Raw genomic sequence first — 57671 nt, forward strand, 5'->3', positions numbered from 1 at the left:
TGCCTGGCGGCTTTAGCGCGGTGGTCCCACCTGACCCCATGCCGAACTCAGAAGTGAAACGCCGTAGCGCCGATGGTAGTGTGGGGTCTCCCCATGCGAGAGTAGGGAACTGCCAGGCATCAAATAAGCAATAACCCCGACCGAAAGGCCGGGGTTTTTTGCGTTTGCAGAGGACGATCGACCCTGCACCCCGCGAGCCCCCATGATCGCCGCCAAAACTTCCTATAAAAGATCTTCCGGGCAATTAAAATTGCGGAATTTCTCTGCAGATTGCATAAATAAAACACTATGGCCGCCCGCCTGCGTAAGAAAAAGCATCAGTTTTCGATCCCCACGCGCCAGATAACTCTGAAGTGAATCAGCAAGACTACGATGGAGCAGCGCCAGCGTTGGATGATCGCGCTCTTCTGTTCGCGCCCACACCGCCAGCGCCTCGTTTTTTTGCTGCCACAAATGCTGAACCAGATTGTCAGGCAGGCAAGGTGTATCACAAGAAGTGAATACCACCCACTCTGTCTCTGCCTGCTGCAGAGCCGCCAGCATTCCCGCCAGTGGTCCCGGAAAGTCAGCCAGCGTATCCTTAATAACCGGGACACCACTCTGTTGATATACCTCAATATTGCGGTTGGCATTAATCCATACAGTAGTGACCTGGGGCTGCAAACGCTGCAAAACGTGCTGGTAAAGCGGCGTGTTCTGCCAGAGTATCAGCCCTTTATCTTCACCGCCCATCCGGCTCCCCCGGCCACCGGCCAGGATGACACCGGTAATTGCTACGGGATGCGGAGAAGAAACGATTTTCATGGTTTTTATACCCTATGCTTAGCTGTGGGGTTCTTTATACAGGGACAACTGCATGAAATGCCATCGCCTTAATGAATTAATCAGTCTGCTTCAACCTGCATGGCAGCAGGAACCAGATTTAAATTTAATCGAGTTTTTACAGAAGTTAGCCGATGAAGCCGGCTTTAAGCAGCCTCTGGGTGAATTAACCGATGATGTTTTGATCTATCATCTCAAGATGCGCGGTAGCGATAAAGACGCTGAAATTCCCGGTCTGAAGAAAGATTATGAGGACGATTTTAAAACCGCAATATTGCGGGCGCGCGGCGTGATTAAGGATTAAATCTGGCCATTGCTCCGTCGGGGTAACCATTTAATGGTACTCTTGCACGCTATTCTTCAATGACTATTAGCGAGCATGCCGGATGAAAGAACCTGCCTTTAACTTTCACACCCTGACACCGGACACCATCCTTGATGCGCTTTGGGAAACCGGGCTACGTGTGGAATCCGGCCTGACGGCGCTTAACAGCTACGAAAACCGTGTCTATCAGTTCTCCGATGATGAAAAACGGCGCTATGTGGCAAAATTCTACCGACCGCAGCGCTGGTCAATTGCACAGATAGAGGAAGAGCATCGCTTCGCGATCGAGTTATCTGCTGACGAGATCCCCCTTGCTGCGCCTCTGGAACTGCAGGGCTCCACGCTGCATCAACACCAGGGCTTCGGGTTTGCCGTATTTCCCAGCCTTGGGGGACGTCAGTATGAAACCGATAATTACGATCATCTGGAGTGGGTGGGGCGCTTCCTCGGACGTATCCATCAGGTTGGACGCAGGAAGACCTTTGAGTCCAGGCCGACCATTGGACTCGAAGAATATATCGATCAACCGTTACAAATCCTGGCAGACAGTCCGCTGGTTCCTTCTAAGCTAAAAATCGATTTACTGGCCAGTATTGAGCGTCTGCGCACAACTTTACAAAACTGCTGGCATACTCAGTGGCAGCCTTTACGTTTGCACGGTGACTGTCATCCGGGCAATATTCTGTGGCGCGATGGGCCGCTGTTTGTGGATCTGGACGACGCGCGTAATGGTCCTGCGGTACAGGATTTGTGGATGCTGATCAATGGCGATCGCCAGGAGCAGCGCCTGCAATGGGATATTCTTCTGGAGGCGTACGAAGAATTTTGTGAGTTCGACACTCATGAATTGTCACTGATTGAGCCTTTACGTGCTATGCGGATGGTTTATTATCTTGCATGGGTTGTACGCCGCTGGCATGACCCGGCTTTCCCAGCCAGTTTTCCGTGGATGACGGATGAGGATTTCTGGCGCCGACAGATTTCCACTTTTAACGAGCAGAACAAGCTGCTGCAAGAGCCCCCACTGCAGCTTGCGCCTGTTTTCCAGGTGTGATCACCCTTTGGTTCGCCTACTGAGATGTAATTAGGAGAGAGTTTCACGATGAAAAAGATTTTGTTTGCGCTCGTCGGTATGGTTCTGGCATTCAGCGCTTCTGCCGCACAATTCAGCGATGGCCAGCAATACGTAACGCTGGATAAGCCAGTAACGGGCGAACCTCAGGTGCTCGAATTTTTCTCATTCTACTGCCCGCACTGCTACCAGTTTGAGCATGTATGGCATGTCAGCGATGCGGTGAAAAAAGCACTGCCGGCCGATACTAAAGTGACGAAATATCACGTTGAATTCTTAGGCGGCGAAATGGGTAAAACCGTCACGCAGGCCTGGGCGGTAGCGATGGCACTGGGTGTGGAAGATAAAGTGACTGCGCCCATTTTCGAAGGCATTCAGCAGACGCAAACCATTACCGATCCGGCGAGTCTGAAAGCGGTATTCGTTAAAGCTGCCGGTATCAAACCGGAAGACTACGATGCGGCCTGGAACAGTTTCGTGGTTAAATCACTGGTTGCTCAGCAGGAGAAAGCCGCAGCAGACCTCGACCTGCGTGGCGTACCAGCAATGTTTGTTAACGGCAAATATATGGTGAACAACGGCGGTCTGGATACCAGCTCGCAGGAAAACTATGTTCTGCAGTATGCGAACGTGGTGAAATTCCTTATTTCTCAGAAATAGTCCCATTGCCCTCTTCTCAACGCCGGCGTTGCCGGCGTTTTCGATCGCTCCTCCCTGAGTGATATCCCGCGTGGAAAGATCCTTTCAGCTGATGAAGATCGTGCATCTTACGCTGTGTGTACAAACTTATATCCACATCACTCTTATTCCGTAGGATCTAAAGTTTATCCTGGATCGAATAATTAACTGAATGATTATAAAGATAAATTAATTCACTGTTTTATTATTTTTCCACAGCCAGTAAGTTGTTAGTAAATTTACACACAAACTTATCCACAGAATGTCAATGCGAAGCGTAACGCAAAATCACAATTGCGAGCAGATTAATCGCCGTTGAAGTTTCATCTTTCATAGCGAGCTGTGGCATCCTTAACGCTAATCAAAAACCAAAGAAGAACGTGACGACTTATGGCTCAAATTGCAGAAAACCCGCTGATTCTGGTAGATGGATCTTCCTACCTGTACCGTGCTTATCATGCGTTCCCGCCGCTGACCAATAGCGCAGGCGAACCCACCGGTGCAATGTACGGCGTATTAAATATGCTGCGCAGCCTGCTGCTGCAATATAAGCCAAGTCATGTGGCAGTGGTATTTGATGCTAAAGGTAAAACCTTCCGCGACGAATTATTTGAAGCGTACAAATCACATCGCCCCCCGATGCCCGACGATCTCCGGGCGCAGATTGAACCGCTGCACACGATGGTAAAAGCGATGGGCCTGCCGCTGCTGGCTATCACGGGTGTGGAAGCCGATGACGTCATTGGTACGCTGGCGCTGGCTGCGGAGAAGATGGGCAAGCCAGTACTGATCAGCACCGGTGATAAAGATATGGCGCAGCTGGTGACGCCGAATATCACGCTGATCAACACCATGAATAATGCGATTCTTGGCCCGGAAGAAGTGGCCGAGAAATATGGTATTCCACCTTCGCTGATTATTGATTTCCTCGCTCTGATGGGCGACTCCTCGGATAACATTCCGGGCGTGGCGGGCGTGGGCGAAAAAACAGCGCAGGCGCTGCTTCAGGGATTAGGCGGTGTGAAAGACATCTATGACAACCTGGATAAAGTCGCCACCCTGACATTCCGCGGTGCTAAAACGATGGCGGCCAAGCTGGAGCAGAATAAGGAGATGGCATTCCTCTCCTATCAGCTGGCGACGATTAAAACCGATGTTGAGCTGGAATTGACCTGCGACAAGCTGACGGTCGAAGAACCTGCCGTTGAGGAGCTGCTGGCATTATTTAAGCATTACGAGTTCAAGCGCTGGATTGTTGACCTGCAGGAAGGGACCTGGCTACAGGGGAATAAGAGCCGACCAGCGGCGGCAAAAGGTAAGTCTGAAGCTGACGTTGTCTCTGATGCCGTTGAAGTAACCAGCGTTCTCTCTTCCGAGGGGTATGTCACTATTCTGGACGAAGCGACTTTCGATAGCTGGATGACAAAGCTTGAGCAAAGCAAGCTGTTTGCCTTCGACCTGGAAACCGACTCACTGGATACGCTCAGTGCCAATATTATTGGCCTCTCCTTTGCTACTGCTCCGGGGGAAGCGGCTTATCTTCCGGTTGCGCATGATTATCTCGATGCGCCGGAACAGTTGGATCGTAAAGCGGTACTGGCACGCCTCAAGCCCCTGCTGGAAGACCCGACAGCACATAAAGTCGGGCAGAACCTCAAGTATGACCGTGGTGTGCTGGCAAACTACGATATCGAGCTTCAGGGAATTCAGTTTGACACCATGCTGGAATCCTATGCGCTGAACAGCGTCATTGGTCGCCACGATATGGATACCCTGGCCTCGCGCTGGCTGAATCATAAAACGGTGACCTTTGAAGAAATCGCCGGTAAAGGCAAAAATCAGCTCACCTTCAATCAGATTGCTCTTGAGCAGGCGGCACATTACGCGGCAGAAGACGCAGACGTTACGCTGCAGCTGCACCTGAAAATGTGGCCTTTGCTGGCGAAAGAGCAGGGGCCGAAAGCGGTCTTCGAACAGGTAGAGATGCCGTTAGTGTCGGTGATTTCCCGTATTGAACGCAACGGGGTGCTGATTGACCAGAATATTCTGGCGGCGCACTCCCAGGAGCTGGGCGGCCGCCTGGCTGAGCTGGAGCTGAAGGCGCATGAGCTGGCGGGCGAACCGTTCAACCTCTCGTCACCGAAGCAGCTGCAGACCATCCTGTTTGAAAAGCAGGGGATCAAGCCAACGAAGAAGACGCCGGGCGGCGCGCCGTCCACCAGTGAGGAAGTGTTAGCCGAGCTGGCTCTGGATTATCCGCTGCCGAAGGTGATTCTGGAACATCGTGGCCTGTCCAAGCTGAAATCCACCTATACCGATAAGCTGCCGCTGATGATCAATCCACACAGTGGGCGGGTGCATACCTCCTATCATCAGACGGTCACCGCAACCGGACGCCTCTCTTCCAGCGATCCTAACCTGCAAAATATTCCGGTGCGCAATGATGAAGGGCGCCGTATTCGCCAGGCATTTATCGCCCCGAAGGGAGACCGCATTGTCGCCGCCGACTATTCGCAGATTGAGCTGCGCATTATGGCGCACCTGTCGCAGGATAAAGGTCTGCTGACTGCATTTGCCAGCGAACAGGATATCCACCGTGCCACCGCCGCGGAAGTCTTTGGCGTAGCGCTGGATAAAGTCAGCGGCGAACAGCGCCGCAGCGCCAAAGCGATTAACTTCGGTCTGATCTACGGCATGAGCGCCTTTGGACTGTCGCGTCAGCTGAATATTGGCGCTGGCGAAGCGAAGAAGTATATGGACCTCTACTTTGAGCGTTATCCGGGCGTGCTGCAGTACATGGAAAGCACCCGTGAGCTGGCTGCGGAGAAGGGCTATGTTTCCACGCTTGATGGTCGTCGTCTGTACCTGCCTGACATTAAAGCCAGCAATGCAATGCGCCGTAAGGCGGCAGAGCGGGCGGCGATCAATGCGCCGATGCAGGGTACTGCAGCGGACATAATAAAGCGGGCGATGATCGCCGTGGATGCATGGCTGGCACCTCAGACGAACCATGAGGTGAAAATGATCATGCAGGTACACGATGAACTGGTGTTCGAAGTGAAAGCCGGAGCAGTGGAAGCGGCATCCGCTAAAATTCGTGAGTTAATGGAAGGCAGTATGAAACTGGACGTGCCGTTACGCGTTGATATTGGCGTAGGCGACAACTGGGACGAGGCTCACTAAGCGCGTTATCCTCGTCTGGCAGGCTGATTTTATCGCAGAATCAGCCTGCCGCATTACCCCTGAAAAATTGTCGCTTGATACGCTTCAGTTCTGCGCTCATGACCTTTCGACAGGCCAGTGGCTAACCTTCTCACCCAAAACACTTTTTTGGTAATTAAGCTACATCTTAGGTGGCGTTATGTGACGTGAGTTGGATAATGCATGTCGTTTTCTGAAAATTAACTACAAAAAACACTTTTGAGCACTCAGAAAATGATGTAAAGTTTCAGATGTAGGGTACAGAGGTAAGATGTTCTATCTTTCAAACCTTTTACTTCACGTAATCGGATTTGGCTGAATATTTTAGCCGCCCCAGTCAGAAATGACTGGGGCGTTTTTTATTGTCTGTCACCTTCATCCCTGACGTCGCAACAGCGTTGGCTGCAACGCCATTTATCTGGCGACAGAAAATCATTCTCCGGCGGTTGCTTCGTCTTCTTCCGTTGCCGGAGGGATGTCGCGATACCAGCTGTCCAGCTTCTGGCTCAGCTTATCCACGCCAATTCTCTTGAGGGAGGAGAACGCTTCAACATCTACGGTACCGAGGAAGGTTTTCGCTTCTTCACGAACCAGGTTGAGCTGCGCCTTACGCGCGCCTGATGCCAGCTTGTCGGCTTTAGTCAGCAGTATCAGCACTTCAATGCCACTCTGCACCGCCCACATCACCATCTGACGGTCGAGATCTTTCAGCGGATGGCGAATATCCATCAGCACCACCAGTCCTTTCAGACAGTTACGATCGCGCAGATATTCCGCCAGTGCGCGCTGCCATTTCAGCTTCATCTCTTCCGGAACCTGCGCATAGCCGTAGCCAGGCAGGTCGACCAGACGGTAGCCTTCAGCGACCTGGAACAGGTTGATCAATTGGGTACGACCAGGGGTTTTACTGGTACGAGCCAGGCCTTTCTGGTTAGTCAGCGTATTCAGTGCGCTGGATTTACCCGCGTTAGAACGCCCGGCAAAAGCAACCTCAATACCGGTATCGGCAGGCAGGTGGCGGATATCGGGGGCGCTGGTGACAAAATGGGTGACGTGATAATTCCAGCCAGACAAAATAGATACTCCAGAATAAGAAAGGGCAATTGCGCTGATTATACCCTGTATGGCCGCAAAGCGCCCGGTAAGACACCGCTCAATCGACGGCTGTGAGACATTGACCATTCCTCATGCCAGCACTCTCTGCATTTCCATTTTTCTAAAATGGATTTTTTACTATTTTTCATGGAGTTGAAAAAAGAGCAAAAAAAACAGAGTAAAAATTACCTGCATCACCTTGTTTGCCGGACTGGTTAGTCTACATTTGAATCCAGAAACAGGATATTTCACTTCAGGATGAAGTGCTCAGGGAGCATCTGGACGATCTCGGGCAGGGAAGGAAATACGCAAAGGTTTGCGTGACAGGGATTCAGGAATGCTCACAGGATTGAGCAAAGGCAAGGGAAAACAGGGATGCTGGCTGCTAATAAGGACGCTGACAATGTCAGTCCTTCCGCGGAAGGTGCGAAAAAAGGCGACAGGGTGACCTGGCGCCTTTTTTCTTTGCGTGCTTTCTGCTAGATTTCGCGGCAATTCTATACTGAAGATAAACGTCTGAGAGCAGAAACCATGAAGCAACCTGCACGCACACCCCAGGATAAAAAACCGGGCGCTAAAGTGAAACGTAAAACGCGTGATGAGATCAATCAGGAAGCGCGTGACCGCAAGCGTGATAAAAAGCACAGCGGCAATGTTTCCGGCAGCCGGGCTAACCCGGTCACCGAAAGCCAGAAAAACGCCAACGGCAAACCCGCCAAAGATCCCCGTATCGGCAGTAAAAAGCCTGTTGCGCTGGGTAATGATGTGGTGGTCAGCAAACCAAAACCAGCCAAAGTGGCAAAGCCCGTTGTTGAGAAAAAACCCCGCCTGACGCCAGAAGAAGAGCTGGCACAGCTGGAAAATGATGAGCGCCTGGATGCGCTGCTCGATCGTCTGGAAAATGGCGACAGCCTGTCAGCGGAAGAGCAGGCGTGGCTGGATGCCTCACTGGACCGCATCGATGTGCTGATGGAGCAGTTAGGGATAGCCCTGGACGATGGCGCTGAAGATGAGCAGGCAGAAGAAGATATGTATCGCCTGCTAAAAGGCGGACAGTAATCTGCGGCGAGACTTCGTTTCTCTGACGTTATTTGAGGCAGCGCAATCCGGCGCTGCTTTTTCATTTTAGGTATCTGGCGATGATTTGGCCTGGATCAATTATTGCGCTGATTCTGCTGTGCTGGCTTGGCGGGTTATTCGTTAAACTACAGCGGCTGTCGCGGCTGAAAACCCGGCTGCGCAGCAGGATCGTCAGCCAGCAACTTCCTGTCACGCGGCGGTCCATGCGACGACGATAAGGGACGTTACTATGCAGACGCTGACCACCGAGTGGGATCTCCCGCTGATTCAGAAATACAACATCGCCGGTCCCCGTTATACCTCTTATCCGACCGCGCTCGAATTCCATCAGAGCTATGACGAATCCGCCTTTCTGCAGGCGACACAGCGTTATCCTGAGCGCTCGCTGTCGCTGTATCTGCATATCCCGTTTTGCCACAAGCTCTGCTACTTCTGCGGCTGTAATAAGCAGGTGACACGCCAGCAGCACAAAGCAGATGACTATCTGGATGTGCTGGTGCAGGAAATTGCTGCGCGTGCGCCGCTGTTCAGCCAGCGTACGGTCAGTCAGATGCACTGGGGCGGCGGTACGCCCACCTTTCTCAATAAGGCACAAATCAGTCGGCTTATGGACTGCCTGCGCCAGCATTTTAACTTCAGTCCACAGGCGGAAATTTCAATCGAGGTCGATCCGCGTGAAATCGAGCTGGATGTGCTGGATCACCTGCGGCTGAGCGGCTTTAACCGTCTGAGCATGGGAGTGCAGGATTTTAATAAGCAGGTGCAGGAAAAAGTGAACCGCGTTCAGGATGAAGCGATGATCTTTGCGCTGATGGCGCGTGCGCGGGAACTGGGCTTTTCTTCCACCAACATCGACCTGATTTATGGCCTGCCAGCGCAGACGGCGGAGAGTTTTGCCTTCACGCTGCAAAAAGTGGCAGAGCTTAATCCCGACCGGCTTAGCGTTTTTAATTACGCTCATATGCCCGCGCTGTTCCCTGCCCAGCGTAAAATCAGGGACGAAGAACTGCCCGGTGCCAGGGAGAAACTGGATATTTTACAGCAAACCATCGCCACCCTGACGGCGCAGGGGTATCAGTTTATCGGTATGGACCATTTTGCCCGCCGTGATGACGAACTGGCCGTTGCCCAGCGTGCCGGTGAGCTACATCGTAATTTCCAGGGTTACACCACGCAGGGCGACAGCGACCTGCTGGGCATGGGGGTGTCGGCGATTAGTATGATCGGGGACAGCTACGCGCAGAATCGCAAAGAGTTAAAGCATTACTGTGCGGAAATTCAGGCAGGTAAAACCGCCCTCTGGCGCGGTTTGCAGTTGAGCGAAGATGACTGTCTGCGCCGTGATGTGATTAAAAGCCTGATCTGTCATTTCGCGCTGTCGTTCAGTGAGATTGAAACGCGCTATGGCATCGACTTTCGACAGTATTTTGCCGACGATCTCGCCGCTTTGCTGCCGCTGATCGGAGACGGGCTGGTGGAATACCACGCCAGTGGCCTTGTAGTGAGCGCTAAGGGACGATTGCTGATAAGAAACATCTGTATGTGCTTCGACCGCTACCTGCGGGAGAAAGCCTCTGGTGCGCAATTTTCGCGGGTGATCTGACCGGGCAGGTCGACCATAACACATCGTTGATCCCGGCGAGACGCTTGCGGACGGTCACGTGGGTGACAGGGGCAGGGGCGGACCTTCTTTTCCGGTCCGCCCGTATTGCGTCACGAACGTTATTCCATTCCCAACTCTTTCAGCTTGCGCGTCAGGGTATTGCGCCCCCAGCCCAGCAGTCTGGCCGCTTCCTGCTTGTGCCCCTGGGTGTGGCGCAGGGCCGTGGTCAGCAGCGTACGCTCCATCTCTGGCTGGGCTTCTGACAGCAGGTTTTGATGACCGGAACGCAGGGCGCGGTCGGCCCACTGTGCCAGCAGCGTCGCCCAACTGTCCGGCAGCGACTGTACCGGATTTTCCGGCGTCGAGGTTTCAAACAGCTCCGGCGGCAGATCCTGGATCAACACTTCCTGCCCGGCAGCCATCACGGTCAGCCAGCGGCAGGTATTCTCCAGCTGGCGAACGTTGCCTGACCAGTGCAGGCGTGTCAGCGCGGTTTCCGTTTCCGGGTGCAGGATTTTGGCCTCAACGCCCAGTTCTCTGGCGGCAACCTGCAAGAAATAACGCGCCAGGCGCGGGATATCTTCGCGGCGTTCGCGCAGCGGCGGCAGATGCACGCGGATCACGTTCAGACGGTGGAATAAATCCTCGCGGAATTTTCCCTCATGCACGCGCAGCTCAAGGTTCTGGTGGGTCGCGGCAATAATACGCACATCCACTTTGACCGGCGCATAGCCGCCAACGCGGTAGAACTGGCCGTCGGCCAGCACGCGCAGCAGGCGGGTCTGGACGTCCAGTGGCATATCGCCAATTTCATCCAGGAACAGCGTGCCGCCGTCTGCCTGCTCAAAACGTCCCTGGCGGATCTGATTGGCACCGGTAAATGCGCCTTTTTCATGGCCAAACAGTTCAGATTCGATCAGATCTTTAGGAATGGCGGCCATATTCAGTGCGATAAACGGCGCTTTTGCCCGTGGACTGTGGCGGTGCAGAGCATGGGCGACCAGCTCCTTACCCGTACCGGACTCGCCGTTGATCAGTACGCTGATGGATGAACGCGACAGGCGGCCAATGATGCGGAATACATCCTGCATGGCCGGCGCTTCACCGATAATATCGGTGGTGGGGCCGCTCACGGGTTGATTGCGCGGCTGCTGTTGCTCCTGATAGTGACTGATGGCGCGTTCAACCAGTGCCACCGCTTCGTCAATATCAAAAGGCTTAGGCAGGTAATCAAAGGCACCCTGCTGATAGGCGCTGACGGCGGCATCCAGATCGGAGTGGGCCGTCATAATGATCACTGGCAGCATCGGATGCCGTTGTTTGATCTGTTTCAGCAGAGCCAGACCATCCATCCCCGGCATGCGAATATCTGACAGTAAAACGTCCGGGGTTTTGGTCGCAAGGGCTTCCAGCACCTCACTGGCGCTGTCAAACGTTGCACAATTTAAACCAGCTCCGGTCAGTGCGCGTTCAAGCACCCAGCGGATGGAGCTATCGTCATCGACGATCCAAACTATCCCTCGTTGCATAGAAACCTCACTGGCGAATAGGCAGGTAAACCGAAAATTCAGTGTGTCCCGGCCAGCTGTGGAACTCTATTTTACCCGAATGCTGGTCGATCAGGCTGCGGGCAATGGATAACCCCAGCCCGGTGCCGCCCTCGCGGCCGCTCACCATCGGGTAAAACAGCGTGTCCTGCAGCTGTGCCGGAATGCCTGGGCCGTCATCCTCAATATCAATGCGGGCCACCAGGCGATAGCGTGTGCCGTGCAGCGTTAACTGAAACGCCGTACGGGTACGTAAAATAATGGTGCCGCCTTCTTCACCCAACGCCTGCAGCGCGTTGCGTACCACATTCAAAAGGACTTGTTCTATCTGGTCCGGGTCGTGCGGCAGCTCCGGCAGGCTCGGGTCGTAATCGCGCACCAGCGACACATTGTCCGGCAGCTCCATCGACACCAGATTGACTACGCGTTCAGCGACCTGATGAATACTCTGTGTGACATGCATCCCCGGCTGTTGCGGTCCGAGCAGGCGGTCGACCAGATTGCGCAGGCGGTCGGCCTGCTCAATGATGACCTTGGTGTATTCCGTTAACGCCGGGTCGGGCAGTGCTTTTGCCAGCAGCTGTGCTGCGCCGCGTAGCCCCCCCAGCGGGTTTTTAATTTCGTGTGCCAGGCCACGCACTAAATCACGCGCTGCCACCTGCTGCGCATGCTGAAGTTGCTCCTGACTGAGACGGCGCTGGTTATCCATGGGCGCCATTTCGAGCAGAACGAGTCCATCGGGCAGACGTTGAGCGGTGAGTGACATCACGTGCGCACGGCTGTCGACGACCAGCGTCACTTCGCTGTCGGTAAAACCTTGTCCGGCATCCAGACTTTCGAGCATGACCTCAATATTCAGGGAAAAATAACCCATCAGTTCCGGCAGGGGAGTACCAAAAAGCTTGCGGGAACTTTGTGCCAGCAACTGCTGTGCTGCGGGGTTGGCGTAATGGACCACCAATTCACTATCAACCAGCAAGATACTGTTGATCAGTGAATTGAGAATCTGCCCAGCATCGGGCGGCGTGCCGGTTGCCATACAGCGTTCTCCTGAAAGATATTTTGCACCAATTCAGTGCATTATAGCCATGTAACCCGAAAATCGTCCTGCTGACCGGGTAATTTGTGGTTAAAAAAGCCCATCCGGAGATGGGCTGAAAGTTTCCACGGCAACAAAATCCCTGGCGTCTGACATGGCACAAGTGCAACACGAAATCAGCCAGGTTTACTTCTAAATCAAACGCTGTAGTACAGTTCGAACTCAACCGGGTGTGGCGTCATACGAACGCGGTCCATTTCTGCCTTACGCAATTCGATGTAAGCTTCGATTGCGTCGTCAGTGAACACGCCACCACGGGTCAGGAACTCGCGGTCTTCGTTCAGTGCAGCCAGGGCTTCGTCCAGTGAACCAGCCACTTTTGGAATCTCAGCTTCTTCTTCCGGCGGCAGGTCGTACAGGTTTTTGTCCATCGCATCGCCAGGGTGGATCTTGTTGATGATGCCGTCCAGGCCAGCCATCAGCAGTGCAGCGAAGCACAGGTATGGGTTTGCTGCTGGGTCCGGGAAGCGCGCTTCGATACGGCGGGCTTTCGGGCTGGCAACCACTGGGATACGAATAGAAGCAGAACGGTTACGGGCAGAGTAAGCCAGCATCACTGGTGCTTCATAGCCTGGGACCAGACGCTTGTAGGAGTTAGTGGTCGGGTTCGCCAGGGCGTTGATCGCTTTAGCGTGTTTGATCACACCGCCGATGTAGAACAGCGCCATTTCAGACAGGCCGCCGTATTTGTCGCCAGCGAACAGGTTGGTGCCGCCTTTAGACAGAGACATGTGGCAGTGCATACCAGAACCGTTATCACCGAACATTGGTTTTGGCATAAAGGTCGCGGTTTTGCCGTAAGCGTGAGCCACGTTGTGAACCACATATTTGTAGATCTGAATTTCGTCAGCTTTTTTGGTCATGGTGTTGAAGCGGGTCGCCACTTCGTTCTGACCTGCTGTTGCTACTTCATGGTGATGAGCTTCAACCACCAGACCCATCTGTTCCATAGTCAGACACATGGCAGAACGGATGTCCTGTGCTGAGTCAACCGGTGGCACCGGGAAGTAGCCGCCTTTCAGACCCGGACGGTGGCCTTTGTTGCCGCCTTCGTATTCTTTACCGGAGTTCCAGTAAGCTTCGATATCGTCGATAGCCACGTGAGAACCGGAGGTGCTGCTGCCGAAACGGATATCGTCAAACAGGAAGAACTCTGGCTCTGGCCCAAACAGCACGGTGTCTGCAATGCCGGAAGAGCGCAGGAAGTCTTCAGCGCGTTTCGCGATGGAGCGCGGGTCACGGTCATAGCCCTGCATGGTGCCTGGCTCAAGAATGTCACAACGGATGATCAGTGTGGAATCAGCAAAGAACGGGTCAATGACAGCAGTGGTTGCGTCAGGCATCAGAACCATGTCGGATTCGTTAATACCTTTCCAGCCACCAATTGAGGAGCCGTCAAACATTTTGCCTTCTTCGAAGAAGTCAGCGTTAACCTGATGAGCGGGGATAGTCACGTGCTGCTCTTTACCTTTGGTATCGGTAAAACGCAGGTCAACAAATTTGACTTCGTGCTCGTTCATCATCGACAGAACGTGTTCAGCGGACATACTTAACTCTCCTGGATTTTGTCATTGTCGTCGTGATAGAGAACTTCACGGGTGCGCTTTGCGTTTCAGGGCGCTTACTCCGATAATAAAGATCTCTGCCGCGCTATCAACCGTTGTGGAAACTGGTGTTTTTCGCTTAATGAGTAATTGCGAAATCTATGCCAACTTTTTTATTTCATGAAAAAAGCGCTATGATGCACCCTCTCGTGAAACGGGGACTGCACCACAATGGAAGTCGCGCACCATTTTGGTGCTATTGAGTGATTAATGGGCACTGTTTTGGTGCAATTTTTCGTCACAGTGCAATGTTTGCACTGAAAATGGCTATAAAAGCAATCCGGACAGTTATCTTTATATGAAATATGTGATCCTGTTCAGTCCTTCGATTAATCCGTGTACAATAGCGCGCTATTTCTAAATGCCTGAGGCAAAGCTGTGATCGAAAATTTGCGTAACATCGCCATTATTGCCCACGTTGACCACGGTAAAACTACCCTGGTTGATAAGTTGCTGCAGCAGTCCGGGACCTTTGATGCCCGCACCGAAGCAACCGAACGCGTAATGGACTCCAACGATTTGGAGAAAGAGCGTGGGATTACCATCCTCGCAAAAAACACCGCCATTAAATGGAATGACTACCGCATCAACATCGTGGATACCCCAGGACACGCCGATTTCGGCGGTGAGGTAGAGCGTGTGATGTCAATGGTCGACTCGGTGCTGCTGGTTGTGGATGCAATGGATGGCCCGATGCCGCAAACCCGTTTCGTGACCAAAAAAGCGTTTGCTAATGGTCTGAAGCCGATCGTGGTAATCAACAAAGTTGACCGCCCTGGCGCGCGTCCTGACTGGGTTGTTGACCAGGTCTTTGACCTGTTCGTTAACCTGGACGCGACCGACGAACAGCTCGACTTCCCGATCATCTATGCTTCTGCCCTGAACGGTATCGCAGGCCTGGATCATAACGATATGGCGGAAGACATGACCCCGCTGTACGAAGCGATCGTGAAACACGTTTCTCCACCACAGGTTGAGCTGGAAGCCCCGCTGCAGATGCAAATCTCCCAGCTGGACTACAACAACTACCTGGGTGTTATCGGTATCGGCCGCATCAAACGCGGTAAAGTTCGTCCGAACCAGCAGATCACTGTGATCAACAGCGAAGGCAAAACCCGTAACGCTAAAGTCGGTAAAGTTCTGACCCACATGGGTCTGGAGCGTATCGAAGCGACGGAAGCTGAAGCTGGCGATATCATTGCTATCACCGGTCTGGGCGAGCTGAACATCTCTGACACCATCTGCGATACGCAGAATGTGGAAGCGCTGCCAGCCCTGAGCGTTGATGAACCTACCGTTACCATGTTCTTCTGCGTTAACACCTCTCCGTTCTGCGGTAAAGAAGGTAAGTATGTGACTTCACGTCAGATCCTTGACCGTCTGAACAAAGAACTGGTGCACAACGTGGCACTGCGTGTTGAAGAAACGCCAGACGCCGACGCCTTCCGCGTTTCAGGCCGTGGTGAGCTTCACCTGTCAGTTCTGATTGAAAACATGCGTCGTGAAGGTTTCGAACTGGCGGTATCCCGTCCGAAAGTTATCTTCCGTGAGTTCGAAGGCCGCAAGCAAGAGCCATTCGAAAACGTGACCCTCGACATCGAAGAACAGCACCAGGGTTCTGTGATGCAGGCTATGGGTGAGCGTAAAGGCGACATGAAAAACATGGATCCGGATGGCAAAGGCCGTGTGCGTCTCGACTACGAGATCCCAAGCCGTGGTCTGATTGGCTTCCGTAACGAATTCATGACCATGACTTCCGGTACTGGTCTGCTGTACTCCACCTTCAGCCACTATGACGATGTGCGTCAGGGCGAAGTGGGCCAGCGTCAGAACGGCGTACTGATCTCTAACGGCCAGGGTAAAGCGGTAGCATTCGCCCTGTTCAGCCTGCAGGATCGCGGTAAGCTGTTCCTCGGCCACGGTGCTGAAGTGTATGAAGGCCAGATCATCGGTATTCACTCACGTTCAAACGACCTGACCGTGAACTGCCTGACCGGTAAGAAGCTGACCAACATGCGTGCGTCTGGTACTGATGAAGCGACCACTCTGGTTCCACCACAGAAAATGACCCTCGAGCAGGCGCTTGAGTTCATTGATGATGACGAACTGGTAGAAGTGACTCCACAGTCTGTACGTATCCGTAAACGTCACCTGACTGAAAACGACCGTAAGCGCGCAAGCCGCGGTCCGAAAGAAGCGTAATCTCGCTTTTCAGGGCCGGAGTTTTCTCCGGCCCTGTCCTTCCAGCTTCATCTTCCCCGCAGTTTTCAAAATCCCCACCTGTTCAGTCTCACATTTTACCGCTAGAGTGAATAACTCACCGGAACAAAAGGGGACGACCATGCTGTATATCTTTGATTTAGGTAACGTCATTGTTGATATTGATTTCAACCGGGTTCTCGGTGTCTGGAGCGATCTGAGCCGTGTACCGCTGGCAACGCTGCAAAGCCGTTTCAAAATGGGCGAGAGTTTTCACCAGCACGAACGGGGTGAAATCAGTGACGAAGAATTTGCGCAAAAGATGTGTGAAGAGCTTGAGCTGCCCCTGAGCTATGAGCAGTTTGCGGCCGGCTGGCAGGCCGTGTTCGTCGGCGTTCGTCCGGAAGTCATCGCTATCATGCAAAAACTGCGCGAGCAGGGTGAGCGCGTTGTTATCCTGTCCAATACCAACTCACTGCACTGTGAATTCTGGCCCTCAGAGTACCCGCAAGTGGCCGCTGCCGCAGATAAAATCTATCTGTCGCAGGAGATGGGCTTACGTAAACCTGAGCCAGAAATTTTTCAGCGTCTGTTAAACGAAGAAGAGTTTTCGGCGGAAGAAGCCATTTTCTTCGATGACAATCCCGACAATATTGAAGCGGCGCGTCAGTCAGGTATTCACAGCCTGCTGATTACCGACGCCAGCGTGTTGCCGGCTTTCTTTGCAGATCGTCGATAAATGTCTGCTCTTAAACACACTCGCCATCAGCTGCGCGCCTTCTGGGCGTGGATAAAGCTGCTATGGCAGCGTATCGATGATGACGGCATGACCATGCTGGCCGGGCATCTGGCCTATGTTTCATTGCTGTCGCTGGTGCCGCTGATTGCCGTGGTTTTTGCGCTGTTTGCCGCCTTTCCGATGTTTTCGGACGTCAGCATTCAGCTGAAAAACTTCGTATTTAATAACTTTGTGCCTGCGGCCGGGGCCACTATCCAGAACTACCTGGAACAGTTTGTCGCCAACGTCAGCAAGATGACGGCCGTCGGCGTCGGCGGGCTGGTGTTTACCGCACTGCTGTTGATGTACTCCATTGATACTGCGCTAAATGTTATCTGGCGCAGCAAACGTAAACGCCCGCTGGTCTACTCGTTTGCCGTCTACTGGATGATACTGACGCTGGGGCCACTGCTGGCCGGGGCCAGTCTGGCGATCAGCTCCTACCTGCTGTCGCTGCACTGGGCGACGGTGAGCGGCGTCAGCATGCTGGTGGACGTCGGATTACGTATCTTCCCGCTGCTGCTCTCCTGCCTGTCATTCTGGCTGCTGTACAGCATTGTCCCCACCACCCAGGTGGCAGGGCGCGATGCGCTAATCGGCGCGATCGTTGCCGGGTTACTATTCGAGCTGGGGAAAAAGGGCTTTGCGCTGTATGTTACGATGTTTCCCTCGTACCAGCTGATTTACGGCGTACTTGCCGTTATCCCCATTCTTTTTTTATGGGTGTACTGGACGTGGTGTATCGTTTTATTAGGGGCAGAAGTGACGGCCACGCTGGGGGATTACCGCCAGCTTAAACAAGAAGAACAAGAAAGAGAAAACGAGGGATTATGATTGCCTTAATTCAACGAGCGTTATCTGCCAGCGTGACGGTAGCGGGAGAAACCATCGGGGAGATCGGGCCGGGATTGCTGATTTTGCTGGGCGTGGAAAAAGGCGATACGCCTGAGAGTGCGCAAAAGTTAGTGGATAAAGTGCTGGGCTACCGAATTTTCGCTGACGACAACGACAAAATGAATCTTAACGTGCAGCAGGCAGAGGGTAGCGTGCTGGTGGTATCGCAGTTCACGCTGGCGGCTGACACCAAAAAAGGGATGCGACCGAGTTTTTCCGGCGGTGCCGCGCCGGCTGATGCCGAAAAGCTGTATGACTATTTCGCTGCCTGCTGTCGTGATAAAGGGATAACCACGGAAACCGGGCGTTTCGCCGCTGATATGAAAGTGGCGCTGATTAATGATGGTCCCGTCACCTTCTGGCTGCAGGTTTGAAGCAGCTGACCGAGCGGCAAAGGAGCAGCCTGACGGGATCGGACAGAGAGAACCATTTTATGTATCACCTCCGCGTGCCAGAAACTGCAGAAGAGTTAGATATCTATTACCAGTTCCGCTGGGAAATGCTGCGTAAGCCACTGCACCAGCCAATGGGATCAGAACGTGATGCCTGGGATGCCCTGGCACATCACCAGATGGTGGTGGATGAGCAGGGCGATCCGGTCGCTATCGGCCGGCTGTACATCAATGCCGATAATGAAGCCGCTATCCGCTTTCTTGCCGTCCATCCCTCCGTGCAGGGAAAAGGGCTGGGGACGCTGGTGGCGATGACGCTGGAGTCTGTGGCGCGTCAGGAGGGCGTTAAACGCGTAGTCTGTAGTGCGCGTGAGGATGCCGTTGAGTTCTTTTCCAAGCTCGGCTACCTCAATCAGGGAGAGATCACCGCACCGCAAACGACGCCAGTACGCCACTTCCTGATGATAAAACCGGTGGTGACGCTGGATGATATTCTGCATCGCGCCGACTGGTGCGGCCAGCTCCAGCAGGCCTGGTACCAGCATATCCCGCTGAGTGAAAAAATGGGCGTGCGTATTCTGCAGTACACCGGGCAGAAATTTATCACCACCATGCCCGAAACCGGCAATCAGAATCCTCACCATACCCTTTTCGCGGGCAGCCTGTTTTCGCTGGCCACACTGACGGGCTGGGGTCTGATCTGGCTGCTGCTGCGTGAGCGTCACCTGGGGGGAACTATCATCCTTGCTGATGCCCATATTCGCTACAGCAAACCCATTAGCGGCAGGCCGGGGGCGATCGCCGACCTCGGCTCACTGAGCGGCGATCTGGACCGCCTGGCCCGTGGCCGTAAGGCGCGCGTTCAGCTGGAGGTGGAGCTGTTCGGTAATGATGAGTCAGGTGCGGTATTTGAAGGTGTCTATATGGTGTTGCCCGCCGATCCCGACGGGCCACTGGAAGAAGGGGGTTGTGGCGTTTAACGCCCTTTTTTCTTCCGACCCGGCTGGGCAAAACGCTTGCGTCCCGCCGGGCTGGCACCCGGTTTATCCGCCGCTTTCACGGCAGGTTTTTTCGCGGCAGCAGGTTTCGGCTTGTGGGCGGATTTCTTCGCCGTACCGTCTTCGGACGACGAGCTCTCAATCAGCTTAAACAACTCAATCAGCTCATCATCGGTCAGGTCGCGCCACTCGCCCGGCGGTACGCCCTTCAGGCTGATGTTCATGATGCGCACGCGTTCCAGCTTCGTCACCTCGTAGCCAAAGTGCTCGGCCATGCGGCGGATCTGACGGTTCAGCCCCTGCACCAGCGTAATGCGAAAAACAAACGGCGCTTCTTTCTTCACTTTGCATTTTTTGGTCACGGTGCCGAGCATCGGTACGCCAGCGCCCAGGCCGCGAATAAACTCTTCGGTAACCGGTTTGTTGACGGTCACGATGTACTCTTTTTCGTGGTCGTTACCCGCGCGCAGGATCTTATTCACCAGATCGCCGTGATTGGTCAGAAGGATAAGACCCTGTGAGTCCTTATCCAGGCGTCCGATAGGAAATATACGCTTACTGTGGTTAACGAAATCAACGATGTTGTCGCGCTCGCCGTCTTCCGTGGTGCTGACGATCCCGACAGGCTTATTCAGCGCAATCAGCACCAGGTCATCTTCGTTACGTGGCTCAATAAGCTGACCGTTAACTTTCACCACATCGCCGGCAAATACCTGGTCGCCAACCGAGGCGCGCTTGCCGTTGATAAAAACATTTCCCTGTTCGATATAGCGATCGGCATCGCGACGCGAGCAGATACCGCTCTCGCCAATGTATTTGTTCAGACGAATGGATGAGTTGGTCAGCATGGTTCCCCCGTAAAAAAACGGACTATACCTTACCCGCGTGAGGTTGCGAAGCCCGGACGGGGCAGATATTGCCCCGAACGGGATTTACTGTGCGCCTGCCACCTGACCAGCCTGCATGATTTGCTGTACCGTTCTGTCGCCTGCGGTGACGGAGAGAGTGCCATTCACCGAAGGCTTCAGCGCGGCTTCTGCTGCCAGAGCGCCCTGTATCTTCAGCTGCAGGTTACCGTTGCCCTGCAACGGCACCTGTGGCCAACCCCAGTCATGCAGCAGGTTCACCGGCACCTGACGTCCGGTCAGGCTCAGCGACAGCGCACGCTGCGGCTGCTGGCTGACCGTTGCCAGGCCTTCCAGCATGCCTTCATGACTGAAGGCGCTCATTTCGGTCACGGCGATCGCGCTATCCCCGGCGTTCAGCGTCAGCGAAGGGTGGCGCAGATCGACACGATTAAACGTGGCTTCGGCGGCGTTAAAACTCAGGTTGCCTGACCAGATGCCCCACTGATGATTTTGGGCCATCAGCAGATTGCTGCCGGTGCCATCCAGCGCGGTCATCTGAAACGGGAAGGCCGGATTGATATCGATAATCAGATTGCGGTTAGCGCTGAATCGGGTCACCTCTACGCTGTCGAGCCAGCCGGGGAGCGTCTGCATCCAGCGGTCACGCCAGTTAAGTGGCAGGGTATATTCCAGTCCGGCGATAGCCAGTTCGTCCAGCGTCAGTTTTTTATCACTGCGGGTCCAGTTGCCCTCGGCACGCACCAGTCCGTTGACCCAGCGTGAACTGAACTGCGTTAACGCCACGCCCTGCGCGCTAAAGTCCATGTTGGCAATGGGATCGTTTAACTGCATGCTGCCATTGACAAAACTGTTGGCATTCATCGACAGCGAGCCGTTATCACTTTGCCAGTCACCCTCGCGTAAGGTCAGATCCTTTAACGTCAGATCAAGGTCGGTCACCGCCCAGTCCAGCCCTTCCAGACGGGCATCGGTGACGTCAACGCGGTCAAAATGCACCACCGGTAGCTCACCCAGCGGCTGCAGGAATTCGCCGAGCGTTTTATCCGTTTGCAGGCGGATGCTGTTCAGACGCAGGGTCGGCACCTGCCATGCGCCCTGTGCATCCCGCTGCGCGCTGGCTGTCACCGACCCCAGCGCCAGGTCAGCACCAAGATTACTCAGCACCAGCTGCCCTCCTTTCAGGCTGCCCTGAACCAGGATGTCAGACACGGGGATGCCTTTCAGCGTCAGCGATCCGGCGCTCATCTGGAAGCTGGCCTGTTTACCCAGCACGTTCCCCGCCTCAGGTTTCCACGGCATCACCCCGCCATCAACCCGCTGTGCCTGAAGTGGCCACTCACCCTGATTCCGGTTCAGGGCCATCTGGCTGAGTTGCAGACGGTCGGCCTGTAAGGAGAGAGGTGCGCTTTTATCGCTGAGATTCAGCGTCCCCTGCTCAAGGCGAATGCTGGAAAAGTGGAGTGGACTGCTGAACTGAATGAGGCCAACGCCAAGAGTAACGCGCTTTGCTACCAGCGTGGCGGGCAGGCCTTTACGGCCAAAAGAGACGTTATTTAACAACAGATGGCTGGGATGGGAAAAGTTATGCTCCATTTTACTGAGCGACAGCTGATAGTCACTGTTGGCGCTGACCTGGCGGCCAATCCAGCCTGCGCCCCACTGCGTTTGCAGCAGCACATAGACCGCGACAGCCAGCAGCAGTAACAGCAGCAGCAGGGTGAGCAACACTTTTCCGAGAAACTTCATCGTATCCATCCCTATGAATTCTGATCATGGCCTGTTATGCCTGATTTGTCGCCGCATCTCAACCTGCATGCGGCGACAGGATGGTATTTTCCACGCCTGTTTGGGACAGGTATCGGTTTATTTCTCCTGCGGAAACACCAGATTCAGAATGATGGCAGTTATGCCGCCTGCGGCGATGCCGGAGGAGAACAGGGTTTTCAGCCAGTCAGGGGCAAACTGCAGAATCAGCGGCTGCTGCGACACGCCAAGGCCGACGGCCAGCGACAGTGCGATAATCATGATGGCACGACGGTTCAGCGGTTCACGAGACACGATGCGTACGCCGGACGCAGCGATGGTGCCGAACATCACGATGGTGGCACCGCCGAGCACCGGTTCAGGAATATGCTGGACGAAACCACTCACCGCCGGGAACAGCCCGAGTACGATCAGCATCAGCGACACAACAAAGCCAACGTAACGGCTGGCCACGCCGGTTAACTGGATCACACCGTTATTCTGCCCGAAGCAGGAGTTAGGGAAGGTATTGAACAGCGCAGAAACGAAGGAGTTCAGGCCGTTCGCCAGTACGCCGCCTTTCAGGCGTTTCATATACACCGGGCCGCTGACCGGCTGCTCGGAGACGTCAGAGGTCGCGGTGATATCGCCAATGGTTTCCAGTGAGGTCACCATAAACACCAGCATCAGCGGGATCAGCAGATTCCAGTCGATACCCAGCCCGTAATAAAACGGTGTCGGAATGGCGATCAGCGCGGTATTCGCCGGGGGGGTATTTTCCGGCAGCATCCCCATAGCCCAGGCCAGCAGATAGCCGATCGCCATGGCAATCACCAGAGAGGCAACGCGCAGGTAAGCATTACGCTGGCGATTCAGCAGAATAATCACCGCCAGCACCGCACCGGCCAGCAGCAGATTTTTTGGCGCGCCGAAGGTGTGATCGTTCATCGCCGCAAACCCTCCGCCGATAGACGTCAGACCAACCTGAATTAGCGACAGACCGATGATCATCACCACGATGCCTGACACCAGCGGCGTGATCACCCGGCGTGCCAGATGCAGGACGCGTGACAGCGCCATCTCAGTGCAGGAGGCCAGCATCAGCGTACCAAACAGGGCGGCCATCATGGTGGACACATCGGCACCGCCATTTTTCAGCGTCAGGCCGCCCATAATCAGCGGAGTAACAAAGTTGAAGCTGGTGCCCTGAATCGACAGCAGCCCTGAACCCACCGGACCCCAGGTTTTTATCTGCAGGATCGATGCCACGCCGGAGGCAAACAGAGACATGCTGATAATGTGCTGCGTATCCTGTGCAGGCAGGCCAAGTGCCTGACAAATCAGCAGCGCAGGGGTAATCACCGCCACAAACATCGCCAGCAGATGCTGGCAGGCAGCAAACAGGGTCTGGGGTAAGGGCGGACGATCTTCAAGACGGTAAATCAGTTCGCTTTTGCCAGTAGCAACAGGGCTACGGTCGGCGGCAGCGTCTTGGGTTTCAACGGACATGTTAAGGCTTCCCGGGGCAATAAAGGGGCGATTTTAATCTTCTTTAGCATAAAAGCAATCGTTTGCCAGTGCCGCCCGCGATGACATATCGGGGTTGGCGATGATGCAGCGGGTGGATGTGGCGCATGAGCGCAGATATTCAGCCAGTGGTCATGTCAGGATAAAGCGGGGCTGAACCGCCTGTTACAGCGCTCTGCCAGGGATGTTACCCGCATGGAAGCGGGTAACTAAAAGCGCTAAGCGTTGGTATAGCGTTCGGTTTCGGGCAGCCAGCGCTCAATCAAAGCGACTGCCTGCTCAGGATAGTGCTGATGGATATGGCGCGCCACGCGCTGGACTTCCGGGATCATGGCCTGATCGCGCAGCAGGTCGGCGACTTTGAACTCGGCATTACCGGTCTGGCGGGTGCCGAGCATCTCACCGGGGCCGCGAATTTCCAGGTCGCACTGGGCGATAACAAAACCATCATTGCTGTCGCGTAAGACCTGTAATCGCTTCTGAGCGGTTTTACTCAGCGGCGCTTTGTACAGCAACACGCAGTGAGAGGCGACCGCGCCACGGCCAACGCGTCCGCGCAGCTGGTGCAGCTGCGCCAGGCCCAGACGTTCCGGGTTTTCGATAATCATCAGGCTGGCATTCGGCACGTCAACGCCGACTTCGATCACCGTCGTGGCGATCAGCAAATGAATCTCACCCTGTTTAAAGGCCTGCATCACCGCCTGTTTTTCCTGCGGTTTCATACGGCCGTGTACCAGCCCGATATTCAGCTCCGGCAGTGCCAGCTTCAGCTCTTCCCAGGTGGCTTCCGCCGCCTGGGCTTCCAGCATCTCTGACTCTTCAATCAGCGTACAGACCCAGTAGGCCTGGCGGCCTTCACTGCCGCAGGCGCCTTTCACTCTGGCAATGATATCGGCCCGACGGGTGTCCGGGATGGCCACGGTCGTTACCGGCGTTCGGCCCGGCGGCAGTTCGTCGATGGTCGAGGTATCGAGGTCGGCATAGGCGGTCATTGCCAGGGTACGTGGGATCGGCGTGGCGGTCATAATCAGCTGGTGCGGGTGGAAGCCCTGCTCCTCGCCTTTCTCCCACAGCGCCAGACGCTGGTGGACGCCAAAACGGTGCTGCTCGTCGATAATCACCAGCGCCAGGCCGTTGAACTGCACCTGCTCCTGGAAAATGGCGTGGGTGCCGACAATCATCGAGACCTGACCGCTGGCGATCGCGTCCTGCTGGGCGATACGCGCTTTGCCTTTCTGTTTCCCCGCCAGCCAGCCAACTTCCAGCCCCAGCGGCCCAAACCACTGGCGGAAGTTATTCGCATGCTGTTCGGCCAGCAGTTCAGTCGGGGCCATCAGCGCCACCTGCTTACCGTAAGCAATCACATTCAGCGCCGCCAGCGCGGCAACCAGCGTCTTACCGGAACCGACGTCGCCCTGTACCAGGCGCATCATCGGGTAGTCGTGAGCCAGGTCGGTTTCGATTTCACGTACCACGCGTGCCTGGGCATTCGTCGGCTTAAAGGGCAGCGCCGCCAGCAGCCTGTCACTCAGACTGTGGCGCGCCGCCATTGGCAGCGCATGGTAACGCTGCGCCCCGGCCCGCACCGCCAGCATACTGAGGTTGTGTGCCAGCAGCTCTTCCATAATCAGACGCCGCTGCGCCGGATGTGTCCCGCTGTCCAGGTCGGCCAGCGCCATATCGGGCGGCGGCCGGTGCAGCGTGCGTAGCGCGGCGGGCAGGCTGATCAGACCCTGGCTTAACTCCGGCGGCAGCAGTTCAGCAATGGCGCAGGTTTCCAGCAGGGTTAACGCCTGATCGGTGAGATTGCGCAGCGTGGCCTGACGTACACCTTCGGTGGTGGAGTAGACCGGCGTCAGCGTCTCCTGCAGCTCTGTCACGCTACTTTCGCCCTGGACTTTATATTCCGGGTGAATGATCTCCGCGCCGCGCTGGCCGCGTTTGATTTCACCGTAAGCGGTGACGCGGCGGCCGGTTGCCAGGCTGTTCTTCATTCCGGCATTGAAGTTGAAAAAGCGCAGGGTGAGAATACCGCTGCCGTCGCTGATCTGGCAGGTCAGCATACGACGGCGGCCAAACGAGATGTCGCTATGCAGCACTTCCCCTTCGACCGTGGCATAAATACCCGGCAGCAGGTCGTTGATGGCGTAAAGTTGGGTACGGTCTTCGTAGCGCATCGGCAGATGCAGCAGCAGGTCCTGCACGGTCAGCAGACCGAGTTTAGCCAGCTTTGCCGCCTGGCTGGCACCCACGCCAGTCAGCGTGTTGAGCGGGACGGCGTCCAGCAGGCGGCCCTGCATTATTTATGCGCCTTCGACTGCATGGTGGCCCACCATTCCGGGTCAGCCACCACTTCACCATGGTCATTGATTTCCGGATAAGGCAGCCCTTTATGCTTCGCCACGCGCGCCAGCACCGGATAGCCACCCTCGAACAGCAGGCGCTGCTGCTCGGCATACTCCAGCGTGCTTTCCTCGCGCAGATACATTCCGGCATTTTGCCGCTGGCGCTGGGCTTCATACAGGATCAGCGCAGAGGCTACGGAGACATTCAGCGACTGCACCATTCCGATCATCGGAATGATAATGTCCTGATCGGCGAGGTCGAGCGCTTCCTGCGTGATGCCGGTTTTCTCCTGCCCCATCAAAATACAGGTCGGGCGGGTATAATCAATTTCACGGAAATCGACGGCTTTATCAGAGAGGTGGGTGGCCAGAATCTGCATGTTCTCGCCTTTCAGATGGCTGACGGCATCGGCAATGGTCGGGTGGGTTTTAACCTGAACCCAACTGTTACTGCCTGCGGCGGAAGAGACCATGGTGCGCATACGGCTTCCAGGCCATACTGCGTGGACTTCATGTACGCCAACGGCATCGGCGGTTCGGATGACCGCCGAAACGTTATGAGGTTTATGCACCTGCTCCATACACACCGTCAGATCGTGCTGACGGGCGGCAAGCATTGCGCGGATGCGGGCATAACGTTGAGCATTCATGCGAAGCAAACTCCCTAAAAATAAGTCATTCCGTCAGACCGGCGATCGGGGAGCAGAAAAAGACGGAGCAGGGCTCCGTCTTTCACTTAATTGCGGTTGCGGTGTACCTTGATCACATCCGGCATCACACGAATTTTCCGCATGATATTCGCCAGATGAACACGATCGCGTGCCGTCAGACGGATAAAGGCGCTGTACACACGACCATCTTTCTCTTCGGTGTTCAGGCTCTGAATATTGGAACCCGCAGTATTAATTGCCGCCGTCAGGTTTGCCAGTGCGCCCTGGTGGTTAAACATATCCACTTTAATTTCGGCGACAAACTCCTGCTCGGTGACCTTATCCCATTCTACCGCCATGTATTTCTCTGGCTCTTTCTGGTAGCCACGGATATTGCGGCAGGATTCATGGTGCACGACCAGGCCCTTGCCCGGACTGACGTGCGCCACAATCGGGTCACCGGGGATGGGGCGGCAGCATTTTGCAAACGTGATCAGCACGCCGTCAGCGCCTTTGATCGGCAGTTTACTGCGCGAACCGCTGGTGGCTGACGTTCCGGCTGCTGGCGTACTCTGCTCATTCTGTTGCAGGTTTTTCGCCACCACCACGCTCATGGCGTTGCCGAGGCCAATTTCAGCCAGCAGGTCGTCAAGCGTTGCCAGTTTCATACGTTCCAGCTCATGCTGGACGTTAGCCTCAGGGATCTCGGCCAGTTTACGGCTGCCACCCAGAGCATGATTGAGCAGGCGACGGCCAAGGCTGACGGAATCATCACGCTTGAGGTTTTTCAGCAGCTGGCGGATCTTGGCGCGCGCTTTGGAGCTGACGACAAAGTTCAGCCAGGCGGCGTTCGGGCGGGCACCCGGTGCGGTAATAATTTCCACGGTCTGGCCGCTGGTCAGCGACTGCGACAGCGGATAGGGCTGGCGATCGACACGTGCGCCAACGCAGGCATGACCGATGTCGGTATGCACGGCGTAGGCGAAGTCCACCGGTGTGGCACCGGCAGGCAGTTCGACGATGCGTCCTTCCGGGGTGAAAACGTAAATCTCATCCGGGAACAGATCGGATTTGACGCTCTCGATAAATTCAAACGAACTGCCGGCACTCTGCTGCAACTCCAGCAGGCTTTGTAACCAGCGCTGTGCGCGGATTTGTGCCGTAGTGCTGCTTTCGCCCTGTTCTTTATAAGCCCAGTGCGCGGCAACCCCCATCTCTGCCATCTGATCCATATCTTCGGTGCGGATCTGGACCTCGACGGGAACGCCATGCGGGCCGATCATCGAGGTGTGCAGGGATTGATAGCCGTTGGCTTTAGGAATAGCGATATAGTCTTTGACCCGGCCCGGACGCGGTTTGTACAGGCTGTGCATCTGGCCCAGCACCCGGTAGCAGGTATCAACATCCCGCACGATCACCCGGAAAGCATAGATATCCATAATCGAATGGAACCGCTGCTCTTTCAGGTGCATTTTGCAGTAAATCGAATAAAGGTGCTTTTCGCGACCGCTGACGCGGCGGGTAATCCCCGCCTCTTCAAGGCGACCGTCAATTTCGGAGAGGATTTTCTGAATCATCTCTTTACGGTTACCACGAGCGGCCTTGACCACTTCTTTGATGACGCGATAACGGTTCGGATACAGGGCTTCAAAGCCCAGCTCTTCCAGTTCGGTCTTCAGGTGGTGGATACCCAGGCGGTGTGCCAGTGGGCTGTAAATCTCAAGCGTTTCCTGCGCAATGCGGCGCTTTTTGTCCGGACGCAGCGCACCCAGGGTGCGCATGTTGTGCGTACGGTCAGCCAGCTTGATCAAAATGACGCGGATATCCTGCACCATCGCCATGATCATCTTGCGGAAGTTTTCAGCCTGCGCTTCTTTCTTGTCGCGGAATTTCAGCTTATCGAGCTTGGAAACCCCCTCTACCAGTTCAGCAACCGTCTGACCAAACAGCTGTTCCATATCCTGGTAGGTGGCTGGGGTGTCTTCGATAACATCGTGCAGAAGTGCGGCCATCAGCGTTTCATGGTCGAGCTTCATTTCAGCAAGGATGCAGGCCACAGCGACCGGATGGGTGATATAAGGCTCACCGCTGGAGCGTGACTGTCCCTCGTGAGCATCACGTGCGACAAGATAGGCTTGCTTGAGGCGCTTAATCTGCTCCTCAGGCAAGTATTTTTCAATCAGCTGATTGAGACTTTCAAACAGATACAAGGCAGGCCTTCAAAGCGAATTAACGACGACCTTCAGCGATAGCGGTAACAGCCTGCATTTCAGCGGCTTCCTGCTCTTGCTGTTCCTGACGATCGCGCACGTCGAGGATCTGATTAGTAATCAGGCCTTCTTCGATTTCGCGCAGCGCGATAACGGTAGATTTGTCGTTCTCTTCAGGAACCAGTGGGTCTTTACCACCAACCTGCATCTGACGTGCGCGACGTGCTGCTACCAGAACCAGGTCAAAACGGTTACCAATTTTTTCTACTGCGTCCTGTACGGTTACGCGTGCCATAAGTGTGATACTCCACGGGTGGTGACGAAATGACTGGGCATCATACTGAGTTGTCCTCAGTCTGCCAATAGTTTGCTGATTAAAGCATCATGACGGGCTTTTTGACGGCCCATGCGCAGACGCTCAGCGCGAATAATGGTTTTCAAATCGGACAGTGCCAGGTCGAAATCATCATTCACGATTAAATAATCGTATTCGGCGTAGTGGCTCATTTCGGCAACGGCCTGAGCCATACGTTTGGTAATCACCTCTTCGCTGTCCTGGCCGCGTCCACGCAGGCGGCGGTCCAGTTCGTCTTTCGACGGTGGCAGCACGAAAATGCTGCGTGCGGCAGGCATTTTCTCACGAATCTGTTTTGCACCCTGCCAGTCGATATCAAGAAACACATCAACGCCGGTCGACAGCACTTGTTCAATCGCTTTACGCGAGGTTCCGTAATAATTACCGAATACCTCTGCATGTTCGAGAAACGCCTCTTCGCCAATCATGGTGCGGAATTCGTCGTGATTGACGAAGTAGTAATGCTCACCATGGGTTTCACCCGGCCGTACCCCACGCGTAGTGTGGGAGATCGACACCTGGGTATCGTACAGCGGTTGCGTTTTTAACAGCGCCTGAATCAGGCTGGATTTACCCGCGCCGCTGGGGGCGGAAACAATAAAAAGTGTGCCTTGAGCCATGATTATTCTTGATATGCCAATAAAGCGGAGTCTACTTCCTGCACAGTATACACAGGTGCAGCCCGTCATGCAGCGTTTAGGGTGTGTTATGCCGTTTTTTCTGAAGAAACCGACAGAGACTCGCCTGTTTTTACAGGATGCGGTGGTCTGCGGCTAAAAGTTCTGAAGCCGTCTTCCAGAATGGATTTTCTCCCCTCGCGATCCTCCCTGTGCTGCGTTTAACTGCCCGTCATCATGGAATCGGCAGGGGGTCAGGATGAAATACGTCATTTTACTGGTGTGGCTGTTCGCTTCAGCGGCGATAGCCGGGTGCCCGAACTGGACACCGGCACGCGCCGACAGCGAAATTACCGCCCTTGAAACGCAGTTAATCAAATGGGACGACGCCTATTATCGCCAGGGGGTAAGCCAGGTAACTGATGCTGAATACGATGCCCTGCAAAATAAACTGCAACAGTGGCAGCGCTGCTTTCACCCGGCCAGCGATCGCCGTGAGCCGTTGCTGATGACCGATGGTAAGGTTCTGCATCCCGTTGCTCATGTTGGCGTTAAAAAAATGCCGCGCAAAGAAGACGTGGCGCGCTGGATGGAAGGAAAGCGTGACCTTTGGGTGCAACCTAAAGTGGACGGTGTCGCGGTGACGCTGGTTTATCGTGAGGGAAAGCTGACGCGGATGATTAGTCGGGGAGATGGTATTAAAGGGCAGGACTGGACGGCCAGTGCCCGGACGATCAGCGCCATTCCTCAGTCTATTCCGTTGTCCTCAGGACAACAGGTCTTTCAGGGAGAGCTTTATCTGCTGATGAACGGTCATCAACAGGCCGCAGACGGCGGCAAAAATGCCCGCTCTGTTGTGGCAGGCGCGCTGATGGCGAAAACGCCCGGCGATATTCTGCAAAAGACAGGGTTATTTGTCTGGGCCTGGCCGGACGGACCGAAAAACCTTGAACAGCAGCTGTCAGGCTTGCGTACCGCCGGTTTTCCCGATGTTGGGGTCTGGACGCGCAGGGTAGAAGATATTGATGAGGTTGAAGGCTGGCGTGAACGCTGGTTCCGTCAGCCGCTGCCTTTTGCCACTGATGGAGTGGTAATACACAGCACCCCATCACAGCAGGGACGCAGCTGGATGCCAGATAGCGGAGACTGGGCCGTGGCGTGGAAGTATCCCCCGCCGCAGGTGTCGGGGGAAGTAAGGTCAGTGGCATTTTCTGTCGGCCGCACGGGAAAGATAAACGTTGTGCTGAATCTGCAGCCGGTACAGCTGGATGATAAACGCGTCAGTCGGGTGAACGTGGGGTCAGTTGCCCGCTGGCAGCAACTGGATGTTATCGCAGGCGATCAGGTCAGCATCAGTCTGGCAGGGCAGGGGATCCCCCGCCTGAATGAGGTACTCTGGCGGGTCGGGCAGCGCGAATATCCCCAGCCGCCTGATGCCGCTCATTTCAGCGCTCTGAGCTGTTTTCATCTGACAGCCGAATGTCGTCAGCAGTTTCTGGCAAGGCTGGAATGGCTGAGTAGAAAATCTGTGCTTAATCTGGCCGGAATGGGACGCGAGAGCTGGCAGCAATTAATACAGTCCGGAAAGCTGACGCATCTTTTTTCCTGGATGCGTTTGTCACCCGAACAGCTCAACGCGATTCCCGGCATCGGGGAGGCGAGGGCCGATCTTTTCTGGCAGCAGTTCCGTTTAAGTCGGCAGCTACCTTTTAAGCGTTGGGTCAGGGCGCTGGGTGTTCCAGTACCTTCCGGCGCACTGAACTCTCTGGCAGATGATAACTGGAAACAGCTGTTATCACACAGCGCAGATGAGTGGCAGCAGATGCCGGGAGTCGGCCCCGTGCTGGCGAAAAAGATCCAGATTTTTCTGCAAAATCCGGAGGTAAAGTGGCTCATTCAGTGGCTGACTGGGCCAGTCAGTTCTGACTAATGATCGCCGTGGGGATAGTTGAAGACAGGCAGGCCAAGTTTAAAGCGCAGCGCCAGCAGACGTGCGGTGAAGCCGGCTATCAGCGTAATGATGATCACGGTTTCCATTGGCAGCGCCGTTTTTAATAGCAAAATGTAGACCCAGCCAGAAGCGAAAGCGATACCCGCGTAGAGCTCTTTTTGGAATACAAGAGGAATGCGGTTACAGAACATATCGCGCAGTACGCCGCCAAACACCCCTGTCACCACCGCGCTGATAGCGGCAATAATACCGGCATGTCCCATGTCCAGAGCGACCTGTGCGCCAATAATAGAAAATACCACCAGGCCTAACGCATCCAGCACCAGAAAGACTTTGCGCAGATGCGGCATCAGGGGAGCGGCCAGCGTAGTCACTACGGCGGCGGCAGCGACAATCATGATGTATTCCGGGTGCCTGACCCACCCAAGAGGGTAATGGCCCAGTAACATGTCGCGTACCGACCCTCCACCAATCGCCGTGACAGACGCGATAATGATAACGCCGAACATATCCATCTTACGACGGCCAGCGGCCAGCGCTCCGGTCATGGATTCTGCCGTGATGCCGATGATGTAAAGGACGGTGAGTAACATAGCTATCTCCTTAAAACATGGCGGCAATCCTAAGGTTTTCGCGTCCAAACGGCGACTAAAATTTTTTCCGGAATGATCCTCTCGTTAAATTCACTCCTGGAGTTTGAGGGCATCTCATGCACGGAGGAAGTTTTCTTATTGTAAATGAGGGAGACTCTTGCTGGTGTGTATAGCTTATACATCAATGTTATCTTGTTGGGAATAAAACCTGACTGTGGGTGTTTTTATTTGGAAATATATAAATTTATTTTTATGTTTTTAATTGGAGTTATAGAGATTTAAACTGCATTTTTTTGTTTGGTTTTTATCTCTGTTATTTATTGATAATCTGTTTTTTTCAGTCTGATGCTTAATTTTTTTTGTTTCAATTTCCCCTGGTGGTGAATCAATTGAATGTGTTATTTAACGCAAACAGCTTGCCATCTCATGTGTTGCGCAATTAAGATGATTTTTTCATGGTTGAAATTTAATGGATCGCGTATTGATTCGGGAACCTAATGCAAAACCACATGGAGGATGTATGTATAACAGATACACAGTGGCGATCTCTGATGACCATCCACATATAATTTATTCACTAAAGATGCTTTTCGCGAATAGCGATCGCTTTGCCATTACCAGTGAAACAATGTGTGGGAAAAGCCTGCTTTCCGTTCTGGCTAACAAACCGACAGATATTGTTATCACTGACTTTTCATTGAGCTCAGACCGCTCAACGATTGATGGTTTTGCTAAGCTTCGGGCGTTGAAAGGACGTTTTCCCGACGTGAAGGTGGTTCTGCTAACCTCACAAAGTAATACAGCAATTATCAGAAGTGCATGTGACTACGGGGTGAAGTCAGTCGTGAGTAAATCTGACCCTGTCGACGAGACGGTACTGGCCTGTCAGCATATCATGACGCAGTCAGGATATTATTTCTCGACATCTTTTAGTCATATTAAGAACTACCTTATTAAAGGCCGTGATAAGGGAAGTCCTCTTACGCCAAAGGAATTGGAGGTAATTAGATTATTTTCATCCGGATATACCTTGTCAGAGATCGCACAACGACAAAACAGAACGATAAGCACTATTTCCACCCAGAAGTATAATGCAATGCGCAGGCTGGGTGTCTCTTCAAATATTGAGCTCATTCGTTATGCGTATGCTCAAGGTTTAATTTGATTTTTTAATGTTGTAGGATAAAGGGCTTATTGGAAAGGGATGCCAATCTGAACGGGACAGTGCCAGATCAGGCTTTAAGGGATTAAATGAAAGTGAAATATTTTTGTTGCCTGGTTTTATTATTTTCTCCAGTCCTTCATGCAACCAGTCTATTGCAAGCGGTTAATGCTGCTCGTCGTTATGATGCTGAGTTCAGTGCGGCATTTCAGGCAAAAAAGGCAGGGAATGAAGCGTTTAATCAGGGGCTGGCTGGCCTGCTGCCAACAATCAGTGTTGATGGAAGTTACACTAAACAGGACCAGCCCCATGCCAGCTATTCAGCGGCGGTTAAGCGCCACAATTATGGTATCAATCTGAGTCAACCCCTGTTCGATATGTCGAAAATTGCAGCATGGCAGCGTGGTAATGCGACATCCGATTTAGCCGACATGGCGTTTATCTCCGCTCAGCAGAAGCTCATCCGTGATGTTGCTGATGCCTTCTTTGCGGTGGTTTACCAAAGAGAAGTTACCGAAGTGGCCATCTCTGCCACCAGGGTGTTCGAAAAGCAGCATGCGCAGGCAGTCGCGTCTTTCAGACTGGGAAATGGCAACCGGACGGAAGTTGATGAAGCTCAGGCAAATTATGATGAAGCCGAAGCGAAAGAGATTACCGCCCGTAACGATCTGGAGGTAGCAAACGCGGCCTACAGCCGCCTGACTGGCCTGAATGCGGATGAAATCAGGCCGGTTTCGACTCAGTGCTATCGGCCATCGCAGCTGGGAGGGTTAAAAGAGGTCATGTTACAGGCTCAGCGTAATAACGTGGAGATCAAGAAAGCAACCGAACAGCTTGAACAAAGTAAAAGCGATTTAGTGGGCGCTGCCGGAGCCAATCTCCCTACCGTCACCCTTCAGGGGACTTATGGGGGAAACTGGAGTCGCGGTGAAACCCGAAACTATTGGGACACTGTGTTTGGCACGACGTCAAAGACGCGAAACACGTTAATTGGTATCAATGTTTCAATACCGGTCTTTTCCGGTGGCGGACAGCTTTCTGCCACGCGTGAAGCGATAGACCGACGCAATCAGGCTCGTGACTTACTGGAGCACACGCGGCGTAAGGTCAGTCAGGACACGCGCACGGCCTGGTTAAATATCACCAATGGCCAGGCGTTGCTAAAAGCCAGAAAGAAAGCGGCTTCATCAGCAGATAATAAAGTTAAATCAACGCGTTATGGACGGGATTTGGGGCTAAGAACCACTATAGATGAACTTAACGCAGAGCAGAAATATTATGATTCCCTGCAAAAAATTGCAGAAGCTCGCTACAAATATCTCTCTTCAACGTTCGATCTTTTGGTGCTGTCAGGCACGCTTGATGACCGAATCCTCGTAGCATTTGATTGTAGAACCCCTGATTGAAATGACTTCTGGAAATCTTTAATCGTCTCATGGACCTGAGAAAATATGAATGAACCCCTGTTCCGGCCCGAAGTGGTCGATGCGAATAAATCTAAGATGATCGGCACGGTTGCGATTTACTCCCCGCCCTGGCGCTGGCTGATGATCTCAGTCGTTGCAGTGCTTGCCCTGTCCGTTGCGGTTTTTTTTATTTTTGGTAGCTATACCAAACGTGAGAATGCGCAGGGCGAGTTGCTGCCCTCAAGAGGCGTGATCACGCTGGTCCCGCAATCATCAGGGACGGTGACTAATGTGAAGGTCAAAGAGGGACAAACCGTCCCAAAAGGGACTGAGCTGATGGAAATTTCCTCTGAACTGTCCACCTCACAGGGTAGTACCTGGGAGGAAGTAATAAAGCAGCTTCAGGTGCAGCGCTCCCGCCTTAAAAAAGAGCTGGTTGAAACGCAGGCCTTAAATAACGAAACCACAAAAGGCCTGCGTAACCGTATAGCGATACTGCAGCAGCAAATTAAACAGCTTGCCTTATTGTTGCCTAAGAAAACGCGTCAGGAAGAGCTTGCCCGGATGCAATTGCATAAGCTGAAAATGATGCAGCGTGAAGGCTATGCGTCAGGAACGATGGTGGAACAGCAGGAAAATACCGTTCTTGAAGCCGGAGGTGCATTACAACAGCTTAAGCAGCAGCAGCTTGAGCAGCAGCAGCAGTTAGCTCAGTTTACGCAGCAGCTGCAGGAGCAACCCCTCAATTCAAATAATCAGTTACATGAGCTGGAAGTCAGACTGTCAGCTATTGAGCAGTCTCTGGCAGAAAATGAGTCCCGTCGTTCTGTCACGCTGAGGTCGCCACAGAATGGCACTGTCGGAACCATATTCCCACATATCGGACAGGTGGTGTCCGCAGGCCAGTCGGTCATTTCACTTCTGCCGGAAAACAGCAAACTGGAAGCCAGGATGCTGGTCAGCAGCCGTGCTATTGGTTTCATCCAGCCCGGACAACGAGTGGTGTTGCGCTACCACGCCTTTCCCTATCAGAAATTTGGCCAGCAGTATGGTCGTGTCAAAGAAGTTTCTCGCACAGCTCTGACTCCGCAGGAAATTGCTGGTATGACAGGCAACAATAATGTGAAGGAACAACAATATCGCGTACTGGTGTCACTGGATCGGCAGCAGATTATGGCTTACGGCAAAAAGGAATCCCTGCGCCCCGGCATGGCCGTTGAAGCAGACTTCCTGATTGAAAACCGGCGCCTGATTGAGTGGGTACTTGAGCCATTATTTGCGTTATCCCAACGTTCAGTAAACGGATAAAAATACCCTGCTGCGGCCGGATGCATGACTATTTAAGGATAAATAACGATGAGTTTTTCTGATTCGCTAATTTTTGGCTGGGGACGCCGATTACCGATGTTGCAGCAAGCGCAGGCCGCAGAGTGCGGACTCGCCTGTATTGGGATGATTGCCAGCTACTACGGGCATACATTTGACCTTGTCACGCTGCGCCACCGTTTCTCCACCTCGCTGAAAGGGGCAACGTTGGCTGATATTATGCTGGTCGCTCACCGGCTGGGCATGGTAGGGCGGGCATTACGTCTGGAAATAGATGAATTAAACCAGCTGCGTACCCCCTGTGTCCTCCACTGGGATCTGAACCACTTTGTCGTTCTTAAAAAAGTCCATCGCAATAAAATTACCATTCACGATCCGGCACGCGGCATCCGTGATGTGTCCATGGACGAGGTGTCCAAATCTTTCACCGGTATTGCTCTGGAGCTGCTGCCCTCCGCTGACTTTCAGAAGAAAGAAGAGAAACAATCGATATCTATGCGAAAGCTGGTCGGTGGGGTTATTGGCCTGCGTCCTGTTTTTGCCCAAATCTTGATCCTCTCTCTGGCGCTGGAGGTATTCGGATTACTGACACCATTCTTCATGCAGTGGGTGATGGACCTGGTACTGGTTTCTGCCGATCGGGATCTCCTGACTCTTATGGGGGCCGGGTTTATCATTATTTTGGTTTTGCAAAATGTCATTTCTGCACTGCGATCGTGGGTAACGACCTGGTTTTCCAGCGTTCTCAGCGTGCAGTGGACCACCAACGTTTTCTCATGGCTGATGGGATTACCCATGTCATTCTTTGAGCAGCGTCATGTCGGGGATGTGGTTTCCCGCTTTGGCTCTATTTCCACCATCCAGAGCACGCTGACTACCCGGTTTATCAGTACGATGCTGGATGGGTTGATGGCTTTCGTCACTCTGGGAATGCTGTTCGCCTACAATGCAAAGCTGACAATGCTGGTTATTGGCCTGTTTCTGGCTTACATGCTCATTCGTTTTATCTCTTACCGGCCGTTCCGTCAGGCGAATGAAGATCAGATCATTGCCTCAGCGCGTGCACAAACGCAGCTGCTGGAAACGATCCGAGGGATTCAGGCCGTTAAACTGAACAACAAGCAGGAAATTCGTCTGGCGGCGTATGCTAATACGCTGGTGGAGTCCACCAATAAAGGGATTGCGATTCAGCGTCTGAGTATCAGTTTCAGTTCGTTACAGGGGCTGATTTCCGGTGTAGGGCGAATTGTACTGATTTGGCTGGCAGCCTTACAGGTGATGGATGGTCACTTTTCTGCCGGGATGCTGGTGGCTTTCATCAGCTTTGCCGATCAGTTTATCAGCCGGGCTTCAGGGCTCATTGATGCTGTTATCGATTTCCGAATGCTGCGTCTGCACGGTGAGCGCCTTGCTGATATTGTGCTGACAGATAAAGAAGACGATATGGAGCCTAAAGTCGCGTTACCGGTTAAAGCTGCGGTAGCTGCCGGGCCGGGGGTGAATGTGACAGAGTTAAGCTTTCGCTATTCGGAGACAGAACCTTGGATACTTGAAAAATGTTCCTTTGAGATCGCCCCTGGCGAGAACGTGGCGATTGTAGGCGGATCGGGTCAGGGGAAAACCACGCTGGCCAAGCTTCTTCTCGGTTTGTTAAAACCGGAACAAGGTAAAATAGAAATCAATGGTATAGAGATCCGCAAACAGGGAATGCAGGCGCATCGCGAACGCATTGGCTGCGTGATGCAGGATGATATTTTATTTGCCGGCTCGATAGCCGATAACATCAGTTTTTTTGATGCCGTTCCGGACCAGCAGCGTATTGAGCTCGCTGCAACTCAGGCGCAGATCCATGAGGATATCATCTTGATGGCGATGGGATACCAGACGCTGGTGGGCGATATGGGGTCTTCACTCTCTGGCGGGCAGATTCAGCGCGTGCTGCTGGCGCGCGCCTTTTACCGGCAGCCTGATATTTTGATACTGGATGAAGCGTCAAGCCATCTGGATATTGAGCGCGAGAAGCTGATCAACCATGCCGTCAGGCAAATGGACGTCACCCGTATTGTCATTGCACACCGCCCCGAAACCATTCTCAGTGCTGACCGGGTCATTGTGATTGAACAAGGCCAGGCGCATTCTCTGGATGCGAAAAGCTTTATTGCCCTTCAGAGTTAGAACAGGTCCGAAGCGTTACAGTTTTTCCCAGGCTTTCTTCAGGCCGGTCTCTTCATCGGGGTCGGCTCCCTGAAGCGTCGTCGCCTCCTCCTCCGGCACCTCTTCTTCAGGTGCCGGTTCGCTGTCAAACGACGGCATGGTTTCCTCGATCATCTGTTCATCAAACGCCGGGTTCAGCGCCGGAGAAAGGGGCGAGCTCATCAGGCTGTCCGGCATCGCAATATGCGGAACCGGTGCATCTTCAACGAACTGTGCCTCGTCCTCTTTCACCGTCCTGCTCAGACTGACAATCATCAGACCGCACAGCGCAAAGAACGCATACAGCGTGTTACCGCCTAAAGGTTCCATCAACAGTCCCACGACCAGCGGACCAATACTGGCACCAACGCCAAAGGCCATCAGCAGGCAGGCAGCCAGCGAGACACGCCTTTCCGGCTCGACAAGGTCATTGGCCAGTGCAACAGCCAGCGGATAGAGCGAAAACTGCAGCATGCTGACCACGAAGCCGAGCACCAGCAGGAAGTGGAAACTGATCTGCGGCAGAATGGCCATTGGCAGCGCGGCCACGATCAGCACAATGGCGTTCAGGCGCATCAGCAGGGTGCGGTTATAGCGGTCGGACAGCCAGCTGAGCGGAAATTGTGCCACCAGGCCGGCAAAAATAGCGATGGCCATAAACAGACCCGTTTGCCCGGTCGTCAGCTGCTGCTGGCTGGCGTATACCGGTGCCAGCCCGTAGAAAGAGCCGACCAGCATGCCAATCGCCAGCGTCGTGGCCAGCACCTTGGGAATGGCGCCGATAAAATAGCGTAATTCCATCGGGGCGGGAGAAAGCTGGCGGGCGTGAGTGCGCGTCGTCAGCGCAATCGGCACCAGGCAGAGTGAGAAACAGAGGGCAATCAGCAACAGCGTGCTGATACCCAGATCGGTTTGCAGCATCAGTACCACCTGGCCTAACGACATGCCGAGATAGGTTGCCACCATATAGCAGCCAAAGACTTTACCGCGCTGTTCAGATTCGGACTGATCGTTGAGCCAGCTTTCCAGCACCATATACTGGCACATCATGCACAGGCCGATAATCAGCCGCAGTCCGACCCAGGCCGGAATAAATGAGGTCAGCCCGTGACACAGTACGGCGGCAGTAATAATACCGGCGCAGGAAACATAGGTACGAATATGGCCGACACGGGCGATAAGAAAGTGGCCGACTTTGCCACCGATCACCAGGCCAATATAGTTTGCCGCGATAATCGCCCCGATCAGGCCGCCGGAAACATGGGCGGAGGTCAGGCGCAGGGAGACATATGTCGTCAGTAACCCCGATCCGAGCAGCATTAACAGCGTAGTGGTATATAGCGGGAAGAACACGCCTAACGTCTTATTCACTCTGCCCCCTGGGGAAATATTGAGCCGGTCCGTTGAGCGCCGCACGCCTTTAACGCATGATGCTGAAGCCTTGTGATACTAGCAGTTTCACGCGGGAGGGCAAACCGGGGAAAAGATGAAACAGGGCAGAAGGAAACCAGTAGCGCGGAGGCTACTGGCCAGGATCAGTTCTTTTTCACAAACTCGGATTTCAGTTTCATCGGGCCAAAGCCATCGATTTTACAGTCGATATTATGGTCGCCTTCAACCAGACGAATGCTCTTCACTTTGGTGCCAATTTTCAGCGGCGTTGAGCTGCCTTTGACCTTCAGGTCTTTAATCACCGTCACGCTGTCACCGTCGGCCAGCAGATTGCCGTTAGCGTCTTTCACAACAAGCGCCTCTTCAGCTGCACTGTCAGCGCCGTCAGCCCATACGTGACCACACTCCGGGCAGTTGAGCATGGCGCCGTCCTGCCAGCTATATTCTGAGTGACATTTTGGGCAGGGAGGTAAAGTTTCCATCATAATCCTCAAGTAAATCCATAATAAAATAAGGGAATAGTTTACCTTGTCGGCCACATTCTTCCTACCGCTGATTGCCCACGGTGCTGATACCTTAAAAGTATCGCCCGGTTTGAAATTCAGCTCATAACTCAACCATGAAAGAATCAAATTTCATTTTATGGAGGGGTTATGAAAACAAGACAACTGGCTCATGAGCTGACCGTCAGTGCTATCGGCTATGGTGCGATGGGGCTGAGTGAATTTTACGGTGAAACGGACGACAAACAGTCATTAGCCCTGCTGGGCAAACTGGCGGATGTGGGCGTGAACTTTATTGATAGCGCAAATTTATATGGTCGGGGCCACAACGAGCGGCTCATCGGGCATTTTTTAGCCCAGCTGGATAATTCAACCCGTGACCAGTTTAAAGTCGCCACCAAGTGCGGAATCGATCGCGATCCTGATGCGGCCTATGCCAGAAAAATAAACAACCATCCTGATTATATCGTGCGCTGCTGTCATGAATCTTTGCAGCGCCTGGGCGTGGAAAAAATTGACCTGTTCTATCTGCACCGCGTGGATAAAGATGCCGATATTGAAGAGAGCATGCACTGCTTATCCCGCCTGGTGCAGGAGGGCAAAATCGGTCATATCGGGCTGTGTGAAGTCTCTGCGGCTACCCTGCAAAAAGCGCACACGGTTTTTCCGGTGACGGCGCTGCAAACCGAATACTCGCTGTGGACCCGTGATATCGAAGAGAGCATCCTGCCGATGGTGAAATCGCTGGGAGTTGGCCTGGTGCCTTATTCACCGCTGGGCCGCGGTTTTCTGACGGGAAAATACCTGAAGAACACCGACTTCCCGGAAGGGGACTTCCGCAGAAACAACGCCCGCTTCCAGCAGGACAGTATCGATCATAATCGTAAGCTGCTGGAGGCTATTACGCCGCTAACGCAAAAATATCACTGCACATCGGGTCAGATTGCGCTGGCATGGCTGCTGGCGCAGTATGAAAAAACGGTCCCGATCCCTGGAACGAAGAACGTGAATTATCTGGCGGAGAATGCCTCCGCTGCCGATCTGCTGCTGGACCCGGCAGATATCCTGGCGCTGAATAACATTCATCACACTGTTTCGATCAAAGGGAATCGCTATACCGAAGAGGGGATGAAGGGCGTGAATGCCTGAGGTTATCAGCCGATAAAAAACCCGCCAGATAGCTGGCGGGTTTTTTGGCTGTTGCTCAGTCGGCATGTCAGCGCATTACGCTCAGCGCGACACCTCCCCCCTCCGAGGCAGAGGGTCGCGATACCTTAATGCCGGTCTTCACGGATTTTAAAGCGGGTTTTAGAAGAGGGTCAGTTCAGCATCCTGTTTCATGCGAGATTCTCCATCATTTTTTTGGTAATGGGCTTATCGGCGGGAATAATCGCGACGAGCAGGAAGGAAAGCGCGATCGTGACGCCTGCGGTCACAAAGAGTGCCGGGAGTGACAGGGCCGAAACCATCCAGGCTCCGACAGAGGCACCGATACCGATCGCCGCATTAAAGAACGAGACATAAATCGCTGATGCAGGAAACGCTTCATCCCCGGCCACGCGCAGTACCCACGTCTGGAAACCCACAAAGATGCCTGAGACTGCCACACCCCACAGCATGACCGCTGCCAGCACCAGAGGGCGCGATAACGACTGTGCCTCAAGGCCCAGCGCCACCAGTACGGCGCCAATCAGTAGGACGGACAGTGAAACGGTTATTTTGAGGTATGTGTCGATCAGCATGCCGGTGAGGAAGTTACCGGCCAGACCAGCGATACCGTAGATAAATAACACCACCGGAATGAATGCCGCGGAGAGTGCTGGCTGGGTTTGCAGCCAGGGTTCAATAAAGGTGAACGCGGCGAAATGTGCGGTAATTGCCAGCAGCGTGGCGGAGTAGATTTTCCACAACGTGGGGGAGCGTAATACATTTTTTAGTGCGCCCAGACCGATGGTACTTCTGGCACTGATACTGGGTACAATCCACATCATGCCGAAGAAGGCGACGACGCTCAGAATAGACATCAGCCAGAAGGCCTGACGCCAGCCGAAGTTCAGACCAATGTAGTTGGAGAGGGGAACGCCAAACACGCTGGCTGCGGAAACGCCACCGAAAACGATCGATGTCGCCACGCCGAGATACTTAGGCGGAACCATGGCGACAGCCGTTGCCCCAATCATCGCCCAGAATGCTCCGTGTGCCAGTGCACCGATCACGCGAGCCACTAACAGTAGACCATAAGAGTCCACCGTGGCAGACCAGGCGTTAGAGATGAACAGCACCACGGTGAGGGATAGCAGCAGGATCTTTTTCGGTAAATTACCTAAAAATAGGGAGGCGAACAGTGCGCTTAACGCGCCAATCCAGGCATAAAGTGATACCGTCATGCCAATTTCAGCTTCAGAGGCATGAAGCCCGTTAGCAATCGGTGTGAGTAAACCTACCGGTGCCAGTTCGGTGGTGACAATAGTAAACGTGGATAAAGCCAGAATAAATAATGCCACCCATGTGCGGATTGACATAGCTGACTCTTTTATTGCAGACGTCATGATGGTTTTCCTGTTTCAATGTTTTAAATATTTCGCCAGCCCTTGATCGCCGCGTAATAAAAAAGTTTTTTATTGTTTCCTACGCAAACCAGATGTCCTGCTGCTTCAAGTATGGGGATATCGAAAGTATCATGACTACAGCCTGGTAAAATATCCCCTGCGAGCAGTGATAACCTATTATGGAAGGCGGCCTGAATTTCATTGTTCACCCGCGGTATTTTTTAATATCGTCAAATTAGCGCAGTTCAAAAAGTTCATGGATATTGTCTTCCTCGCAAAAAATAATTTTTCTCCGGAGTGGATTACAGCCCGCCCACTGAAGAGTAATTAGCACTATTTATTAATGGGAGGCGAGAAGTTAAAACGTATTTAGCAGACATAACAGGCTAATCCCTGATGGGTGAAGTTCGTGAATAAAACTATCATCTTAGATTTTTATGAGAATTGTTAATTTTGTAATTCAGTTTAGGTATCACAACAGGAGAGAGGTGGTAACACATTGATTAATTTACAAACCATGTGGGGTAAGATAAAGTATCACCGATAAACTGATGCCAAAAAACTGAATAATGCCCCTCAACAGCCGCGGAGAATGTGTGGATAGCATTAATAGTAAGTTGCCCAGCATAAAGCAGTTGCAGTGCTTTCTTGTTGTTGCTCAGGAGCTTAACTTCAGACGTGCCGCTGAACGGCTACGAATGACCCAGCCACCGTTAACCCGGCAGATAAAATCACTGGAAGAAGCGCTGGGGCGTGAACTTTTTACCCGTAATACCCATGAGGTTCGCCTGACGGAAGCCGGGGCTCTGCTGGTGGATAAAGCGACGCACCTGATCAATGAGTTCACCCTCTTTATTCGTGAAATGAATAAAGAACCGTCCCATTTGCGTATTGGCCTGACCCGCACGCTGAGCTTCGATAATATTCCGCAGGTGAATGAAAAAATAAAACAGCTGATCAGCGACGAAGAGATTGAAATACAGAATCAGACATCCAGTCAGCTTCTGCAGTCACTCTCTAAGGGCCAGATGGATATGGTGATCATCGGTGAGCGCAGCCTGCACAGCGAGCAGGATTTTAGTTTTCACTGGATCTATCGTGAGCCGCTGCTGCTGGCGATGCCTTCGTCTCACCCTGCCAGTTTAAAAGAGAAGATTGCTCTGGCTGATATTGCCGACCTGCCGCTGTTCTGGTTCCCCCGCCATGCTAATCCCGTCTATTACGATAAATGTGAAGCCTATTTTCAGCATTTGCCGTTTACCCTCAGGCGCATAAAAGAACCAGACGACTCCCTGGTGCTGCTTGCCAGCATTGCCCGTGGAAAAGGGATGACGTTGATGCCGCAGTCGATGTGTACCTTCAATCAGCAGGGGCTGTGTTATCGCGCACTGACCGACGATGCGCAGCAGTCTCTGAATATTGATGTGTATGTGGCGACGCGCAAGAATGAAAGCCGCCAGTCGGTTATAAAAGGGGTTCATGCCCTGACGGGTGCAAGTGCAGAATAAAAAAGCCCTGTAAAACAGGGCGTTTATTCTGAACTGTTATATCGCGAAACCCGGTATGGATATTCCTGATTACGTGGACCCCGGTTTTTTCATAAGTCAGCGCGCAGGCATCACTCGATATTCTGAATCTGCTCTCTCATCTGCTCAATCAGCACCTTCAGCTCAATCGCGGAGGCGGTGATTTCAGCATTGATGGATTTTGACCCCAGGGTGTTCGACTCGCGGTTGAACTCCTGCATCATAAAGTCGAGGCGGCGGCCGACCGCTTCCTTCTTCTTCAGGATGTTATAGGTCTCTTTAACGTGAGCTTCCAGACGGTCCAGCTCTTCGGCGACGTCTACACGCTGCGCCAGCATCACCAGTTCCTGCTCAAGGCGGTTATTTTCCAGCTGCACCTGGGCTTCTTCCAGACGGGTCACCAGGCGCTCACGCTGCCATTTCAACACTTCTGGCATATGCGTACGCACTTTGATCACTTCCGCACTGACGCCTTCCAGTCGCTGTTCAATCAAGGTTTTCAGTGACGCACCTTCGCTTTCACGCGCGATGATGAATTCATCGATGGCGGCATCCAGCGCGGTCAGCAGCTGGGCGGAAATCACATCCAGATCCTGCTCTTCGGCAGACATGACGCCCGGCCAGCGCAGAATATCGACCGGGTTGATTTCACCTTCATCGCTCTGCATTTTGACCCAGTTGGCGGCCTGCACCAGCTGGATAGCCAGTTTTTCGTTGAGGACCAGTGAGCTCTGAGCGCGGGGGTCGGCGTCAAAACGCAGGTTAACTTCGATTTTTCCGCGCGTCAGGCGATTGCGGATACGTTCACGGATCACCGGCTCCAGGCCGCGAAACTGTTCTGGCAGACGGATATAGGTTTCGAGATAGCGCTGGTTGACGGAACGCAGCTCCCAGGCTGCGCTGCCCCATTCGCCTTTGGTTTCGCGCCGGGCGTAAGCGGTCATACTGCGGATCATTTTGCGTACCGTTATAAAGTAAAGAAGCTGCGATTATAGCGGTGCCGGCGATGCCTTAACAGGCATTCGGTTAAATGAGGGTATTTTGGCTGACGTTTTGTGGTCAGAAGCTTAAGATGCTGAGAGCAAAAACAACAACAATTTCAGGAGCTATCATGACATCGCGTGTAATCACTTTCTCCCTGCTGCTGCTGACCCTTTCCGGCTGCACTGCGACATCGCCGCGGCATCAGGCCGTCACTCCGACCTGTACGGTGGGTGACGCGATGAAGCAAACCACGCTCTATTTTGGGCTGAATCGTCCACAGGGCGCGGCCATCACGGATGTGGAATGGCAGGCGTTTGTTGACAGCGACGTGACGCCGCGCTTCAAAGACGGGTTGACCATATTTGCTGCGAAAGGGCAGTGGCTGGGCAAGGACGGCAGGCTGGCACGGGAAAACAGCAAAGCGTTGATGTTGATTCATCCAGCGGATAAGGCGAGTGAGCAGGGGATTGAGGCATTACGCGCCATCTATAAACAGCGCTTTGCACAGGACTCGGTGATGCGGGTGGATGCCCCGGCCTGCGTGGCATTCTGACTTGCTACTGAATGAGGAACCCGGCGCGTCTGCGCCGGGTTAACGATTAAAGCACCAGCCCGGCAAAAGCAGCCGACAGCAGGCTCACCAGCGTGGAGCCGTAAATCAGCTTCAGGCCGTAGCGTGACACCACATTGCCCTGCTGCTCATTCAGCCCTTTGATCGCCCCGGCAACGATACCGATAGAGGCAAAGTTGGCGAAGGAGACCAGGAACACTGACAGAATACCCAGCCCGCGCGGTGACAGCTCGGCGGCGATTTTCTTCAGCTCGATCATCGCCACAAACTCGTTGGTCACCAGCTTGGTCGCCATAATACTGGCCGCTGGCAGCGCGTCAGCCGTCGGAATGCCAATCAGCCACGCAAAAGGCCAGAACACATAGCCGAGGATCTGCTGGAAGCTGATGCCGAAAATTGACGAAAACACCGCGTTTACGGCGGCAATCAGCGCAATAAAACCAATCAGCATCGCCAGAATAATCATTGCAACTTTGAAACCAGCCAGAATGTATTCGCCCAGCATTTCAAAGAAGCTCTGGTCTTCATGCAGCTTTTCCAGACGAATTTCCGGTTCATCACCCACGGGAGTCGGGTTGATAATCGACAGGATGATAAAGGTGCTGAACATATTGAGGATCAGGGCTGCCACCACGTAACGCGGCTCTATCATCGACATGTAGGCGCCAACAATAGACAACGACACGGTAGACATCGCCGCTGCCGCCATTGAGTAGAGGCGACGGGGTGAGATGTCTGCCAGAATGCCTTTGTAAGCGATAAAGTTTTCTGACTGCCCGAGGATCAGGGTGCTGACGGCATTAAATGACTCCAGCTTGCCCATACCGTTGATTTTGGACAGTACGGTCCCGACCACCCTGATCAGCACCGGCAGGATTTTCACATGTTGCAGAATGCCGATCAGCGCGGAGATAAACACGATTGGGCAGAGTACGCCGAGGAAGATAAACGCCATCCCCTGTGCTGCCATGCCGCCGAAGACAAAATCAGTGCCCTGTGCGGCGTATTTCAGCAGCACTTCAAAGAACCCTGAAAATGCGGTGACGATAGTCAGTCCGGCGGAAGCGTGCAGGAAGAACCAGGCCAGCAGGCCTTCAATCACTACCAGTTGCAGCAGCACACGCGGGCGGATTTTTTTGCGGTCGTTACTGAAAAGTAATGCCAGGCAGCAGATAATGGCCAGCGCCAGAATAAAATGGAAAACAGAAGTCATACACGGGTCCGGCATGAGGAATTAACGAAGAGAGGCATTTAGCCACATTTTGGTTCGTTTTACACCCTGTCAGGGCTATCTTGCTGTTTTAACGTTTAAATAGCTGTCATTCGCATAACAACCTGCCTTCAGTCGCCGCTGTGATAGGCAATCATCTGCGAAATCCGTATAATGCGCAGCCAATTATGTTTAGCTAGCCGGAGAGAAATTATGCGTCCATCAGGTCGTAGCGCACAACAGGTGCGTCCCGTCACCCTGACCCGTCATTATACCAAACACGCAGAAGGCTCTGTGCTGGTTGAATTTGGTGATACCAAAGTGCTGTGTACCGCGACCATCGACGAAGGCGTACCGCGCTTTCTGAAAGGTCAGGGCCAGGGCTGGGTCACCGCTGAGTACGGCATGCTGCCACGCGCTACCCACAGCCGTAACGCCCGTGAAGCGGCCAAAGGTAAACAGGGTGGCCGTACCCTGGAGATCCAGCGTCTGATTGCCCGTTCACTGCGTGCGGCGATTGACCTGAAAGCGCTGGGTGAATTCACTATTACCCTCGACTGCGACGTGTTGCAGGCTGACGGCGGCACCCGCACCGCTTCCATCACCGGAGCCTGTGTGGCACTGGCCGATGCGCTGAACCACCTGGTCTCCATCGGTAAGCTGAAAACAAACCCGATGAAAGGCATGGTCGCGGCAATCTCTGTAGGCATCGTTAACGGCGAAGCGCTGTGTGACCTGGAGTACGTGGAAGACTCCGCGGCCGAAACCGATATGAACGTGGTGATGACCGAAGATGGCCGCATGATTGAGGTGCAGGGTACCGCAGAAGGTGAGCCATTCAGCCACGACGAACTGCTGAAGCTGCTGGAACTGGCGCGGGGCGGTATTGATACCCTGGTGGCAGCGCAGAAAGCGGCACTAACCAACTAATTTCTCAGGCGACGATGCAGTCGCCTTTTTTACGCCATTATCTGAGGAACACGACATGAAAGCCTGGCAGCGCCAATTTATCGAATTCGCCATCAACAAGCAGGTGCTGAAGTTTGGTGAGTTCACGCTGAAATCAGGGCGTAAAAGCCCTTATTTCTTTAACGCCGGCCTGTTCAACACCGGGCGTGACCTTGCCCTGCTTGGCCGTTTCTACGCACAGGCGCTGGTGGATTCCGCGATCGATTTTGATCTGGTCTTTGGTCCTGCCTATAAAGGCATTCCGATTGCCACCACCACCGTGGTAGCGCTGGCCGACCATCACGACCGCGACGTGCCTTACTGTTTTAACCGCAAAGAAGCGAAAACGCACGGTGAGGGCGGTACGCTGGTCGGCAGCCCGTTGCAGGGTAAGATCATGCTGGTGGATGATGTGATTACTGCGGGAACCGCAATTCGTGAATCCATGGAGATTATCGCGGCTCATAACGCCACGCTGGCTGGCGTGCTGATCTCTCTCGACCGCCAGGAGCGCGGGCGCGGGGCAATCTCCGCCATTCAGGAAGTCGAACGGGATTACGGCTGCAAAGTGATTTCGATTATTACCCTGAAAGAACTGATTGCTTACCTGGAAGAAAAGCCTGAAATGGCTGACCACCTGGTGGCGGTGCGCGCTTATCGCAGCGAGTTTGGTATTTAAGCGTTATTGTCGCTTGTGCGGGCGGACCGGAAAGATGGTCCGCCCGCAACGTCAGACTAACTGAGCCGCCAGCAGCGGCCAGCGCACGTCGAAGTCAACGGTGGGACGATAGCGGAACTCGGAACGGACAAAGCGCGACAGTAATCCTTCGCAAAACGCCAGAATCTGGCTGGCCAGCAGCGTTTCATCGGTAGTAAATCCTTCACCTTCACGCATTTTCTTCTCGCGCATCACCTGTCGTAGCTGCACTTCAATACGTTCGAAAAGCTGGTTAATACGCCCCTGCAGGCGGTCCTGTTCGAACATCAGTGCGTGACCGGTCAGAATGCGTGTTAAACCCGGATTACGCTCACCAAAGCCCAGAATTAACTGAGTGATCATACGTAAGCGCGGCAACGTCTCTTTTTCGTCTTTCAGAATCAGATTGATGCGCGTAATCAGGCTGTCTTCGATAAATTCGATCAGGCTGTCAAACATCTTGGTTTTACTGGGAAAATGCCGGTAAAGCGCTGCTTCAGAAACGCCTACACTGGCCGCAAGCTTAGCGGTAGTAATTCGCTGGCTACCATCACTGGACTCCAGCATTTGGGCCAGCGCCTGCAGGATTTCCTCGCGGCGATTCCTTTTCGCACTCTTTTTTTCTACCATGTCTTGAAAGACCCCTGAAAACATCACCATAAACGGGCAAAAACTCACCCAACGTCCGTGAACATGCTGTTCACGGAGGGAAAATCCATTTTTCGTCGTTGCGGGAGCAATGAGAGTTACTGGCGACCTGAATGGCCGAAACCACCTTCACCACGAACGCTGGTATCGAAGTCGTTAACCAGGTTGAACTCTGCCTGGACGACCGGTACGAACACCATCTGCGCAATACGTTCGCCAGGCTCGATAGTAAAGGAGTCCTGCCCGCGGTTCCATACTGAAACCATTAACTGCCCCTGATAATCAGAGTCGATCAGACCCACCAGATTACCCAGTACGACACCGTGTTTATGTCCCAGCCCGGAGCGTGGCAGGATCACGGCAGCCAGCTGAGGGTCAGCAATGTGAATCGCCAGGCCGGTGGGCACCAGCGTGGTTACACCCGGCTCCAGCACAAATGCTTCATCCAGACAGGCGCGCAAATCCAGCCCGGCGGAACCTGATGTGGCGTAAGTAGGCAGCGGGAAGTCGGTACCGACTCGTGCATCCAGGATTTTAACGTCGATTTTTTTCATCATAAAGGCTGACAATCTCGTCTAATAACTGTTGGCCCAGGAGTGACTTATCGCACAGCGGTAAGACTTTATCTCCCTTCTGCCAGAAAAGGTGAAGAGCATTGGTATCACTGTTGAAACCCTGCCCGGCTTTCGCTACATCGTTAGCGCAGATCAAATCCAGATTCTTTCGCACCCGTTTTTGTTGAGCGTATTCTTCCACATTCTGGGTTTCAGCGGCAAATCCTACAACATAGGGGCGTGCCTGCTGCATGGCGGCAACCCCGGCCACGATGTCCGGGTTTTTTACCATTTTCAGGGTGACTTCATCCCCCTGTTTTTTGATTTTCTCTTCCGATACCGCCGCTGCCCGGTAGTCGGCTACCGCGGCGCAGCCGATAAAAATCTGCTGCGTGTCAGCCTGCGCCATCACCGCCTGCTGCATTTCCAGCGCGGTGATGACATCAATGCGCTGAACCCCAGCTGGAGTCGCTAACTGTACCGGGCCCGCAACCAGCGTGACCTTCGCGCCACGTTTTGCGGCGGCAGCGGCGATAGAAAACCCCATTTTCCCGGTACTGTGATTGCTGATAAAACGTACCGGATCAAGGGCTTCCCTGGTCGGGCCGGCGGTGATCATAATATTGAGATGTTGCAGATCGTTGACGGGTGCAGCCCACGCCACGGCCAGGTCTACAATCGCCAGCGGGTCGAGCATACGTCCCGGTCCGATATCGCCGCAGGCCTGACTGCCGCTGTCCGGACCCCAGGTCAGCACGCCACGCTGTGCCAGCAGGTGCAGGTTATGCTGGGTAGGAAGTGCGCGGTACATCTGCTGATTCATAGCCGGGACAACCGCAATCGGTGCTGCCGTCGCCAGACAAATTGTGGTGACCAGATCGTTGGCCATACCGGCAGCGACGCGGGCGATCAGGTCAGCGGTCGCCGGAGCGAGGATCACCAGGTCAGCCCATTTTCCCAATTCGATATGGCCCATTGCGGCTTCAGCCGCCGGGTCGAGCAAGTCGTCGGAGACCGGATGACCGGAAACGGCCTGCAGGCTCAGCGGGGTGATAAAGGCTTTTGCCGCATCGGTCATCACCACCCGGACTTCAGCACCGCGATCGCGCAACCGCCGCACCAGTTCGGGCGCTTTGTAGGCAGCAATACCGCCGCTGACGCCCAGAACAATTCGTTTCCCGGTCAATCCCATCATTTTACTGTTCGCCTTCTGTAAGTGCGTGCCCGGCGCTGTCGCGCAGTCATCGGTCTATTTTATCACACTCCGGCGGGCGGGTTAGCCCGACACCATCTTTGCGAGCCGCCTCGTAAAAGTGACACATCGCAATAGAAAACTACTGTATATAATGACATGCTTTTCCTCATTCAGGAAGAGGACGAGACAATGGAACAGAGCTGGCTGGGACTACCTCCGCGTGAGAAATTGTTAGAATGTGGCGCACAAACGCTGAGTGATGTTGAGCTGTTGGCGATTTTCCTGCGCATCGGCACCCGTGGCATCCACGTGATGACGCTGGCGCAGCAGTTGCTGACGGAGTTTGGTTCACTGTATCGGTTGATGATCGCGCCGCCAGAAGATTTAAAGGCGGTATATGGCATTGGTGATGCCAAGTACTCGCAGCTTAACGCGGTCGCCGAACTTGCCCGACGCTGCTTTACCTGCCGTGAGGCGCTGGAAAATCGCGTAGTGAACAGCTCAGAACAGATGTTGGATTTTTTTCACAGCTCGCTGGCGTACCGGGAGCGGGAGGTTTTTCAGGTAATCTTTTTTGATAACCAACATCGCATCATTCATACCAGTGAGATGTTTAGCGGCACGATTAACAGCGTTGAGGTCCATCCCAGGGAGATTGTACGCGAAGCGTTAAAACGAAATGCAGCCGCGCTCATTCTGGCGCATAATCACCCGTCTGGCCTGGCGGAACCCAGCCGTGCCGATCGCGTGATTACGCAGCAAATCGTGCAGGCGTGTACTCTGATGAATATCCGGGTTCTTGACCATATGGTGATCGGGCGGGGTGAATATGTCTCTTTTGCTGAGCGCGGATGGGTATAGTGAACAGGTTATTATTTAACCGTTCAGCGGTTTAATTTTGGTTTTACCGGGGCTAAACCGACCATTTCCCGTACAAAAGAGACAATTGTACGCGATCCTTAGGGATCTTTATCTGTTCGGGACTTGAGCACTCGCGCTTCAGGGCGTATACTACGCCACCTTTGAGAATCTCGGGTTTGGCGTTTGAGCCTACTCAGCGGGTTCACATAGAACTCGCCTGGATGGGCTATAAGCCTGACGAGGCGGCCAGAACCTTATTTTTAAAGCTCGAGCTGATTTGATTTTTGGAGAATAGACATGTCACGAGTCTGCCAAGTAACTGGCAAGCGTCCGGTAACGGGTAACAACCGTTCCCACGCAATGAACGCGACGAAACGCCGTTTCCTGCCGAACCTGCACTCTCATCGTTTTTGGATTGAGAGCGAAAAGCGCTTCGTTACACTGCGCGTATCTGCCAATGGCATGCGCGTAATTGATAAAAAGGGTATTGATACGGTCTTGGCCGATCTCCGTGCCCGCGGTGAGAAGTACTAAGGTAAGGAACTGAAACATGGCTAAAGGTATTCGTGAGAAGATCAAGCTGGTTTCTTCTGCTGGTACAGGTCACTTCTATACCACCACGAAGAACAAACGTACTAAGCCGGAAAAACTGGAACTGAAGAAATTCGATCCAGTTGTCCGCCAGCACGTGATCTATAAAGAAGCTAAGATTAAGTAATTAATCTCAGTGGATAAAAAACCCGGCCCCGGCCGGGTTTTTTTGTTTTTGGCTTTTCTTATAGAATACGCGGCTAACGCGCAGCACTGACAACGTACTACGGAGACAAGGCAATGCCAGAGTTACCAGAGGTCGAAACCAGCCGGCGTGGAATTGAGCCGCATCTTGTCGGGGCCACGATTTTGCACGCCGTGGTGCGGAATTCCCGCCTGCGGTGGCCGGTATCTCAGGAAATCCATGCCCTGAGCGACCAGCCGGTTCTCAGCGTGCAGCGGCGCGCCAAATACCTGCTGTTAGAGTTGCCTGCCGGGTGGATCATCGTGCATCTGGGAATGTCAGGTAGCCTGCGGGTATTGCCGGAAGATCTTCCGGCTGCAAAGCACGATCATGTCGATCTGGTGATGAGCAACGGTAAGGTTCTGCGTTATACCGATCCGCGTCGTTTCGGCGCCTGGCTGTGGGCTCCTGACCTGGCTGCCAGCTCTGTACTGGCACATCTGGGTCCTGAACCGCTCAGTGATGCATTCTCAGCAGAGTATCTGTTTGAAAAATCACGGGGTAAACGCACAGCGGTGAAACCGTGGCTGATGGATAACAAAGTGGTGGTGGGCGTAGGGAATATTTATGCCAGCGAGTCACTGTTTGTGGCGGGGATCCTGCCCGATCGCCCGGCGATGGCACTGAGCGAGGCGGATACCGGATTGCTGGTCAACACCATTAAAGCGGTACTGCTGCGCTCTATTGAGCAGGGCGGCACGACGCTACGTGATTTTTTACAAAGCGACGGTAAGCCGGGATATTTTGCACAGGAACTGCAGGTATATGGTCGCGCGGGCGAACCCTGCCGCCAGTGCGGTATGCCAATAGAGAGCAGTAAACACGGGCAGCGCAGCACGTTTTTCTGCCGTCACTGCCAGAAATAAGGACGGTCAGAGCTTTTCTTTCAGGGCCTTATAGACCGGCTCCGGCAGGAAAGCCTGCACTTCACCGCCGTGGCGGGCAACCTCTTTCATCAGCGAAGATGAAATAAAGGACCAGGCTTCGGAAGGCATCAGGAAAACGCTTTCCAGTGTGGGCAGCAGGTGACGGTTCATATGCGCCAGCTGCAGCTCATACTCAAAGTCGGAGACTGCCCGCAGGCCTCGTACCAGCACATTGGCCTGCTGCGCTTTTGCAAAGTTAGCCATCAGGTCACTGAACCCCACCACCTCAACATTCGGCAGATGCGCCACCACTTCGCTTGCCAGGGCGACACGCTCTTCAAGCGAGAACAGCGGCTTCTTGCTCGGGCTGGCGGCCACGGCCAGTACGATGTGATCAAACATCAGCGCGGCGCGGGTGACGATATCAAGGTGCCCGTTGGTCATCGGATCAAAGGTGCCGGGGTAGATGGCTTTCGTGCTCATAGTCTGCCGTTCCTGGATGCGTGATTAAGAGCCCAGAGGGCCGTGTATTTGTTAAAGGTGTACTGAGCGTTAACGACGGCCAGCAACCAGCCCTGTTTGCCATCCAGGAAACCGGCGCGCAGCACCAGAGTTTTCAGAAAGGCTCCGGCGGTATGACCAAAAATAGCGGCGATCCCGCAACGCTTGCCCTGCTGGTGACGCTGTTTTGCCCAGGCTTCCGCGTAGGCAAACTGTTTCCACTGGAAGGCAGAGAAGTCACGGCAGGTCAGATGCAGCAGATCGCCCTGCAGGGGAATAGCCTTCACCTGCGCAGTTTCCAGCGATTCATGAACCTGATTATCGTTGTACTGATACTGCCGGGGGTAGAGGCGGGTTACGCGGTCGGGATACCAGCCGCTGTGGCGCATAAAACGGCCCAGGAACAGGTTGCGTCGCGCCATGCTATAAACGTTTGCCGACGGCGGCTGCTCCAGTACGGCTTCAACAGCCTGCTTCAGTTCCGGTGTAACGCGCTCATCACTGTCGAGCATCAGTATCATCGGATGAGTGGCAAAGCTCTGCGCCTGCTGACGCTGCCTGCCATATCCGTGCCATGCGTCAGAGTGAAAGACTTTTGCTCCGTGGCGGCTGGCGAGTTCCGGGGTGCCATCGCTGCTGCCTGAATCAAGCAGGATAATTTCATCGGCCCAGCTGACGGACTCCAGGCATTCTGGCAGCAGGTCTGCCGCATCTTTAGCGATCAACACGACTGACAGTTTCTGGCGTGTGCTCATTTAATGATTCCGCTGTGGCAGATGGGGTTCAAGTAAATGCAGCAGGCGCTGGAGAGCACCCTGGTTCTGATGCAGGACGTCAACAGCGTGACGACCATAGTACAGCCGATAGTCTTCGTCCGTCAGCAGTGTGCCAATCTCTTTGTCCAGCGAGTCGGCATCGGTCACGGTGATCAGGCCATCGGCCTGCTGCAGACGGGCGCAGATATCTTTAAAGTTAAAAATATGCGGTCCCATCAGTACAGGGATGGCATGGGCTGCCGGTTCCAGTGGGTTGTGACCGCCGCGCTCAACCAGGCTGCCACCAACAAAAGCCAGGTCGGCAATGCCATACAGCAACATCAGTTCCCCCATGGTGTCACCAATGACCACCTGGGTGCTGCCGGAAGGGATCTCGCCGCTGCTGCGCAGGGTATAGCTAAACCCGGCTTTCTGCGCCAGCACACGTGCGTCATCAAAACGTTCCGGGTGGCGTGGCACCAGAATCAGCAGCAGATTGGGGAAGCGCGCCAGCAGCTTGCGGTGCGCATCCAGAATAATGCTCTCTTCCCCCTCATGGGTACTGGTAGCAATCCATACCGGGCGGTGCGGCGCCCACTGGCGGCGCAGAGTGATAGCCCGTGCCGCCAGCTCTGGTGTGACTGAAATATCGAACTTCAGGCTTCCGGTAACGGCTAGCTGTGAACGCCTGACGCCGAGATCGATAAAACGCTCACCATCTTCCTGGTTCTGCGCGGCAATCAGCGTGATGCGCTGCAAAAGGCGCTTCATGAACTTACCAATTTTCTGATAACCCTTCGCCGAACGTTCCGACAGCCGCGCATTGGCAATCACCAGCGGGATTTTACGTGCGTGCAGCTGGGTGATCATATTGGGCCACAGCTCCGTTTCCATGATGATAACCAGCCTCGGGCGCACGGTATCGAAAAAGCGGGTCATGGCACCGGGCAGGTCATAAGGCAGATAGACGTGATGAACGTCTTTACCAAACGCCGAGCTGGCACGTTCCGATCCTGTTGGTGTCATGGTGGTGACAACAATGGGCAGGTGAGGATAACGATGACGCAGTGCGCGCACCAGCGGAATGGCCGCCAGCGTTTCACCGACCGAAACAGAGTGCAACAGAATACCGTCTGGCTTCACTTTGCCCGCGCAAAAGCCGTAACGTTCCGCCCAGCGTTTGCGGTAGGCGGGAGCCTTCCGGCCACGAAGCCAGAGACGAAGCCAGATAAGCGGCTGAATGAGATAGAGCAGAGCGGTATAAAAGGTAATCATCACATTGTTTTTCAGGTGAACAGAGACTGACGTCCAGAGATGGCCGAAACAGAGAAATATTGCGGCATGTTAGCAGATAAGTGAGTGTGTCTCACACTACTTATGGCGCTTTCATTGCGCTAAGTGGGAGGTTGTTAAGCGTTGCTCTTCCGGTCCGACTCATGCCAATGTTGTGTTTGTCCAGATTAAGTTCACTCTCTGGCGTTTCATCGGTGAAAAATCACTAATCGATGGCCGATGACTGAACATGTTTTGAGGGTATAATGACGAAGATAGATATGTTCGTGATTTTTTCTATATGAAAAACATACCGTTATGCAGATTCCCTTTGCGAGTTTTTTTGTTGTCGCATAGGTGTTCAGTACGATAGTGGTGTCTCATCAGCGGCAGAGAGCTTGTGTTCATCATTAATTGTAGATACCCGGCGAGTCCTATCGCCAACAGGATGGTAATGAAAAATATACTTATTGTACGCAGGGATAATATAGGCGATTTGGTTTGTACTACCCCATTGATAGAAGGGGCAAAAATTGCTTTTCCCAACGCTAACATTTACCTGTTGATCAATACTGTCAGTCAGGATGTAGTCAAAAATAACCCGCATATCACGCGCGTTTTTGTTTACCGCAAAGCTAAGCATGCTTCGGGCAAAGCGGCAAAGCTGGGTGTTTACTTTGACCGACTTAAAATGTTTATGCAGTTAAGGCGCATTCGCTTCGATGCGGCGATTTTGGCCAATCCTGTTCCCTGTAAATACAGTCTGAGACTGGCGAGCATGGCGGGTGTAAAGCACATTATTGGCGCTGATACGGGCAGTAAGAAGATCAGTATACCGTTCCGTCGTGAAGATTTTTCTGGCGAACATCAGGTTGAGCATACTTACAGTTATCTTTCAGCAATCAGTGACCTACAGATTGAAATCCCACCGGTGCGCATCTGGCTGACAGAGCAGGAGCGTCAGCGTGCCTTACAGCGTATCGCTGAACTTCAACCCAATCAGCAAGTCGGGTTAGCGGTGCACATCAGTAGTCGCAGTCCAAAACGCCGCTGGCCGCTTGAGCGCTATGTAGAGGTTATTCAACGCTATTTGCATGAAAACGCTGGGAGTGTGCTGATCTTCTGGTCACCTCAGGGCACGCTGGCTCCAGATGATGTTGGCGATCAGCATCGTGCTGAACAGGTGCTTGCTGCATGCCAGAATTCACGCGTTTCGCTTTATCCAACCGCATCAGTTCGCGAACTTGTTGCCGCTTATGAACTGTGCGATCGGGTCTTATGCAGTGATGGCGGTCAGATGCATCTCGCCTCTGCGATGAACAAAAAGCAGGTGGTACTTTTTGGTGATACTGACCAGAAGTCCTGGCACCCCTGGTCTGGCAGATACAAGATTCTTCAGACGCCTTCCGGAGATTGTATTGATGTGAGTGTTGAAGACGTCTGGCAGGCACTTATCAGCTTAGATACACCTGACTAGTCCCTGAGTGAAAGATACTGCTGGCATATGTACTGTATATCGTATCTTTTTAA

At 53.7% G+C, this 57671-nt stretch carries 52 protein-coding genes and 1 rRNA gene (1 of these 53 running past the window's edge); 27 read left to right on the forward strand and 26 right to left on the reverse strand.

Annotation, left to right across the window (positions count from 1 at the left end; all coding sequences use genetic code 11):
* Nucleotides 1-2 precede the first annotated feature (2 nt).
* Nucleotides 3-118, forward strand: a 5S ribosomal RNA gene (gene rrf, locus ABEH87_RS18505).
* Nucleotides 119-222: 104 nt separating this feature from the next.
* Here rrf and mobA read toward each other — a convergent pair.
* Nucleotides 223-804: a molybdenum cofactor guanylyltransferase MobA gene (mobA, locus tag ABEH87_RS18510; protein ID WP_346578485.1), complete on the reverse strand. Its 582-nt coding sequence runs from the start codon at nucleotides 802-804 to the stop codon at nucleotides 223-225.
* 52 nt (nucleotides 805-856) lie between these two features.
* Between mobA and ABEH87_RS18515 the strand changes: the two genes are divergently transcribed.
* The 4 genes from ABEH87_RS18515 (at nucleotide 857) to polA (ending at nucleotide 6080) form a co-directional block, all read left to right on the forward strand.
* Nucleotides 857-1126 carry a YihD family protein gene (locus ABEH87_RS18515; RefSeq protein WP_346578487.1) on the forward strand — a complete coding sequence of 90 codons (270 nt, stop codon included), beginning with the start codon at nucleotides 857-859 and terminating at the stop codon, nucleotides 1124-1126.
* An 82-nt stretch (nucleotides 1127-1208) separates the two neighbouring features.
* Entirely contained in the window at nucleotides 1209-2201 is a 993-nt protein-coding gene (locus tag ABEH87_RS18520) for a serine/threonine protein kinase (protein ID WP_346578488.1), read from the forward strand.
* Nucleotides 2202-2249: 48 nt separating this feature from the next.
* Nucleotides 2250-2879, forward strand: coding sequence for a thiol:disulfide interchange protein DsbA (gene dsbA / locus ABEH87_RS18525; RefSeq protein WP_346578489.1), 630 nt, complete (start codon nucleotides 2250-2252; stop codon nucleotides 2877-2879).
* A gap of 408 nt (nucleotides 2880-3287) precedes the next feature.
* Entirely contained in the window at nucleotides 3288-6080 is a 2793-nt protein-coding gene (gene polA / locus ABEH87_RS18530; protein ID WP_346578491.1) for a DNA polymerase I, read from the forward strand.
* Nucleotides 6081-6530: 450 nt separating this feature from the next.
* On the opposite strand, the gene yihA is transcribed toward polA, so the two are convergent.
* Nucleotides 6531-7172 carry a ribosome biogenesis GTP-binding protein YihA/YsxC gene (gene yihA, locus ABEH87_RS18535; RefSeq protein WP_346578492.1) on the reverse strand — a complete coding sequence of 214 codons (642 nt, stop codon included), beginning with the start codon at nucleotides 7170-7172 and terminating at the stop codon, nucleotides 6531-6533.
* Nucleotides 7173-7724: 552 nt separating this feature from the next.
* On the opposite strand from yihA, the gene yihI reads away from it, so the two are divergent.
* Together yihI and hemN are read left to right on the forward strand one after the other, a co-directional pair.
* On the forward strand, nucleotides 7725-8252 hold the full coding sequence (yihI, locus tag ABEH87_RS18540) for a Der GTPase-activating protein YihI (RefSeq protein ID WP_346578493.1): 528 nt from the start codon (nucleotides 7725-7727) through the stop codon (nucleotides 8250-8252).
* A 250-nt stretch (nucleotides 8253-8502) separates the two neighbouring features.
* The gene (hemN, locus tag ABEH87_RS18545; protein ID WP_346578495.1) at nucleotides 8503-9876 is read left to right on the forward strand and encodes an oxygen-independent coproporphyrinogen III oxidase; all 1374 of its coding nucleotides are present in this window, start codon (nucleotides 8503-8505) and stop codon (nucleotides 9874-9876) included.
* Nucleotides 9877-9995: 119 nt separating this feature from the next.
* Here the strand turns inward: hemN and glnG are convergent, their stop codons facing one another.
* The 3 genes from glnG to glnA all read right to left on the reverse strand — a co-directional run bounded on the left by glnG (nucleotide 9996) and on the right by glnA (nucleotide 14069).
* Complete coding sequence (gene glnG, locus ABEH87_RS18550; RefSeq protein WP_346578497.1) at nucleotides 9996-11405, reverse strand: nitrogen regulation protein NR(I); 1410 nt, start codon at nucleotides 11403-11405, stop codon at nucleotides 9996-9998.
* A 7-nt stretch (nucleotides 11406-11412) separates the two neighbouring features.
* A complete protein-coding gene (gene glnL / locus ABEH87_RS18555; RefSeq protein WP_346578499.1) occupies nucleotides 11413-12462 on the reverse strand; it encodes a nitrogen regulation protein NR(II) in 1050 nt (349 codons plus the stop codon).
* A gap of 197 nt (nucleotides 12463-12659) precedes the next feature.
* A complete protein-coding gene (gene glnA, locus ABEH87_RS18560; protein WP_191935375.1) occupies nucleotides 12660-14069 on the reverse strand; it encodes a glutamate--ammonia ligase in 1410 nt (469 codons plus the stop codon).
* A 435-nt stretch (nucleotides 14070-14504) separates the two neighbouring features.
* Between glnA and typA the strand changes: the two genes are divergently transcribed.
* From typA to fabY, 5 genes are all read left to right on the forward strand, one after another.
* Nucleotides 14505-16328 carry a ribosome-dependent GTPase TypA gene (gene typA, locus ABEH87_RS18565; protein ID WP_133846473.1) on the forward strand — a complete coding sequence of 608 codons (1824 nt, stop codon included), beginning with the start codon at nucleotides 14505-14507 and terminating at the stop codon, nucleotides 16326-16328.
* 139 nt (nucleotides 16329-16467) lie between these two features.
* The gene (gene yihX, locus ABEH87_RS18570; protein ID WP_346578501.1) at nucleotides 16468-17064 is read left to right on the forward strand and encodes a glucose-1-phosphatase; all 597 of its coding nucleotides are present in this window, start codon (nucleotides 16468-16470) and stop codon (nucleotides 17062-17064) included.
* Entirely contained in the window at nucleotides 17065-17937 is an 873-nt protein-coding gene (locus tag ABEH87_RS18575) for a virulence factor BrkB family protein (protein WP_346578503.1), read from the forward strand.
* Complete coding sequence (dtd, locus tag ABEH87_RS18580; protein WP_346578505.1) at nucleotides 17934-18371, forward strand: D-aminoacyl-tRNA deacylase; 438 nt, start codon at nucleotides 17934-17936, stop codon at nucleotides 18369-18371. Before ABEH87_RS18575 ends, dtd begins: the two co-directional genes overlap by 4 nt.
* Nucleotides 18372-18430: 59 nt before the next feature.
* Complete coding sequence (gene fabY / locus ABEH87_RS18585) at nucleotides 18431-19369, forward strand: fatty acid biosynthesis protein FabY (protein WP_346578507.1); 939 nt, start codon at nucleotides 18431-18433, stop codon at nucleotides 19367-19369.
* Here the strand turns inward: fabY and rluF are convergent.
* The 8 genes from rluF to gmk form a co-directional block, all read right to left on the reverse strand.
* Nucleotides 19366-20235: a 23S rRNA pseudouridine(2604) synthase RluF gene (rluF, locus tag ABEH87_RS18590; protein WP_346578509.1), complete on the reverse strand. Its 870-nt coding sequence runs from the start codon at nucleotides 20233-20235 to the stop codon at nucleotides 19366-19368. The two genes, fabY and rluF, sit on opposite strands and share 4 nt — an antisense overlap.
* 84 nt (nucleotides 20236-20319) lie before the next feature.
* Nucleotides 20320-22002: an AsmA family protein gene (locus ABEH87_RS18595; protein WP_346578511.1), complete on the reverse strand. Its 1683-nt coding sequence runs from the start codon at nucleotides 22000-22002 to the stop codon at nucleotides 20320-20322.
* A gap of 117 nt (nucleotides 22003-22119) precedes the next feature.
* The gene (locus tag ABEH87_RS18600) at nucleotides 22120-23508 is read right to left on the reverse strand and encodes a uracil-xanthine permease family protein (RefSeq protein ID WP_346578513.1); all 1389 of its coding nucleotides are present in this window, start codon (nucleotides 23506-23508) and stop codon (nucleotides 22120-22122) included.
* Between the two features lie 236 nt (nucleotides 23509-23744).
* Nucleotides 23745-25826, reverse strand: a complete 2082-nt coding sequence (recG, locus tag ABEH87_RS18605; RefSeq protein ID WP_346578515.1) for an ATP-dependent DNA helicase RecG — start codon at nucleotides 25824-25826, stop codon at nucleotides 23745-23747.
* Nucleotides 25826-26521: a tRNA (guanosine(18)-2'-O)-methyltransferase TrmH gene (gene trmH, locus ABEH87_RS18610; protein WP_346578516.1), complete on the reverse strand. Its 696-nt coding sequence runs from the start codon at nucleotides 26519-26521 to the stop codon at nucleotides 25826-25828. The genes recG and trmH overlap by 1 nt, the downstream gene beginning before the upstream one ends.
* Before the next feature lie 86 nt (nucleotides 26522-26607).
* On the reverse strand, nucleotides 26608-28731 hold the full coding sequence (gene spoT / locus ABEH87_RS18615) for a bifunctional GTP diphosphokinase/guanosine-3',5'-bis pyrophosphate 3'-pyrophosphohydrolase (protein WP_346578518.1): 2124 nt from the start codon (nucleotides 28729-28731) through the stop codon (nucleotides 26608-26610).
* 19 nt (nucleotides 28732-28750) lie between these two features.
* Complete coding sequence (rpoZ, locus tag ABEH87_RS18620) at nucleotides 28751-29026, reverse strand: DNA-directed RNA polymerase subunit omega (protein WP_062746976.1); 276 nt, start codon at nucleotides 29024-29026, stop codon at nucleotides 28751-28753.
* 56 nt (nucleotides 29027-29082) lie between these two features.
* Nucleotides 29083-29706, reverse strand: coding sequence for a guanylate kinase (gene gmk, locus ABEH87_RS18625; protein ID WP_346578519.1), 624 nt, complete (start codon nucleotides 29704-29706; stop codon nucleotides 29083-29085).
* 256 nt (nucleotides 29707-29962) lie between these two features.
* On the opposite strand from gmk, the gene ligB reads away from it, so the two are divergent.
* Entirely contained in the window at nucleotides 29963-31633 is a 1671-nt protein-coding gene (ligB, locus tag ABEH87_RS18630) for an NAD-dependent DNA ligase LigB (RefSeq protein ID WP_346578520.1), read from the forward strand.
* On the opposite strand, the gene ABEH87_RS18635 is transcribed toward ligB, so the two are convergent.
* Nucleotides 31630-32247: a trimeric intracellular cation channel family protein gene (locus tag ABEH87_RS18635; protein WP_346578522.1), complete on the reverse strand. Its 618-nt coding sequence runs from the start codon at nucleotides 32245-32247 to the stop codon at nucleotides 31630-31632. The genes ligB and ABEH87_RS18635 overlap by 4 nt on opposite strands.
* A 469-nt stretch (nucleotides 32248-32716) precedes the next feature.
* On the opposite strand from ABEH87_RS18635, the gene ABEH87_RS18640 reads away from it, so the two are divergent.
* From ABEH87_RS18640 to ABEH87_RS18655, 4 genes are all read left to right on the forward strand, one after another.
* Nucleotides 32717-33412: a response regulator transcription factor gene (locus ABEH87_RS18640; RefSeq protein WP_346578523.1), complete on the forward strand. Its 696-nt coding sequence runs from the start codon at nucleotides 32717-32719 to the stop codon at nucleotides 33410-33412.
* 86 nt (nucleotides 33413-33498) lie between these two features.
* Nucleotides 33499-34815, forward strand: a complete 1317-nt coding sequence (locus tag ABEH87_RS18645; RefSeq protein WP_346578525.1) for a TolC family outer membrane protein — start codon at nucleotides 33499-33501, stop codon at nucleotides 34813-34815.
* A 45-nt stretch (nucleotides 34816-34860) separates the two neighbouring features.
* A complete protein-coding gene (locus tag ABEH87_RS18650) occupies nucleotides 34861-36123 on the forward strand; it encodes an HlyD family efflux transporter periplasmic adaptor subunit (RefSeq protein ID WP_346578527.1) in 1263 nt (420 codons plus the stop codon).
* A 48-nt stretch (nucleotides 36124-36171) separates the two neighbouring features.
* Nucleotides 36172-38316, forward strand: coding sequence for a peptidase domain-containing ABC transporter (locus ABEH87_RS18655; RefSeq protein WP_346578529.1), 2145 nt, complete (start codon nucleotides 36172-36174; stop codon nucleotides 38314-38316).
* Nucleotides 38317-38331: 15 nt separating this feature from the next.
* On the opposite strand, the gene ABEH87_RS18660 is transcribed toward ABEH87_RS18655, so the two are convergent.
* Both ABEH87_RS18660 and ABEH87_RS18665 read right to left on the reverse strand, forming a co-directional pair.
* A complete protein-coding gene (locus ABEH87_RS18660) occupies nucleotides 38332-39705 on the reverse strand; it encodes an MFS transporter (RefSeq protein ID WP_346578530.1) in 1374 nt (457 codons plus the stop codon).
* Between the two features lie 164 nt (nucleotides 39706-39869).
* On the reverse strand, nucleotides 39870-40208 hold the full coding sequence (locus ABEH87_RS18665) for a zinc ribbon domain-containing protein YjdM (RefSeq protein ID WP_346578532.1): 339 nt from the start codon (nucleotides 40206-40208) through the stop codon (nucleotides 39870-39872).
* 171 nt (nucleotides 40209-40379) lie between these two features.
* On the opposite strand from ABEH87_RS18665, the gene ABEH87_RS18670 reads away from it, so the two are divergent.
* On the forward strand, nucleotides 40380-41378 hold the full coding sequence (locus ABEH87_RS18670) for an aldo/keto reductase (protein ID WP_346578534.1): 999 nt from the start codon (nucleotides 40380-40382) through the stop codon (nucleotides 41376-41378).
* A 188-nt stretch (nucleotides 41379-41566) separates the two neighbouring features.
* On the opposite strand, the gene ABEH87_RS18675 is transcribed toward ABEH87_RS18670, so the two are convergent.
* Nucleotides 41567-42751, reverse strand: a complete 1185-nt coding sequence (locus ABEH87_RS18675) for an MFS transporter (protein WP_346578536.1) — start codon at nucleotides 42749-42751, stop codon at nucleotides 41567-41569.
* Nucleotides 42752-43374: 623 nt separating this feature from the next.
* Between ABEH87_RS18675 and ABEH87_RS18680 the strand changes: the two genes are divergently transcribed.
* A complete protein-coding gene (locus tag ABEH87_RS18680; protein WP_346578538.1) occupies nucleotides 43375-44286 on the forward strand; it encodes a LysR family transcriptional regulator in 912 nt (303 codons plus the stop codon).
* A gap of 110 nt (nucleotides 44287-44396) precedes the next feature.
* Here ABEH87_RS18680 and ABEH87_RS18685 read toward each other — a convergent pair whose 3' ends face one another.
* A complete protein-coding gene (locus tag ABEH87_RS18685) occupies nucleotides 44397-45260 on the reverse strand; it encodes a YicC/YloC family endoribonuclease (protein ID WP_346578540.1) in 864 nt (287 codons plus the stop codon).
* A 155-nt stretch (nucleotides 45261-45415) separates the two neighbouring features.
* Between ABEH87_RS18685 and ABEH87_RS18690 the strand changes: the two genes are divergently transcribed.
* Complete coding sequence (locus tag ABEH87_RS18690; protein WP_346578541.1) at nucleotides 45416-45841, forward strand: DUF3574 domain-containing protein; 426 nt, start codon at nucleotides 45416-45418, stop codon at nucleotides 45839-45841.
* Between the two features lie 46 nt (nucleotides 45842-45887).
* Here the strand turns inward: ABEH87_RS18690 and ABEH87_RS18695 are convergent, their stop codons facing one another.
* Nucleotides 45888-47072 (reverse strand): nucleoside transporter C-terminal domain-containing protein, encoded by a 1185-nt coding sequence (locus tag ABEH87_RS18695; protein ID WP_346578542.1) that lies wholly within the window; start codon nucleotides 47070-47072, stop codon nucleotides 45888-45890.
* A 210-nt stretch (nucleotides 47073-47282) separates the two neighbouring features.
* Between ABEH87_RS18695 and rph the strand changes: the two genes are divergently transcribed.
* Nucleotides 47283-47999: a ribonuclease PH gene (gene rph, locus ABEH87_RS18700; RefSeq protein ID WP_346578544.1), complete on the forward strand. Its 717-nt coding sequence runs from the start codon at nucleotides 47283-47285 to the stop codon at nucleotides 47997-47999.
* A 55-nt stretch (nucleotides 48000-48054) separates the two neighbouring features.
* Complete coding sequence (gene pyrE, locus ABEH87_RS18705; protein ID WP_346578546.1) at nucleotides 48055-48696, forward strand: orotate phosphoribosyltransferase; 642 nt, start codon at nucleotides 48055-48057, stop codon at nucleotides 48694-48696.
* Between the two features lie 51 nt (nucleotides 48697-48747).
* On the opposite strand, the gene slmA is transcribed toward pyrE, so the two are convergent.
* From slmA to coaBC, 3 genes are all read right to left on the reverse strand, one after another.
* The gene (gene slmA / locus ABEH87_RS18710; protein ID WP_346578548.1) at nucleotides 48748-49344 is read right to left on the reverse strand and encodes a nucleoid occlusion factor SlmA; all 597 of its coding nucleotides are present in this window, start codon (nucleotides 49342-49344) and stop codon (nucleotides 48748-48750) included.
* 116 nt (nucleotides 49345-49460) lie between these two features.
* Complete coding sequence (dut, locus tag ABEH87_RS18715) at nucleotides 49461-49919, reverse strand: dUTP diphosphatase (RefSeq protein ID WP_133846449.1); 459 nt, start codon at nucleotides 49917-49919, stop codon at nucleotides 49461-49463.
* Nucleotides 49897-51111 (reverse strand): bifunctional phosphopantothenoylcysteine decarboxylase/phosphopantothenate--cysteine ligase CoaBC, encoded by a 1215-nt coding sequence (coaBC, locus tag ABEH87_RS18720; protein ID WP_346578550.1) that lies wholly within the window; start codon nucleotides 51109-51111, stop codon nucleotides 49897-49899. Before coaBC ends, dut begins: the two co-directional genes overlap by 23 nt.
* Nucleotides 51112-51300: 189 nt before the next feature.
* Here coaBC and radC point away from each other — a divergent pair, with 189 nt between their 5' ends.
* From radC to mutM, 4 genes are all read left to right on the forward strand, one after another.
* Nucleotides 51301-51972, forward strand: coding sequence for a DNA repair protein RadC (radC, locus tag ABEH87_RS18725; RefSeq protein ID WP_346578552.1), 672 nt, complete (start codon nucleotides 51301-51303; stop codon nucleotides 51970-51972).
* Nucleotides 51973-52269: 297 nt separating this feature from the next.
* The gene (gene rpmB, locus ABEH87_RS18730; protein WP_062746922.1) at nucleotides 52270-52506 is read left to right on the forward strand and encodes a 50S ribosomal protein L28; all 237 of its coding nucleotides are present in this window, start codon (nucleotides 52270-52272) and stop codon (nucleotides 52504-52506) included.
* Nucleotides 52507-52522: 16 nt separating this feature from the next.
* Nucleotides 52523-52690, forward strand: a complete 168-nt coding sequence (rpmG, locus tag ABEH87_RS18735) for a 50S ribosomal protein L33 (RefSeq protein ID WP_001051798.1) — start codon at nucleotides 52523-52525, stop codon at nucleotides 52688-52690.
* Nucleotides 52691-52803: 113 nt separating this feature from the next.
* Nucleotides 52804-53613 (forward strand): bifunctional DNA-formamidopyrimidine glycosylase/DNA-(apurinic or apyrimidinic site) lyase, encoded by an 810-nt coding sequence (gene mutM, locus ABEH87_RS18740; protein WP_346578553.1) that lies wholly within the window; start codon nucleotides 52804-52806, stop codon nucleotides 53611-53613.
* 6 nt (nucleotides 53614-53619) lie between these two features.
* On the opposite strand, the gene coaD is transcribed toward mutM, so the two are convergent.
* The 3 genes from coaD to waaA are packed head-to-tail and all read right to left on the reverse strand — an operon-like array spanning nucleotide 53620 to nucleotide 56144.
* Nucleotides 53620-54096: a pantetheine-phosphate adenylyltransferase gene (coaD, locus tag ABEH87_RS18745; protein WP_346578555.1), complete on the reverse strand. Its 477-nt coding sequence runs from the start codon at nucleotides 54094-54096 to the stop codon at nucleotides 53620-53622.
* The gene (locus ABEH87_RS18750) at nucleotides 54093-54869 is read right to left on the reverse strand and encodes a glycosyltransferase family 2 protein (protein ID WP_346578557.1); all 777 of its coding nucleotides are present in this window, start codon (nucleotides 54867-54869) and stop codon (nucleotides 54093-54095) included. The genes coaD and ABEH87_RS18750 overlap by 4 nt, the downstream gene beginning before the upstream one ends.
* Nucleotides 54870-56144 carry a lipid IV(A) 3-deoxy-D-manno-octulosonic acid transferase gene (gene waaA, locus ABEH87_RS18755; protein ID WP_346578670.1) on the reverse strand — a complete coding sequence of 425 codons (1275 nt, stop codon included), beginning with the start codon at nucleotides 56142-56144 and terminating at the stop codon, nucleotides 54870-54872.
* Nucleotides 56145-56595: 451 nt separating this feature from the next.
* Between waaA and ABEH87_RS18760 the strand changes: the two genes are divergently transcribed.
* Nucleotides 56596-57618: a glycosyltransferase family 9 protein gene (locus ABEH87_RS18760; protein WP_346578559.1), complete on the forward strand. Its 1023-nt coding sequence runs from the start codon at nucleotides 56596-56598 to the stop codon at nucleotides 57616-57618.
* Here ABEH87_RS18760 and ABEH87_RS18765 read toward each other — a convergent pair.
* Nucleotides 57615-57671: the end of a glycosyltransferase gene (locus ABEH87_RS18765; protein WP_346578561.1), read on the reverse strand. Its footprint extends 1041 nt past the window's final position; 57 of the gene's 1098 nt are visible here — the last part of the coding sequence; its start codon lies off the right edge, out of view — the gene reads right to left on this strand; its stop codon occupies nucleotides 57615-57617. The two genes, ABEH87_RS18760 and ABEH87_RS18765, sit on opposite strands and share 4 nt — an antisense overlap.

It is taken from the genome of Erwinia sp. Eh17-17 (genome assembly GCF_039675725.1).
Classification (GTDB): Bacteria; Pseudomonadota; Gammaproteobacteria; order Enterobacterales; family Enterobacteriaceae; genus Erwinia.

Coding starts and splice junctions, on each gene's coding strand:
- mobA (WP_346578485.1), bottom strand. CDS start 804: ATGAAAATCGTTTCTTCTCCGCATCCCGTAGCAATTACCGGTGTCATC.
- ABEH87_RS18515 (WP_346578487.1), top strand. CDS start 857: ATGAAATGCCATCGCCTTAATGAATTAATCAGTCTGCTTCAACCTGCA.
- ABEH87_RS18520 (WP_346578488.1), top strand. CDS start 1,209: ATGAAAGAACCTGCCTTTAACTTTCACACCCTGACACCGGACACCATC.
- dsbA (WP_346578489.1), top strand. CDS start 2,250: ATGAAAAAGATTTTGTTTGCGCTCGTCGGTATGGTTCTGGCATTCAGC.
- polA (WP_346578491.1), top strand. CDS start 3,288: ATGGCTCAAATTGCAGAAAACCCGCTGATTCTGGTAGATGGATCTTCC.
- yihI (WP_346578493.1), top strand. CDS start 7,725: ATGAAGCAACCTGCACGCACACCCCAGGATAAAAAACCGGGCGCTAAA.
- hemN (WP_346578495.1), top strand. CDS start 8,503: ATGCAGACGCTGACCACCGAGTGGGATCTCCCGCTGATTCAGAAATAC.
- glnG (WP_346578497.1), bottom strand. CDS start 11,405: ATGCAACGAGGGATAGTTTGGATCGTCGATGACGATAGCTCCATCCGC.
- glnL (WP_346578499.1), bottom strand. CDS start 12,462: ATGGCAACCGGCACGCCGCCCGATGCTGGGCAGATTCTCAATTCACTG.
- glnA (WP_191935375.1), bottom strand. CDS start 14,069: ATGTCCGCTGAACACGTTCTGTCGATGATGAACGAGCACGAAGTCAAA.
- yihX (WP_346578501.1), top strand. CDS start 16,468: ATGCTGTATATCTTTGATTTAGGTAACGTCATTGTTGATATTGATTTC.
- ABEH87_RS18575 (WP_346578503.1), top strand. CDS start 17,065: ATGTCTGCTCTTAAACACACTCGCCATCAGCTGCGCGCCTTCTGGGCG.
- dtd (WP_346578505.1), top strand. CDS start 17,934: ATGATTGCCTTAATTCAACGAGCGTTATCTGCCAGCGTGACGGTAGCG.
- fabY (WP_346578507.1), top strand. CDS start 18,431: ATGTATCACCTCCGCGTGCCAGAAACTGCAGAAGAGTTAGATATCTAT.
- rluF (WP_346578509.1), bottom strand. CDS start 20,235: ATGCTGACCAACTCATCCATTCGTCTGAACAAATACATTGGCGAGAGC.
- ABEH87_RS18595 (WP_346578511.1), bottom strand. CDS start 22,002: ATGAAGTTTCTCGGAAAAGTGTTGCTCACCCTGCTGCTGCTGTTACTG.
- ABEH87_RS18600 (WP_346578513.1), bottom strand. CDS start 23,508: ATGTCCGTTGAAACCCAAGACGCTGCCGCCGACCGTAGCCCTGTTGCT.
- recG (WP_346578515.1), bottom strand. CDS start 25,826: ATGCAGGGCCGCCTGCTGGACGCCGTCCCGCTCAACACGCTGACTGGC.
- trmH (WP_346578516.1), bottom strand. CDS start 26,521: ATGAATGCTCAACGTTATGCCCGCATCCGCGCAATGCTTGCCGCCCGT.
- rpoZ (WP_062746976.1), bottom strand. CDS start 29,026: ATGGCACGCGTAACCGTACAGGACGCAGTAGAAAAAATTGGTAACCGT.
- gmk (WP_346578519.1), bottom strand. CDS start 29,706: ATGGCTCAAGGCACACTTTTTATTGTTTCCGCCCCCAGCGGCGCGGGT.
- ligB (WP_346578520.1), top strand. CDS start 29,963: ATGAAATACGTCATTTTACTGGTGTGGCTGTTCGCTTCAGCGGCGATA.
- ABEH87_RS18635 (WP_346578522.1), bottom strand. CDS start 32,247: ATGTTACTCACCGTCCTTTACATCATCGGCATCACGGCAGAATCCATG.
- ABEH87_RS18640 (WP_346578523.1), top strand. CDS start 32,717: ATGGATCGCGTATTGATTCGGGAACCTAATGCAAAACCACATGGAGGA.
- ABEH87_RS18645 (WP_346578525.1), top strand. CDS start 33,499: ATGAAAGTGAAATATTTTTGTTGCCTGGTTTTATTATTTTCTCCAGTC.
- ABEH87_RS18650 (WP_346578527.1), top strand. CDS start 34,861: ATGAATGAACCCCTGTTCCGGCCCGAAGTGGTCGATGCGAATAAATCT.
- ABEH87_RS18655 (WP_346578529.1), top strand. CDS start 36,172: ATGAGTTTTTCTGATTCGCTAATTTTTGGCTGGGGACGCCGATTACCG.
- ABEH87_RS18665 (WP_346578532.1), bottom strand. CDS start 40,208: ATGGAAACTTTACCTCCCTGCCCAAAATGTCACTCAGAATATAGCTGG.
- ABEH87_RS18670 (WP_346578534.1), top strand. CDS start 40,380: ATGAAAACAAGACAACTGGCTCATGAGCTGACCGTCAGTGCTATCGGC.
- ABEH87_RS18675 (WP_346578536.1), bottom strand. CDS start 42,751: ATGTCAATCCGCACATGGGTGGCATTATTTATTCTGGCTTTATCCACG.
- ABEH87_RS18685 (WP_346578540.1), bottom strand. CDS start 45,260: ATGATCCGCAGTATGACCGCTTACGCCCGGCGCGAAACCAAAGGCGAA.
- ABEH87_RS18690 (WP_346578541.1), top strand. CDS start 45,416: ATGACATCGCGTGTAATCACTTTCTCCCTGCTGCTGCTGACCCTTTCC.
- ABEH87_RS18695 (WP_346578542.1), bottom strand. CDS start 47,072: ATGACTTCTGTTTTCCATTTTATTCTGGCGCTGGCCATTATCTGCTGC.
- rph (WP_346578544.1), top strand. CDS start 47,283: ATGCGTCCATCAGGTCGTAGCGCACAACAGGTGCGTCCCGTCACCCTG.
- pyrE (WP_346578546.1), top strand. CDS start 48,055: ATGAAAGCCTGGCAGCGCCAATTTATCGAATTCGCCATCAACAAGCAG.
- slmA (WP_346578548.1), bottom strand. CDS start 49,344: ATGGTAGAAAAAAAGAGTGCGAAAAGGAATCGCCGCGAGGAAATCCTG.
- dut (WP_133846449.1), bottom strand. CDS start 49,919: ATGATGAAAAAAATCGACGTTAAAATCCTGGATGCACGAGTCGGTACC.
- coaBC (WP_346578550.1), bottom strand. CDS start 51,111: ATGATGGGATTGACCGGGAAACGAATTGTTCTGGGCGTCAGCGGCGGT.
- radC (WP_346578552.1), top strand. CDS start 51,301: ATGGAACAGAGCTGGCTGGGACTACCTCCGCGTGAGAAATTGTTAGAA.
- rpmB (WP_062746922.1), top strand. CDS start 52,270: ATGTCACGAGTCTGCCAAGTAACTGGCAAGCGTCCGGTAACGGGTAAC.
- rpmG (WP_001051798.1), top strand. CDS start 52,523: ATGGCTAAAGGTATTCGTGAGAAGATCAAGCTGGTTTCTTCTGCTGGT.
- mutM (WP_346578553.1), top strand. CDS start 52,804: ATGCCAGAGTTACCAGAGGTCGAAACCAGCCGGCGTGGAATTGAGCCG.
- coaD (WP_346578555.1), bottom strand. CDS start 54,096: ATGAGCACGAAAGCCATCTACCCCGGCACCTTTGATCCGATGACCAAC.
- ABEH87_RS18750 (WP_346578557.1), bottom strand. CDS start 54,869: ATGAGCACACGCCAGAAACTGTCAGTCGTGTTGATCGCTAAAGATGCG.
- waaA (WP_346578670.1), bottom strand. CDS start 56,144: ATGATTACCTTTTATACCGCTCTGCTCTATCTCATTCAGCCGCTTATC.
- ABEH87_RS18760 (WP_346578559.1), top strand. CDS start 56,596: ATGAAAAATATACTTATTGTACGCAGGGATAATATAGGCGATTTGGTT.